42 protein-coding genes and 4 pseudogenes (1 of these 46 running past the window's edge) are annotated in these 57,671 nt (G+C 42.1%); 15 read left to right on the forward strand and 31 right to left on the reverse strand.

Annotated elements, in window-relative coordinates:
- Both AC5590_RS12950 and AC5590_RS12955 read right to left on the reverse strand, forming a co-directional pair.
- Positions 1-476: DUF192 domain-containing protein (locus AC5590_RS12950; protein ID WP_169264093.1), on the reverse strand; the 476-nt coding region annotated here is incomplete at its 3' end.
- Positions 477-810: 334 nt separating this feature from the next.
- The gene (locus tag AC5590_RS12955; RefSeq protein ID WP_169264094.1) at positions 811-2,448 is read right to left on the reverse strand and encodes an ATP-binding protein; all 1,638 of its coding nucleotides are present in this window, start codon (positions 2,446-2,448) and stop codon (positions 811-813) included.
- A 274-nt stretch (positions 2,449-2,722) separates the two neighbouring features.
- Between AC5590_RS12955 and AC5590_RS12960 the strand changes: the two genes are divergently transcribed.
- The 7 genes from AC5590_RS12960 to AC5590_RS12990 all read left to right on the forward strand — a co-directional run bounded on the left by AC5590_RS12960 (position 2,723) and on the right by AC5590_RS12990 (position 10,824).
- The gene (locus AC5590_RS12960; RefSeq protein ID WP_169264095.1) at positions 2,723-3,301 is read left to right on the forward strand and encodes a hypothetical protein; all 579 of its coding nucleotides are present in this window, start codon (positions 2,723-2,725) and stop codon (positions 3,299-3,301) included.
- Between the two features lie 13 nt (positions 3,302-3,314).
- Positions 3,315-3,644: a hypothetical protein gene (locus AC5590_RS12965; RefSeq protein WP_169264096.1), complete on the forward strand. Its 330-nt coding sequence runs from the start codon at positions 3,315-3,317 to the stop codon at positions 3,642-3,644.
- 1,073 nt (positions 3,645-4,717) lie between these two features.
- On the forward strand, positions 4,718-5,827 hold the full coding sequence (locus AC5590_RS12970) for a tyrosine-type recombinase/integrase (protein ID WP_169264097.1): 1,110 nt from the start codon (positions 4,718-4,720) through the stop codon (positions 5,825-5,827).
- The gene (locus AC5590_RS12975) at positions 5,827-7,293 is read left to right on the forward strand and encodes a tyrosine-type recombinase/integrase (RefSeq protein WP_169264098.1); all 1,467 of its coding nucleotides are present in this window, start codon (positions 5,827-5,829) and stop codon (positions 7,291-7,293) included. Before AC5590_RS12970 ends, AC5590_RS12975 begins: the two co-directional genes overlap by 1 nt.
- A complete protein-coding gene (locus AC5590_RS12980) occupies positions 7,286-9,400 on the forward strand; it encodes a site-specific integrase (RefSeq protein ID WP_169264099.1) in 2,115 nt (704 codons plus the stop codon). The genes AC5590_RS12975 and AC5590_RS12980 overlap by 8 nt, the downstream gene beginning before the upstream one ends.
- A 235-nt stretch (positions 9,401-9,635) precedes the next feature.
- On the forward strand, positions 9,636-9,902 hold the full coding sequence (locus tag AC5590_RS12985; RefSeq protein ID WP_246163647.1) for a hypothetical protein: 267 nt from the start codon (positions 9,636-9,638) through the stop codon (positions 9,900-9,902).
- Positions 9,886-10,824, forward strand: a complete 939-nt coding sequence (locus tag AC5590_RS12990; protein ID WP_169264100.1) for a DUF6262 family protein — start codon at positions 9,886-9,888, stop codon at positions 10,822-10,824. The genes AC5590_RS12985 and AC5590_RS12990 overlap by 17 nt, the downstream gene beginning before the upstream one ends.
- On the opposite strand, the gene AC5590_RS12995 is transcribed toward AC5590_RS12990, so the two are convergent.
- The 4 genes and pseudogenes from AC5590_RS12995 to AC5590_RS13010 all read right to left on the reverse strand — a co-directional run.
- Positions 10,813-11,082: a WGR domain-containing protein gene (locus tag AC5590_RS12995; protein WP_169264101.1), complete on the reverse strand. Its 270-nt coding sequence runs from the start codon at positions 11,080-11,082 to the stop codon at positions 10,813-10,815. The genes AC5590_RS12990 and AC5590_RS12995 overlap by 12 nt on opposite strands.
- Before the next feature lie 178 nt (positions 11,083-11,260).
- Positions 11,261-11,530: an HNH endonuclease gene (locus tag AC5590_RS13000; protein ID WP_169264102.1), complete on the reverse strand. Its 270-nt coding sequence runs from the start codon at positions 11,528-11,530 to the stop codon at positions 11,261-11,263.
- A 217-nt stretch (positions 11,531-11,747) separates the two neighbouring features.
- A pseudogene (locus AC5590_RS13005) lies at positions 11,748-11,934 on the reverse strand (transposase); the annotation flags it as partial.
- A pseudogene (locus AC5590_RS13010) lies at positions 11,888-12,116 on the reverse strand (hypothetical protein); the annotation flags it as partial. The pseudogenes AC5590_RS13010 and AC5590_RS13005, both read right to left, overlap by 47 nt.
- Before the next feature lie 158 nt (positions 12,117-12,274).
- Here AC5590_RS13010 and AC5590_RS13015 point away from each other — a divergent pair.
- Positions 12,275-12,832: a hypothetical protein gene (locus AC5590_RS13015; protein ID WP_169264103.1), complete on the forward strand. Its 558-nt coding sequence runs from the start codon at positions 12,275-12,277 to the stop codon at positions 12,830-12,832.
- Positions 12,833-12,948: 116 nt separating this feature from the next.
- On the opposite strand, the gene AC5590_RS13020 is transcribed toward AC5590_RS13015, so the two are convergent.
- Together AC5590_RS13020 and AC5590_RS13025 are read right to left on the reverse strand one after the other, a co-directional pair.
- The gene (locus AC5590_RS13020) at positions 12,949-13,617 is read right to left on the reverse strand and encodes an Eco29kI family restriction endonuclease (protein ID WP_169264104.1); all 669 of its coding nucleotides are present in this window, start codon (positions 13,615-13,617) and stop codon (positions 12,949-12,951) included.
- 44 nt (positions 13,618-13,661) lie between these two features.
- Entirely contained in the window at positions 13,662-14,870 is a 1,209-nt protein-coding gene (locus tag AC5590_RS13025) for a DNA cytosine methyltransferase (protein ID WP_169264105.1), read from the reverse strand.
- A 376-nt stretch (positions 14,871-15,246) separates the two neighbouring features.
- On the opposite strand from AC5590_RS13025, the gene AC5590_RS13030 reads away from it, so the two are divergent.
- Entirely contained in the window at positions 15,247-16,203 is a 957-nt protein-coding gene (locus tag AC5590_RS13030) for a tyrosine-type recombinase/integrase (RefSeq protein ID WP_169264106.1), read from the forward strand.
- A gap of 206 nt (positions 16,204-16,409) precedes the next feature.
- On the opposite strand, the gene AC5590_RS13035 is transcribed toward AC5590_RS13030, so the two are convergent.
- From AC5590_RS13035 to AC5590_RS13050, 4 genes are all read right to left on the reverse strand, one after another.
- Positions 16,410-18,752, reverse strand: coding sequence for a COG1470 family protein (locus AC5590_RS13035; protein ID WP_169264107.1), 2,343 nt, complete (start codon positions 18,750-18,752; stop codon positions 16,410-16,412).
- A gap of 12 nt (positions 18,753-18,764) precedes the next feature.
- The gene (locus AC5590_RS13040; RefSeq protein ID WP_169264108.1) at positions 18,765-21,008 is read right to left on the reverse strand and encodes a WD40 repeat domain-containing protein; all 2,244 of its coding nucleotides are present in this window, start codon (positions 21,006-21,008) and stop codon (positions 18,765-18,767) included.
- A gap of 111 nt (positions 21,009-21,119) precedes the next feature.
- Positions 21,120-23,807, reverse strand: coding sequence for an ABC transporter ATP-binding protein/permease (locus AC5590_RS13045; RefSeq protein ID WP_169264109.1), 2,688 nt, complete (start codon positions 23,805-23,807; stop codon positions 21,120-21,122).
- A gap of 399 nt (positions 23,808-24,206) precedes the next feature.
- Positions 24,207-25,859, reverse strand: coding sequence for a serine/threonine protein kinase (locus AC5590_RS13050; RefSeq protein ID WP_169264110.1), 1,653 nt, complete (start codon positions 25,857-25,859; stop codon positions 24,207-24,209).
- Between the two features lie 186 nt (positions 25,860-26,045).
- On the opposite strand from AC5590_RS13050, the gene AC5590_RS13055 reads away from it, so the two are divergent.
- Both AC5590_RS13055 and AC5590_RS13060 read left to right on the forward strand, forming a co-directional pair.
- The gene (locus tag AC5590_RS13055; protein WP_169264111.1) at positions 26,046-27,311 is read left to right on the forward strand and encodes a Pvc16 family protein; all 1,266 of its coding nucleotides are present in this window, start codon (positions 26,046-26,048) and stop codon (positions 27,309-27,311) included.
- A gap of 550 nt (positions 27,312-27,861) precedes the next feature.
- Positions 27,862-28,857: an FHA domain-containing protein gene (locus tag AC5590_RS13060; protein WP_169264112.1), complete on the forward strand. Its 996-nt coding sequence runs from the start codon at positions 27,862-27,864 to the stop codon at positions 28,855-28,857.
- Between the two features lie 234 nt (positions 28,858-29,091).
- Here the strand turns inward: AC5590_RS13060 and AC5590_RS13065 are convergent, their stop codons facing one another.
- The gene (locus AC5590_RS13065; RefSeq protein ID WP_169264113.1) at positions 29,092-29,265 is read right to left on the reverse strand and encodes a hypothetical protein; all 174 of its coding nucleotides are present in this window, start codon (positions 29,263-29,265) and stop codon (positions 29,092-29,094) included.
- Positions 29,266-29,493: 228 nt separating this feature from the next.
- On the opposite strand from AC5590_RS13065, the gene AC5590_RS13070 reads away from it, so the two are divergent.
- Complete coding sequence (locus AC5590_RS13070) at positions 29,494-29,640, forward strand: hypothetical protein (protein WP_169264114.1); 147 nt, start codon at positions 29,494-29,496, stop codon at positions 29,638-29,640.
- Between the two features lie 17 nt (positions 29,641-29,657).
- On the forward strand, positions 29,658-31,637 hold the full coding sequence (locus AC5590_RS13075; RefSeq protein WP_169264115.1) for an ATP-binding protein: 1,980 nt from the start codon (positions 29,658-29,660) through the stop codon (positions 31,635-31,637).
- A gap of 430 nt (positions 31,638-32,067) precedes the next feature.
- On the opposite strand, the gene AC5590_RS13080 is transcribed toward AC5590_RS13075, so the two are convergent.
- The 7 genes and pseudogenes from AC5590_RS13080 to AC5590_RS13110 form a co-directional block, all read right to left on the reverse strand.
- Positions 32,068-34,734, reverse strand: a complete 2,667-nt coding sequence (locus tag AC5590_RS13080; RefSeq protein ID WP_169264116.1) for an eCIS core domain-containing protein — start codon at positions 34,732-34,734, stop codon at positions 32,068-32,070.
- A gap of 429 nt (positions 34,735-35,163) precedes the next feature.
- Positions 35,164-35,715, reverse strand: a pseudogene (locus AC5590_RS13085) (IS630 family transposase); the annotation flags it as partial.
- The gene (locus tag AC5590_RS13090) at positions 35,691-36,119 is read right to left on the reverse strand and encodes a helix-turn-helix domain-containing protein (protein ID WP_246163648.1); all 429 of its coding nucleotides are present in this window, start codon (positions 36,117-36,119) and stop codon (positions 35,691-35,693) included. The gene AC5590_RS13090 and the pseudogene AC5590_RS13085, both read right to left, overlap by 25 nt.
- Positions 36,120-36,186: 67 nt before the next feature.
- Positions 36,187-36,764, reverse strand: a pseudogene (locus AC5590_RS13095) (ISAzo13-like element transposase-related protein); the annotation flags it as partial.
- 166 nt (positions 36,765-36,930) lie between these two features.
- Positions 36,931-38,595, reverse strand: coding sequence for an eCIS core domain-containing protein (locus AC5590_RS13100; RefSeq protein ID WP_211178347.1), 1,665 nt, complete (start codon positions 38,593-38,595; stop codon positions 36,931-36,933).
- 597 nt (positions 38,596-39,192) lie between these two features.
- Positions 39,193-39,985 (reverse strand): IS5 family transposase gene (locus AC5590_RS13105; protein ID WP_246163650.1). Its coding sequence is split into 2 segments (ribosomal slippage): positions 39,193-39,762 and positions 39,764-39,985, totalling 792 coding nucleotides; the frame shifts between segments, so codons are not numbered across the junction.
- A 142-nt stretch (positions 39,986-40,127) separates the two neighbouring features.
- Positions 40,128-41,507 (reverse strand): eCIS core domain-containing protein, encoded by a 1,380-nt coding sequence (locus tag AC5590_RS13110; protein ID WP_211178348.1) that lies wholly within the window; start codon positions 41,505-41,507, stop codon positions 40,128-40,130.
- Positions 41,508-41,704: 197 nt separating this feature from the next.
- On the opposite strand from AC5590_RS13110, the gene AC5590_RS13115 reads away from it, so the two are divergent.
- Positions 41,705-41,971: a hypothetical protein gene (locus tag AC5590_RS13115; RefSeq protein ID WP_169264118.1), complete on the forward strand. Its 267-nt coding sequence runs from the start codon at positions 41,705-41,707 to the stop codon at positions 41,969-41,971.
- Positions 41,972-42,052: 81 nt separating this feature from the next.
- Entirely contained in the window at positions 42,053-42,631 is a 579-nt protein-coding gene (locus AC5590_RS13120) for a Uma2 family endonuclease (protein ID WP_169264119.1), read from the forward strand.
- Between the two features lie 63 nt (positions 42,632-42,694).
- On the opposite strand, the gene AC5590_RS13125 is transcribed toward AC5590_RS13120, so the two are convergent.
- From AC5590_RS13125 to AC5590_RS13175, 11 genes are all read right to left on the reverse strand, one after another.
- Positions 42,695-43,894: a DUF4159 domain-containing protein gene (locus AC5590_RS13125; RefSeq protein WP_169264120.1), complete on the reverse strand. Its 1,200-nt coding sequence runs from the start codon at positions 43,892-43,894 to the stop codon at positions 42,695-42,697.
- A 289-nt stretch (positions 43,895-44,183) separates the two neighbouring features.
- Entirely contained in the window at positions 44,184-45,227 is a 1,044-nt protein-coding gene (locus tag AC5590_RS13130) for a phage tail protein (protein ID WP_169264121.1), read from the reverse strand.
- Positions 45,228-45,241: 14 nt separating this feature from the next.
- Positions 45,242-47,443 (reverse strand): putative baseplate assembly protein, encoded by a 2,202-nt coding sequence (locus AC5590_RS13135; protein ID WP_169264122.1) that lies wholly within the window; start codon positions 47,441-47,443, stop codon positions 45,242-45,244.
- A 2-nt stretch (positions 47,444-47,445) separates the two neighbouring features.
- Positions 47,446-47,862: a GPW/gp25 family protein gene (locus AC5590_RS13140; protein ID WP_169264123.1), complete on the reverse strand. Its 417-nt coding sequence runs from the start codon at positions 47,860-47,862 to the stop codon at positions 47,446-47,448.
- A gap of 93 nt (positions 47,863-47,955) precedes the next feature.
- Entirely contained in the window at positions 47,956-50,121 is a 2,166-nt protein-coding gene (locus AC5590_RS13145) for a phage baseplate assembly protein V (protein WP_169264124.1), read from the reverse strand.
- A gap of 159 nt (positions 50,122-50,280) precedes the next feature.
- The gene (locus AC5590_RS13150; RefSeq protein ID WP_211178349.1) at positions 50,281-51,045 is read right to left on the reverse strand and encodes a CIS tube protein; all 765 of its coding nucleotides are present in this window, start codon (positions 51,043-51,045) and stop codon (positions 50,281-50,283) included.
- A 30-nt stretch (positions 51,046-51,075) separates the two neighbouring features.
- Positions 51,076-53,541, reverse strand: coding sequence for a hypothetical protein (locus AC5590_RS13155; protein WP_169264125.1), 2,466 nt, complete (start codon positions 53,539-53,541; stop codon positions 51,076-51,078).
- Positions 53,542-53,737: 196 nt separating this feature from the next.
- Positions 53,738-54,307: a phage tail protein gene (locus tag AC5590_RS13160; RefSeq protein ID WP_169264126.1), complete on the reverse strand. Its 570-nt coding sequence runs from the start codon at positions 54,305-54,307 to the stop codon at positions 53,738-53,740.
- 11 nt (positions 54,308-54,318) lie between these two features.
- Entirely contained in the window at positions 54,319-54,561 is a 243-nt protein-coding gene (locus tag AC5590_RS13165) for a hypothetical protein (RefSeq protein WP_169264127.1), read from the reverse strand.
- 307 nt (positions 54,562-54,868) lie between these two features.
- Positions 54,869-55,465 (reverse strand): FHA domain-containing protein, encoded by a 597-nt coding sequence (locus AC5590_RS13170; RefSeq protein WP_498823336.1) that lies wholly within the window; start codon positions 55,463-55,465, stop codon positions 54,869-54,871.
- 55 nt (positions 55,466-55,520) lie between these two features.
- On the reverse strand, positions 55,521-57,671 hold the 3' portion of the coding sequence (locus AC5590_RS13175; protein ID WP_169264129.1) for a substrate-binding domain-containing protein. The gene runs 6 nt beyond the window's last position; the window shows 2,151 of its 2,157 coding nt (coding positions 7-2,157); the start codon falls outside the window, past its right edge; its stop codon occupies positions 55,521-55,523.

Genomic DNA, 57,671 nt, shown 5'->3' on the forward strand with positions numbered 1-57,671 from the left:
GGTAATTCGATGACTTGGTTTACAGGGTACACTGAATTGTATTTAGGACATTCCTGAGTTGTACAGGGTGGTACATTCCTGACGATATGTTTAATTTCTCCACTTTTAAGAAATATCATATCTAGGGGAATGTGAGTATCCTTCATCCACAAGCTAATTGGTTCTGATTTGTTGATAACAAATAGCATCCCGTGGTTGTTCGGTATTGACTTGCGGAATTTGAGTCCTTTGGATAGTTCTTGGGCAACTCTAGCTACCTCTAGTGTGATAGTTTGGTTATTACTAGTAAAGGTTGCACTAACAGGTAGATACTGGGGTTGATGATTCCAAAAGTAGAGTGATAGGGGTGAGAGGGCAGCAGTAAAACCAGCAATTGGTCCAACGACAAAGAGAATTTTGAAGAATAGGCTTTTTGGTGAAGTTTGTGCGCCTTTTGTTTGAATTATTCTTTGAGTGGTTGGTCTTGTGACTTTCATAATTTTAGATAAGTAAAGTGATAAGGTGGTTAAAGAGCGTGAACAGTGAACAGTGACCAGTGACCAGTAAACAGTGAACAGTGAACAGTAAACAGTAAACAGTGAAGGAGTCAGGAGGAGCCAGCACTGCGGGAGGGTCTCCCTCCGTAGGTGTCTGGCGTTCAGAAGTCAGGAGGAGCCAGTGCGGTGGACGGGTCTCCCGGCATAAAGCACCTGGCGTTCAGAAGTCGCAGTTCTTTATTTCTTCCTTCTGAATACTGAATTCAGAATTGCTGAATTCTTCTTCAAACTGATAACTGATAACTGATAACTGATAACTGATTTCTGACGTTTGCTAGCTGAAAATATTGATGTTTCCAACAGCAAACTTACTTTCATCTCGCAGGCTACTAGGTAAAGCTTGTTGGTCAGCTTTATTACGCATCGACTCGACTCTATCGGCTTCGCGGATAGCAAGCGGGTTGATTTGGCGGCGTTCTTCAAGCAGCGCTTCAATGGTTAATTCTAGGGGTGGGAGTTCTGAGGATGTGTAGGTATCTTCTGCTGTCATCGTGCAAAAAATACTAAAAGCAGCACGCTCAACAATCGTCTGGATTTCAGATCCTACGCAACGGTTAGTCGCTTTCAGGATACGCCGCCATTCGTCCTCGCTCCAGGGGTCGTTACTATTGCGGAAGCGCTTGTCAAATCGGGCGGCATGAAGCTTAAATATTGTATGTCTTTCCCCATTGTTGGGTAGGTCTACCTTAAATAAATAGTCAAACCGTCCAGCGCGGGTGAGTTCGGGTGGTAACCATTCCATCCGGTTAACCGACGCGATGACCAGTACGTCTGATGTGCGCTCTTGCATCCAAGTCAACAACTGACCCGCAAGCCGTTTGGCCAGGTCGTCATCCCCAGCGAAGCCTTTATCGAAGTCGTCAAAATACAAAATTACTTGGTTAAGCCTATCTACCAGTCGCAATAAGCGTTTGAGTTTAACTTCTGCTTGATTACCAAAACTTCTAAAGTTACCCCAATCGACCATGATGAGGGGAATCCCCATATTTTGAGAACAGGCTTTTGCTGAGTGTGATTTTCCCGTTCCTGGTGGTCCTACGAGCATGATACCCTTGGGTACACGCAGATTGTATTGTTTGGCACGCGGGGTGAGCAATCGCTTGAACTTTTTGAAGGATTCCTGCATGAGTTCTAATCCCCCAAGTTGCACTTTTGGTGGAGGTAAAAACTCTATATCATACAAGCGGTTGAGCAATTGAATTTTTCTTGATAGTAGAAGTTTAGCTATCTCGCTGGAATTTCCGGTAGGGTGAGTTTTTTCAATATCTTTGAAGCAAGAAATAATATCAGAAATATACAATCCAGCACTACTATATGCAATTTCCAACCAGTCTTGGTCTGTATATGTTGAAGGGAGAATTTTACTATTAATTAAATTGTCAATAATTTCTTGTGTATCTGGCAGTTCTTGTGTCCATAAAGGAATAATAGCCGCCATTTCGCTTGTTATCTCGGCGTGGTGTCCTAGTAATATAGTAGTTTTCCCGCTATCTTGGTTGGAATGCTTGAGGTTAATTAGGGACGACTTAATCCATGACGATACAATCAAAAAATCGGCTGATTGATTGTTATTTTCTTTTATCCAAGGGAAGATATTCTCAACAATTAATATCCCGATTTCAGAATAACCCTTCCAAAAATTGAGTACTTGAAAATAGTCTTCTTTATTTTGTTTGACGGTTGGTTTATAGTCATTGAACTCTCGCAGAATGAGATTTTCTTTCACGCCGACAGCTAGTTCCTTAATACTGGACTCATTGAGATTCCATATGTAAGCTTTATTACCTGTATTTTGACAGTAAGCAGCGATACGGGTGAGGAGGCGGTGACGTTCTTGGAGGGGGGATTCGCAGGCGATGACGGGATAATTATTGGCAAGAAGGTCTTCTAGACAATTAAAGCTGGATTTCATTTAGTGTTGCTTGTAGCTTCTTAGAAGCAATCCTAACTAGAAGGGATGGAATTGGCAGCTGATAATTTTCTAATTTTTGGATGAAAAACATTAGAAAAAAGTTAGTTGATTTTCAGTATTTTGTTGATTGAATTGCTGGTTGTGAATGTAGATAATTGCGAAGAGTTCTCCTGAATCCTTACGTTTTTCGTTTTTCAAAAAATCAATATGAAGATTTTACAATCTGACTGTAACAACTCATCTGAGCCATGTGGTATGAGGAGTTAGTGCAGCTATGGCAAAGACACCAGAATATCCAATTGTTGTTATCCCAGAGTTAGTTAAAGAGAAAAAACAGTTTACTCCTTTAGTTTTTCCGGACGGACAGGGAGATGCACCAATCGGTGCGAGTGAAGGGTTGTTTGAAAATGTTCTCAAACATTATTTCGGTGAGATTGTTTTCCCACAACAAGTGATGCTTCCTCCAGGACATCAGTTAGCATATACGGCTGATTTTCTTATTGTCGAGCCTAATACGCGCTTACACATAGACCTCGAAGTAGACGAACCTATCTCATTTGCGACTGGGAAGCCTACCCACTGCATTGGTGAGGACGACTATAGAAACAAGTGTTTTGTTGATGCAAACTGGCTAGTTATTCGGTTTGCAGAGGAACAAGTCTCGTCTCAACCAGAACGCTGCGCTCGGTTTATCGCTGGTGCTCTAGCACAACTAACGGGTAACGATACTTATCGTCGTCAACTACTGAATGTAGAGAAGGTTACTCCTATGAAGCAGTGGTCATACCGTCAGGCATCGAGTTTGAAGAAAAAAGATTACCGCCAGGGTTACCTGCAAGAGAGAAAGAATTAGGAGATTTGTCAAGATGAGTAAGTGTACTACATATTACATTCAAGCCCAGCAAATAGACCAACTTGTCGAGTATTTTGGCACAACACTAGAAAAACTTACCCCGGTTGATAAGCTGGCATTGCGGGCAACATTAGCATATTGGCTGTTTCACTTAGAAGTGGCTGATTTAAGTGAGTATACTTTAAATCATGCTTTAGAAGATACAATGCAGGGATACTCAGAAGACTGCCAAGTTAACCTAAAAAAGGCAATTGCAATTTTAGAGGGTATTGGGAGAGGCGAAGCAGAGGGACTAATCGAAGCTCTTACAGATCAACTGCGTTGGCGTAATACAGGATACTAACCTTCTCTGCCTATACCGAAATTAGTTTAAGTTCCCTTAATCGTTCTTGGAGATTCACTACTTCAACCTCCCAGAATTTTTCCATTGCCACATAGAGCTTTTCAAACTCTGCTGGCTCGCTTTCTCCAAGGAGGCTTATCGCTTCGCTCCTGGGTGTAGGGGTGTAGGGGTGTGGGGGTGTAGGGGAAAGAGTTGAAAATGTACACCCCGCCCCCAGGAGCAATGGGGTTTAAAACCCCACCGTCAAATACGGTGTCTTTAATCGGTTGGGGTCATTAACCCCAACAGAAGTGCTTTCCCCCCCCTACACCCTTACACCCTTACACCCTTACACCCCTTCTTCTTTATTCTTTGCTCAAGTTCAACTTCATCTACTTAATATTTCTCATCTAATTGGTTAAATGCTATTCCGTATTTAACTTATAGGCTAAATAGTTCTTGTGAAGGGAACACTTTTGTTTGGTTGTAGATACTTTATTTTTGCTCTTGTCAGATGTCCGAATCTTGGATTTTTCAGTTAATGTTTCGGTTGTTGCTACTGTATGTTTTATAGATGTAGTGCAGTTGCAGTGTTTTTCAAAAGCGACGGATATCTCTAACAAAAATTGGAAAATAAAGAGACTAGAGAATCCGTAAATAAGAATGAAGAGAAGTCCCGTCAGCATAGACTGTGCTAATTCCATGATTCTAACTCCTGTTGATATAAATAGTAACTAGCTATTTTCTGAAGCGATATCCGAGCTTTCTATTTACATCAAGCGTTAGCTTATGTAGTTGTTAATAGCTACCGCAATTTCAAACCTAGCAGCTTCAAATCCCAGGTATACCCCTCCAATTCTACAAAATCAACTGGCTACGAATATATCTTCAATTGATTTGTCTTAAATTACTGGTTTTGTTACCACAAAGAGAGTTGTCCTGGTGATATATTTCCCCGTCGTCGCGTATGGAACAGCATGTGACAGCTGCTTTATATAGACAACAACAACCACTTCTACAACGTAGAAATAACAACAACAACAGCCCTAATTTTTGCGTTAGGGTAGAAACAAATTAATTTCCACAACGTAGAAATGGCCAAGGTAGAATGGGCAATATCCCCTCACACAGAAGAACGATTTAGCTGTGTCTTCGACTACCAAACCTGCTTACCCATAGAGCCAATCCAAAGGTTTTTGAACTATTGTAGAAAGCGACAATTAGCACCTAACACAGTCAGTACATACGCTTATCGACTGGTAGACTTTTGGCGCTGGCTAGAATCCAAATCTCTCAACTGGTATGAGGTTGGGTTAAATGAATTGGCAGACTTTGTGAATTGGTACTTGCTAGGTGGTGAAGTTGAAGCAATCTCAGAAAATGTTAGAGAAATTGTTGCCAAAAGGAGTCCTCGCACTGTCAATCAAGCAGTCACCGCCATCCTTGAATTCTATACCTATCACACAATTGAGGGCAGGATTGAGGAAAAACATTTCACGAAACTAACGCACGGTTGGGGAAAACGAGGAGGCTTTCTTAGAGGAATCGCTAAAAGCAATCCACAAAAGAGCAAACGCATCAAAATAAAAGAACCGAAACTCTTCGGTGGTTGTCTACTAGATGAAGAAGTCGCAGCCTTAGCCAACGCCTGTACAACTTATCGAGACAGGTTAATTATCATGCTGCTGCGCTCAACAGGAGTGCGGCGGGGAGAACTGTTAGGATTACACCTGGAAGATGTGAAAGACTTAGATGTCAGTGGACGCATTCGGATTGTACGCAGAGAAGACAATCCTAATCGCGCAATGGCTAAAGGAAGAGAACGAGAAATCCCCATTCTTTTCCAACGGTCAGCTATTCAAGAGACCTTTCATGCCTACTTATTAGAAGAATATCCGCATAGAGCCGAAACTTTGGGACATGGAATGTTATTCGTCAATTTATCAGGTAAGTGGGTAGGACAAGCGATGTCTTTAGTTCGCTTAAATAAATTATTTGACCAACTCCATAAACGAACAGGAATTAAAGCACATCCGCACTTATTTCGCCATACCTTCGCTACTAGAATGCTGCAAGATAATTATCTTGACCAATATGTACAACAGCTTTTAGGACATCGTTCAATTGTCACAACGAAAGACATTTACAGTCATGTTCTTGATGAAATGACCCTAGAGCAATACTTAAGAGAAGAAGAAAATTAATGGCTTCAGCATTTACCTCAGAGACATTACATGAGCGAATTGCACTCTCTGAGTTAGGGAAACAGTGGATTAATGACCCTTTAATGAATCAAGATGTTTGGTCACTGTTAGAGTTAGGTTATAGCCAAGAAGAATGTCGAATTAATGGACATTATCATCTCTACTTTCACAAGTTTTCACTCCCTTGGTTAAAACATCTGACCCAACTAACCATTAAAGCCAGCATTCGAGAGCGATATTCCCTCGGTCGTATTATTCATCGCCTTGGCTGTTTAAACCATTTAGATCGTTTTTTATGTAATCATGGATATACACAACCCCAATCTTTGACAGAAGCACTCCTCCATCAATTTATTAGCGAAATTAATAGCGGTAATCGTCAGAATGCGATTGCTTATGCCCTCAATCTTTGGAAAGAAGAACAGTGGCTAGAAATTTCCTTTATCCCCATCAAACTTAAACAAAATTCTCCTAAAATCGAGACAATTCCAGAGGAAGTACTTTACCAAATCTACGAAAAATTTGACTTATTCCCCCCGACAATTGAAAGACTGTTTCGCTTGCAATTGGTTTTAGGTTGCCGCATTGGAGAAATTCTCACTATGCCACGCCATAGCCTCAAACAGGAAGGCGACAAATGGTTGTTACTACGTTGGTTTGAAAAACGCAAACACTGGCGATTTGTTCAGATTCATCCTAAGGTAGCCGAATTAGTTCAAGAACAGCAGAGATTCCTCGATGCTCAATTTGGAAGAGATTTTGAATTCGATAAACTATTTTGTACCGTTTATAGTCCCCAAAAAAGTATTCCTTGGGCTGACAGAGAATTAGATACAGTACTGTGCTATCAACCCCAAACAATTACCAGATTGAGAATTAGTACCTGGCTAACTAATTTTCGAGAGGTAGCAGACTTAAAAGACAAACATGGCAACAGATTTAAACTAACTAGCCATATGTTTCGTCGCACAAAAGCCAGCATTATGGCTCATTGTGAAGTAGAGGATGAATATATCGCTGCCGTACTAGGTCACAGTTCCTTAGATATGCTACCTCATTATCGTCAGCGTTCGCTTATCAGGTTAGAAAAAGAAGCTAATCTCAAAGGTTATGTAGATATGTATGGTCGAGTTACTTCTTTTAAACCAAGAAAAACTAGGTATGAAAAATTAGCTAATCTCCTCAAAGTTAGTACCCCCTTGGGAGAATGTCATCGTCCTACCATGTTAGGAGATTGTCAACATCGCTATGCCTGTCTAAGCTGTCCTCATCATCGCGTAACACCCGAAGATAAATCACAGTTAGAAGCTGACTTGAAGCGCTTACAGCAAGACCATTATCAAGCGCAAAAAAATGGACAGTCAAGACGAGTGACTGAGATTAATAACTTATTAGCTTTAATCCAAAAACGTCTTGACGGTTTGTCAGAATTACAACATCTTCAAGAGCATAAAACTAATGGGTAAACGCAAGCATCCACCAATTTCAATTCACCAAACCCTTGACGGTACTTTACAAGTAAATTGGTCAGAGAACTATAATCATGAATTCGTTTGTCTCCTTTGTAATCGCGGACGATTGAGCCATTTTTATTACGATAAGACAACACTGTGTCAAATTCAATTAAGCTGTGAAGCTTGCCACAAATCCACTCCCCTCTCTTGTCAACTGAGAAAGTCACCACCCATCTCAATTCATCAAACGCTTGACGGTATTTTACAAGTAAATTGGCAAACAGATTATGCTGGCGAGTTTATTTGTCCCAACTGCAACCAGGGAAAAATTAACAATTTTCATCACTCTCAAAAACCAATTTGTAAACTGAGACTTAAATGTGATTCATGCTCTCAGATCACCAACTTAACTTGTGAAGTTCCTCAACACCCACCTATCTCAATTCACCAGACCCTTAACGGTACTTTACAAGTCAATTGGAAGACAGATTATGCTGGTGAGTTTATCTGTCCTCATTGCCATCAGGGACAACTCAACAGATTTTCTTACTCGAAAGGATCTGTTTGCAAACTGAGATTGGGATGTGATTTTTGTCATCAAGTAACATACCTGACTGGTAAATTTAAACATTTACCAATTTCCATTCACCAAACTCTTCAAGGAACTCTATCAGTCAATTGGGCAGAACAGTATGTTGGCGAATTTATTTGTCCTCAGTGTAATCAAGGACAAATAAGCAAATTTCATTATGACGATGGACTTAGTTGTCAACTCAAACTAGGATGTAACTCTTGCTCCCTTAAGACTCTGCTTTGTTGTCAAGTTCCACCTCAGTTTCACAGTTATCGCCAGCATTTAGTTTGTCCTAATCCCCTGTGCCATCAAATTGGCCCTGATGGACAGAAAGGATGGATTTACGAGACCTTTGGGACGAGTAGCAGCCAGAGTAATTGTCGCTGTTACTTCTGCCACATAAATTTTCACCCTAACGCCACAAGTTATGGCAGTTGGGTTGGGTATCAACAACAAGAAACTTTATTAAATTTCTGTTTTGATGATGATGTTTGGGATTTTCGCCATTTTATCAAAAACCCACCCGTGAAAATCCTTAACTTTAAGTCAATTAAACCTGAGTGGTTTCGTGTCCTAGTCAAGCAATATCTATATTCTTTACTCAAATCAGGTAGGTATTCTGCTAGCGCAAAACCGATGAATTCTCTAGTGACTTTGCGTCAGTTTAGTCAAATTTTGAAGCAACATCATGTCCACCAACTCCCTGATATTAAGCGAGAACTCATCTTAACCTTTCTCGACCTCAATCAAAGTAACTGTAATCGAACCATTCGAGAAAAGCTATATATCCTCAAAGATTTTTTTGATTTTTTAGGATTAGAATCTCAAAGCTTAGTTCGTCATCGAGATATTCCTAAACAGACAATTCAGGACGTGGATTGGTTGGATGAAATCACCCGTCAAGGAATTAAACAGCATCTCGATAAAATTCCTGCTCCTGTTGCTCGTCACTACTTAGTGCAAGAATATACGGCTGCTCGTCCAGCAGATATCTGTCAGATGGCTTTTGATTGTTTAGTTGAAGAAAATGGTCAATGGTATATCAAGTTTTATCAGCATAAAGTGGAACGATGGCACAGACTACCTGCTTCTCGTGAGATTAGACGAGTTATTGAACAACAACAGCAATGGATTAGGAAAACCTTAGGTTCAGATTACTCCTATCTGTTTTGTCATTTTAGAAGTATTAAACAGAGTTCTTACCCATCATTTTCTAGCATCAAACCATTACCCAAACCCCCGCAAGTAACAGCAGATGAAAACTCAATGGTTCGTCTTATTCGTCTGTTGATAGAGCAAGAAGACATCCGTGATAGCAATGGTATTAGACCCTACTTTACAGGTAAGATTACCCGCGCTAGTCGCCTGCAAGAAGTGAGGGCTAAACATGGAATGGAAGCAGCTCAACTCTATGCTGACCACCTCAGTAGTGAAACGACATTTCAGCACTATGCGCCTCCCACTAGGGAGCAAGTAGCGGCAGTAGATTTACCTTTTCAGGAACTTCTACTGAATTCACAAAACCGCTTCCTCCCGCTTCATTAAAACCGGAAAAATCTGCCAGCCTCATTACTAATTAGTTGGTTTAGCGCCAACGATCTGGGCGGAAAAATCGCCCAAACCTGAGATTTTGATGGTATGCAGGAGTATTTATACATGGGCGATTTTTCCGGAGGCTGGCAGATTTTTCTACGTTTAGACCCAACCCTGGCAAACCTTACCTGAAAGTCTTCTCAAAAACCCAAGAGCCTACGAACTCGACCTGGAAATTTCACCTCGTTTGGCGGTTTATGGTCACTGCACCCTTGACCCCAAAACAAACTGTATCTACAACCTCTATCCCAAATGTTACGGCTGTGGTAGTTTCCGCCCCAGTACAAACAAATTACCTCTTTATGAACGGCAATATGCTGGAGAACAGAAACGCATGGAGTCAGCTAAACAAGCCGGGGCTGCCCTCGCCTATTCTGAATCCAAGGCTACCCTAGAAGCAATGGATAAATGGCTATCAGATTTGAGGAGAGTTGCTAATGGCGAAGCAACTTAATCGGGAAAAACAGGCTGCTGTCCTTCGGTCAGCTCAACAAAAGCGAAAACAGCACAAACGTGAACAAGTGTTTCGCGCTATTGAAGAGATTCAAAAAAGCGGTAAACCCTTGACCTTCCCCAATATTGCTAAGGTGGCTGGCTGTTCCATTTCCTACCTCTACAAATGGACAGAATTAACTGAATACATTCATGATTTACAATCGCGAAAAACACAACAACTCAACTCATTAGAGGAGAAACAACCTGGACCCCATAGCCTCAAAACTCTCTCTGAAGTATTCAAGCAACGGATTCGAGAACTGGAGGCTGAAAATAAAGAATTAAAGCGACAGAATCAGAACTTGAGGGGTCATGTTGCTGAAATCTTCGAGTTGAGATCCGAATGTGAAAGACTGCGAACACAAATTAAGCATTTGACCACACCTGAATCATCCCCAAAAGTTGTTTCTTTGAACTCGGTTCCCAACAAGTCTGATAGTGCCGAATTCAAGAATCTATCTCAAGAGATTACTCGTTTAATTACCGAAATGGGCATCAAAATCGGTGTTAGATTAAAACAGGAAATAGCCAAACATGAGCCAGAGAGGGTGAAGTTGGCAATATCCGCCTTCAGGCAGTACCGAAGCCATAACAGCATTGAGAGTCCCGGCGCTTGCTTGCTGGCAATGATTCGTGATGAAGCTGAACCTAATGTTCCTCAGAAGGCGATGACTCCTCTTGAGGATGAGTTTGAACGTTGGTATCGTCAGGCTATTGAGAGTGGTTTCTGTCAGGATGTTCCGAAAAAATATTTACCTATACAGCAAGGAGAAATTTTGGTTAGAGTCAGTAATGATGAATTTTTATCAGGTTATGAACTACTCTCCTGGCGAATAGCTAAAGCGAAAATGGAAGATAATGAGAATTCATCAATATCTTGACTCAGGGTCAACTCTTTTATACCCTCGCTTGGACCTTCGCTCTTGCAGCTTGTAGTAAGTTATTAAAGCAGCTTGATAATCTTTGCAATCTAAATCTTTTGACTTGCCGAATCCTCGATAGATGGCACTGCCCCAAGTTTTGGTGATAATCCACTCTCCAAATAGGTTTTGGCAAAGGGTTAAGGTGTAGAATCGGGTATCTCTTTGCCACTTCGATTTCAGCCATTTGTCAAGTTCGTAGGCAATTTTTACAGTCATCTCAACCACGTTTTTGCTGATCCGGGAGCAAGAATCTATCAACACAATGATTTTAATAATTAGGCACCCAAAAGTGCGGTACTGAGTCAAAAATACCAGTTACATTTTGTAAATTTTTCTGTTTTTTGAAAAAGGAGTTAACATGGGTTACGTTGTAGAAGAGTTGAACAAAAGTCAGTCACATCAACCTTTCTACGACGTGGATTCTACATAAGCTGCTGCATAAAGCCGCGAGATTTTCGTTTCGATTGTCTTCGGGCGTGTAATTCCAGTGGTGGACAACTAATGTTTTGATGCTGCGTTCCCTACGAGATAATCCTTCTTTTTTATCAGTTGGACGTAAGCATTGCATACCGCAGCGCGTGCATTTCCAGTCAGATTTTGATTTGACCTCAAGCGCGATAGTATCCCAGTTTAAAGGATAGCGGTTGCGGTTTTTGCCAGTCATCAATCAGTTCCTTTTGGATTCTATGAAACTAATTCTGATTATACCGATAATATTTATCATTAATATACTTAGTTTTGTTATAGCAATCCTATCTGATTTTTGTGAATCACAAAGTAGAGACGCTTAACGCTTAACGCTTAACACCGAAGAAGGAATAAAGGTGTACCTAGCTTCGCAAAAATCAGATGATGTTTTAAAAGTCGAAGTAGGTCAAAAATTATGCGAGGCGTCGAATCATAATACGTATCATTGCAATATAGATAAAAGTCTCTAAGGTTTCTGGTAGTCGTTCATAATCTTTACTTAAACGCCGACACCAATTAAGCCCTACATAAGTTCGCTCTACAACAAGCGCGTTTAGGTAAATGGACAAAACCTTTCAACTCTTGGGGTCGAAGAACAATTATCATAGTCTTCTTCAGACCCGCAGTTAAACATATTTTGTTTTTCGTAAAATCTTTCAGCCCTTGGTAGGGAATGCAGCCCAACTCTACCTTCTAACCCTAACTCAACACTTCTAAGGAATTGCGAAATTTAATAGTGCTTTACCAACACCTTTAAATTGAGGTGGACGTTGAATTTCGATAAATTCAAGGTCTTAGCGCTTGGGCATGATCACTGCCGTCGCAAATTGTGTCGATTTGTAACAATTTTGAAAAATATGGACACAATTAATACTCAGTAAATTCCAAGGTTCCGCCAAACCTTTTACAATTAATTAGTCGATATCAATAATGATATCAAATGCCAGACCAAAAATCCCCACCAAGCGAGATGATTCGTGTGCCCGTTCCACTCATTGGGGTGGTTCGGCGACTATCAAAGTTACACAGGCAGGGTCATACAATTGCCTTGCTGCAAGCCTTAGAGGAATTGCTACTCCGATTTGATATCAAGAATGATATCGATGTAACAGCAGGCAATAAATCAGTCAAACCGTTAGAAGAAAAGCTCTTGAAACTGGAATCCCATCTTGTTGCTCAAGGCTCCTCGGTGGAGACAAAACTAGAAGTTATCACTAAGAAGCTAGAGTTAATCGAACGGGCAATTGCCTCTGGGAGATTAAGTCACAACACTAAACCGCGAAGACTTGCTTACCCGTACCAACAAACACAAGTTGAACTACAGCCTAGGACAAACGAAAGCCTTGCCCAAAGACTTGGTGTCACTTCCCAAGGCCTCGTCGCTGAAAGAGAAAACAAGAGCGCTAAAGAATTTTTGAGTTGGTCCCGGAACCGCGATCCTATGAGTATTGCTTGGGAATGGAAGGCAAGGGACGGATTATACCACCCCCAACGATAGAGAATATATCTCCTCAATAATTATAAAGAAATGCAAATCAATACTTGACCTTTTTTGAATTTGAGCCCGAAGGGCGAGTGACGAATAGCGATGGCGATGCACGAACCGTGAGAGAATTATTTACTAGGAAGTCGTCCTTTCCCTCGTGCATCTTCCGACGGTTTCGACGGGCATCCCAACCGCGCACATATATTTTGGCAGTGCTGCGTCACTTGCGGCTGTAAGCTGGCAACAGTAACCGGATTGGCTGGTAACTGTTCGGCAAACAACCGTCCTGGATGGATTTCATCCCACATCGAACGCATCTGTGCTAAGCGTCCCTTACCAGGGGCATGGATACCAAAGCCAGAAATAATACTGCACCAAACAGGCTGAAAATGTCTTATCAGTATCGCTTCGCCCCAAGCAACCAAGTCCACTGCCATCGCCACGACTGTAAAGTGAAACTCGGCAACATCAAGATTGGGTGCAGTGCGAATGGAGTTCCTATGTTCTCTTAACCGCCCAACTAGCCCTCCAGTAACGTTTCCTTTCCCAGTACGCTTGCCAGGATTCTCCGCTTTGCCAATATAAATCGGCATACAGCATGAGTTTTGGTTCGCATAAGTAATATCTGCGTACAAAGGAAATTGTCCTCGATAGTAAAGTAAATAAACGCCAACATAGCCCGCCAACTCTTCTTTGTGCTGTTCTAATTCGGTGAGTTCTTGGCATTGCTGTCTAGCTTGAAATTCAATTAACTGTTCGCGTAACGTGGCTGGTGCTTGGAAGACCTCTAATGGCATGAATAATAATTGCACTTACAGCAACTACAATTTTCCTGCCAGTGTTAGTTCTTGTAAAGCTCGCCACGGAGAGTATCCCCGTGGCAGACTTTACGTAAATGGCTGCGGATGCTAGAAGCAATCAAATAAGCAAGGGTAACAGGAACAGCATTACCAATTTGACGCATTGACTCACCCCAAGCGCAGGGAAAGTAGTAATCATCAGGAAACGTCTGTAACCTTGCCGCCTCTCGCACCGTGAAATAGCGAACTTGTCCATCAGGCAAGGCAAGCATATTTTCCCCACCAGGGACACCATGCACCCCTGCTTTTAAGGTTTTGGCTGGTTCATCTAAAGGGCTGCCCGTATGTCCTGGGTACGATCTGGCTCCCGGAATATAAATGTGATTGGGTATATGTGAAGCCATATCAGTGTTTTCGGGAGGTGGCAAGTCAGCGATCGCATCCCGGACAGTACACCAAGGGGCGCTCATGCTACCCAACAAATTTGCACCAGTACGTTGCAGACGGCTACGAAGTTTGGCGCTCATCTGGGGACGCTCTTTACTGGAAATGCTGTGGCGTTCCCAATATTCCCCAGTAATCCACTTATGCCAAATAAGCGCTTGGTTCGTATGTGTTGGTTCAGGGAAAGACCAGTTTGCTTTCAAATCAGACCGAAAGCCAACAATAAAAACCCGCTCCCGCTTTTGCGGTACGCCATAATCAGCTGCATTGAGCAATCTAAAGGTAACGTGATACTCAAGGTCATCGCTCTTCCCACTATTATGATGACGCTCCAGTCGTGCCAAGTGGTCAGCCCAAAATTCATCCGGCTTGGGCTGAGCTTCTGGATGGGTTAGCTGTAAGATAATATACTCAAAAAATTTTTGAAAATTACGACGCAGTAATCCACGTACATTCTCAATCAGGAACGCTTTGGGGCGTAATGCGCGTACTGCCCGGAAGAACTGGGGGAACATATCCCGTTTGTCGAGAAAAGCACCATGCCTACCGCCAATTGAAAAGGGCTGACAAGGTGGACCACCAGCTAAAAGGTCAATTTCTTCCGAAATCGTGGAATAGTCAAAATCTGTCACATCCATATTGTGAATATGCCAGTCGTCCAAAAGGGCAATCCCGAGCCGTTGATTCTCACGGATCGTGTGACAACTGTGCTTAGAGAGTTCCACAAGTGCCAGATGATGAAAGCCCGCCTTGGCACAGCCCATCGCCAAACCTCCAGCACCTGTACATAACTCTATCGATTTCACTCGTTCCAATTTCAAAGCAATTGCTGCAAAACATCTTTATGATATACCCACAAGACACAGTTCTGTTCTTTGCTGGTGGATACTGCTTCGAGGCTCTTAACAAAGGGGGTTTGGTGATGGAGATTTATACCCCACCACCAAACATACCACTTGATAGTTATGGGGGGTCTCTTACTCCCGGAAACAGGAACGCCGAAATTGCGGAAAACTGTTAAGCGTTCCCAATAATCGCTGTTCCCTATTAAGCGTTAAGCGTTAAGCGTTCCCTATTCCCTTCTTCGATAATAAAGAAATGCAAACAATGCTTGACGAACGGCAATTGCGATGCACGAACTGTGGGAGAATGATTGACTAGAATACAAGTTCTGATAAAAAAATGCGCGCACCCTCAGTTCCGGCGCTAGTTCTAAGCGAGCCATTACCACTGACGCTACACCCAGCGGCGGTGTATCTCGATAGTCTTGCACCTGGGTCGCGCCCGACTATGGAACAAGCTCTCAACGCGATCGCGGGTTTGTTGAGCAACGGCGACTGCGATGCGATGACATTAAACTGGGCAGCATTGAGGTATCAACACACCGCTGCTGTTCGTTCTGTTCTGATGAAAAAACACGCCCCAGCAACAGCGAATAAAATGTTATGTGCGTTAAGGAGGGTGTTGCAAGAAGCGTTCAAACTCGACCTCATAAGTGCCACTGACTACCAAAAAGCTGTAGATTTACGCAGTATTAAGGCGAGTAAAAAGCAACGAGGTAGGCGACTAAAACCCGATGAAATTACTGCACTCATTCGGGTTTGTCAAGCTGACTCCTCACCGCTGGGTGTGCGGGATAGCGCGTTAATTGCACTACTGCGGTGTGGGTTAAGAAGGGCGGAAGTGGTGGCGCTGCATTTGAAAGATTTTGATGCGACAACTGGTGCGTTAGAAATTTTGAGCGGTAAAGGTGAGAAAGACCGGACGGTGTATATGCCGACCACTGCAATTGCAGCGATTTCTGATTGGCTTACGATACGCGGTAGCAGACCGGGACCTTTGTTGCATCCGATTCGCAAGGGGGGATTTATCGGAGATTACAAGCGCATGACTCCCCAAGCGGTGTTCATGATTGTGCGAAAACGCGCATTAGAAGCCAGAGTTGAGCGGTTTTCTCCCCATGATTTTAGAAGGACGTTTTGTTCTGACTTATTTGATAGCGGGGCTGATATAGTAACGGTACAGCAACTTGCCGGACATACTAGCCCGACGACGACGGCAAAGTATGACCGGCGCGGGGACGAAACCAAGCGTAAGGCGATGGAAAAATTGGATATTGCTTACATACCCAGGAGTTAAGTATTAGTCTGCCAAGGTAAGTTTGCACTCTTTAACAGCAGCAAGAAAAATCTCTTTCTCCCCCATTCCCCCACAGCACGATTATCATTCTTATACACATTTATTTATACTCAAAGATGTATTGACAAAATTCACTCACTTTTAACTTGTTCCGAATGCACCACTCCCGACTTTTTTACCTCCATGTTGAATACTGTATCAATGAGCTAAAGATTTGAATTAGGAGCCACAGGTTGTGGAGCGGGCTGACGTTCATTGTTTTTTTTAGGGATTAGAGTTTTGGGTATTGAAACAGGTTTATCAATAACTGTAATTGAAAAGATTCTGTTATCCAAAGGTTTACCAGATTTATCAGTCACAATCAGTTCAATTTTGGGTTCTAAGGCTTTAATTGCCTTAGTTTCTACTTTGCCTAAAGGCTTTACCTTTCTTCCCTCAGTTGACAGATAAACGTTAATTTCTTCATCCCCCTCAACTTTCCACTCCAAAATAAGAGGTTGACCATTTTCCAAGTTCCGTGTTCTTTCTTCATTTCCATTAAGTCTGAAATAAACAATCTTCGTAGGCTTGATTTTGACTTCAATCATTCCTTCAATAGATTTAGAATTAGGTTGTTTGCAAGACTTATAACAAGCTTGTAATTCAAAAGAGTACTTACCTGCTGTGGTAGAACTTGCTACAGGAACATTTATACAAGTAAGCGTTTCATTTTGTTCAATTTGTTGTAAACTACACAGATTTTTAGATTGAGTTTTAGATGGAATTTTAGACTGACCTTTAAGTGAATTTTTAGGTTGACTGACAGGTGGACTATTGAGTTGACTGGGAATTGCCCAATTATTACCCTGTTTGAAGGTATAAGTTATTGGTTGTCCAACGGGTGTTTGACCATCTTGTTTGGTAACAATATTAAGTACGGAAAGCTGTTTTGGATTTTTAATGTCCCAACTCAAAAGGATTGGTTGACCTTTGATATAATCATATTTATTTGGACGAACGCTAACAACCTCTGGTGCAGGTAACGCAACAATTTCAACTTCAGACGTTTTAGCAGTAACACGTTTACCATTACGAAGGTCTGCTGTTAACTCAAAAGAATACTTACCTGGTGTTGTTGCATCTGTTTTAAATTCATTGCATGATAGTACTTCTTGTTGTAGCTTGCTGCATTTTTTATCTAATTCATCAGGAATTCCTTTACCAAAGTCAAAAACTCTTGGCTTGCTGGGTACTGGTCCATTAGTTTTTAATTCTAACTTTTTCAACTGATTAAAATTATATATATTCCAACTTAAGGTTATGCTCTGATCACCCTCTCGATAACTAGAGCTATCAGATCTCAAATCTTCCAATCTTAAAGGGTCGGGATTTAAGAGCCGCCAAATGAGAAACGCTACCCCTCCAACTAATCCTAAAGCTATCAAAATCAGCGACAATAATTGCCAAATAGGACGGGATTTCCACACCAAAGTTCCCTTTGGTAGTGTTTCTGGAACGGGTAATCCTTGTATATCTTCGATGTCAATTTGAAAGTTGATAACAAGACCTTCCCCAAAAAATGGTCGCCGCCACCATTGATTAGGCTTAACCTCTAAAGACACGGCACTACTTTTACCGGGAAACACTTTTGTTTGTGGAGGAGCGTATTTATACGTGCAAAGTTCTTCTTCATCGCAACTTTTGGCACTTACCCTCAATTCGCGCACCAGATTGCTTTGGTTAGCAATTTTCACCTCATACTTCCCAGAAGTGCGACTGACTTTTCCCAAAAGGGTATTTAACTCAACACCCAAATGATATGTTTCTGGAACTTGTATGTATACCAAATCTAGCAGAACTAACTCTGGAGAGTTGCGAGAATACAGCCGGATTGTAGGGGAGTAACTACCAGCGAGGGTATTAGCAGGAGGATGAAATTGCAAAAAGATTTGACCAACTGAACTGGGGTTGAGTTCTAGTTTGTTTCTATCCAAGAGCAATCCCTGTGCTTCCAAACCAGTTGCAGGATAACGAATCGTGATCCAATCTTCTTCAAAATCTGGACAAACTAAGCGGAAACTGTCTACCTGTAAGGAGCGATTTTCAACTGTAGCAACAATCTGTAAAGGATTGCCCTTATAAATAAGTTGGTTGTGAGGGTTTGTGGTGGGCTGGAGTGAAAAAGTGGGGTCATTTGCTCGAATCGCAGTCTGTTCTTTCAGCAGAACCCTAACTTGGCGAGCAAAATGTATCGGTGTATTTTGTGGATAATGCTCGGGGGCGTCTACAACTAGAGTATAGTGATAGGTTCCTGGCTGAGCGTTAAATGGGATTTGAAACTCAAAACTCACCTCGTTACTTTGTTGAGGACTGAGTGCCAAACGTTCGCGAGGAGGAACAAACGACGGATCGATGCTTTGAAATCCTTCATCAAAAAAGACATCTATAATAGCACTTTGGTCACCCTGATTTATGATGACAGCATGAACCTCCAAGGTATCACCAGGCATTCCATCTTGAACGCCTGGTGGATTAATAATGACATACAACGGACTGGGTTTGGCTTGCATCCATCGACTCCGTTACTTGATCGAGTGTAATTTTACTTGGGAATCTACACTGCCACTGACGACGATTTGGTCTTTTAGATTTAAGTCAATAGCTGAAATTCCAAGGGAATTTTGGTTGAAATTTGGGTAAATTTTATTACCTTTTGAGAATTTTTTGTCCAGCATTCCTTTTGGGGTTAAGTACCAAAGCATGATGCGTCCGTCATCTCCAGCACTCACCAGTTTGCCGCCATCCTGATTGAAGTTTACAAATGCGATACTGCGTACCACACCGCCACTACGTGTATCCCACCTATCAAGTTGCTGAGCACAATTTTTCTGAATCTGTTGTTTTGAAGCAACGTTAGTCAAGCATTGCCTTAAATCCCATATTCCAATGAATCCAAAAGAATCAGACGTTGCTAAGATATTGGGGGAATCTGGAGCAAAGGCTATGCTGTGAATATACTTGTTCTCAGGGGTGTCTTGACCATCACGTGCTTTTTGTTCTAAAACACGTGGATATTTGGTGTTCCAATTGGAAATTATAAAGAAACTTCTATGGCTACCAGCAGCCACTAATGTTTTTTCATCAGGGCTAAGAGCTAAAGCTTGTATTTGGTAACTTTGATTAAATTGTTTTTCTAGGTCAATAATGAGTTTATAGTTGGAAGCGAAATCCCCATTCGGAGACGGCCTTTCCCACAATAATATCTTGCCACTGCCATCCCCGCTCAGGAGCGAACGGGAGTCTTTAGTAAAGAGGAGGTCAAAAACTTGACCAAATTTCATGTTTACGCCAGCCGGTTTCAGTTTTTGTTTTGGCTTTGTACGTAATTGTTTTTGCTCTGTAGGTAAATCCCACAGTTGAATTTCCCCATTTTCCAAACCTGCTGCCACACGGTTGCTATCTTGTGGCATGAAGCGCAAGGAATACACCGGAACATTAGTCACTCCCAACAAACCCGTAGGATTTTGAGATTTGCCACAGGCAACAGGCGCTTTTTCAGGTACACGTCCTTGTGGCTTTAAGATATTTGAGTCAAGCTTCCAACTCCGAAGCGTGCAATCTTGTGAACCACTGACAATTCGGGTAAGATCGCCATTAAAACGAACTGCCCGGACGTTGTCAGTATGTGTAACTATAGGAGGAAGTCTTTGCAGTAACGCTAATAGTGCTGCTAGTAGTGCTAAAATTGCAAGTTGCAACCACAGAGGAATTATCGGCAAAACCTGCAACTCAAGAATTTGGGTAGCAGGATCTGTACTACCTAAACTAGGGTTAGACAATATAGATTTGGCTTCAAAAAGTAGAGTTTTTCCCCATCCTATCCAAGGTCGTTTTGTTGTCACCTTTAAGAGAACTGGAGTTGTTTCTCCTATATTAAGCTCGGCGTTTTCAGGTATCACTTGGAAATGACATTTTTGGTAGTTTCTACCCTGAACCTCCACATTGACATATTGTTGTAAATTACTAGCATTTTTGAAGAGCAGTTTAAACGTGGTTGATTTAGACTTCCAGTTAGGTAACCATCTACGCGAGCTAGGAATAATTTGTTTTTGGGGATCTACACTAAACTCTACAAAACCTATTGGTAAAACTTCCAGAATGCCTTGAGCTTTTGCCGATATATTATCCCGGCTCGTGGCTTCTACTGTATATATATAGTCCTGACTGAGGATTTTATTGGCTGATGGAGGTTGGCATTGGAAAGTTGTTTCTGCTTGACCTAATGGATCTACCATCACCCGTCGTTGTAAGGGTTTAACTATCCAAGATGGATCAAGATCGAGAAAATTGAGAACAACGTCAATTGGTGTTTGACCTAAGTTTCGTACCCGCACTGGTACATCAACAGAATTTTGAGGGTAAACTTGAACGCGTACCACAGGTAATTCCACCCTTAAAAGTGTAGGTCTGTCACCTTGCTCGATTTTTAAACGCACGACCACTCTGGTTTCTGTGCGTAATTGAGGCGAGTAAATTCTGACTGTGAGGTTGACTGTCCCCACAAATCCAGGTATGGGAGTGTCTTGAATAAGGATACGGAATGGAGTTGTACTACCGGGAGGTTGTGCTGAAGCGACTTCTGGTGATAACATGTACCAACGGTATCCTGGAGTATTGGTAGATCCAGCTGCAAGAATTTCTAGTTGAAAATCAGCAAACTGATTGCTGTCATTGTTAACAATAACATCAAACCAAGCTGGTTCGCCACCTGGTTGAAAGGTTACGCTTTGAGTTGAAACACTGGCACTAATCAAACGATTTTCCATATAGCGATTATTTTATGCTTTAACTGAAGCTGATTGCATAGATGAAACAATTTCCTAAGCTTTTCCACACTGGAAACAGAGAAATATACAAGTTTAGTGTTATATCTTTGACTAAATGATATCCTTGCGCTGTTGCACGCCTAAAAGAATACCGAACATGGCCAGTATCACTAAGCCTAAAATCGTCCAATGCTTGGTGACATTTACCTTAAACATTTCCCCATAATCTTGATAAAATCTATCGATGACTCCTTCTGCTGCTCCAATGGCAGTTTGATATTTTTGCTTCCAATCACTGTATTTATTCTGCCAGCTTTCTATCTCTCGATTGTATTCATTTACCTTCTCCTTATATTCCGATAACTTTTGCGGTTCGCTTGGTGGATTGCCTGGAAATTTTGGCTTCTTTGGTTCTGGTTGATCCACGACAGGATCATATTTGGCTTTCAATCCGGGAAATTTACAACTTTGGAAAAGTTTTGTACCCAAACACTTGCAGCGTTGATTTTTTTCTGTGTCTGTCAATTGTTTGCGCTGGGCTTCTGATAGTTGCCAGCACTCATCCTCAGCAACGTCGCGACCTAGTTCAGTAATGGTGACTAATGCTTCAAAAGACCACTTTGTGAGAGTAATGTGATTAATAAGTTGACCTGGCATACCAAAACTGTTGAGGGGTAGCATTCCACCACCAAAGGTGATTTGGGGAACTAAGAAAATAATTGTTAGCAAGGGTGCCATGTTTTGGTTTGGTGACAAAGCTGATACTAGTAACCCCATCACCATGCCAGCAATTGTGGCAAGTACTAAGGTCACATACATACTCACCAAAGTTTCTGCACCACCAGGAATCTCTACGGCTAGTTTTTTGGTAAGTAAAAAAATCGCTGCTTGATACAAAGCCAGTAGCACCCCAATCCAGACTTTAGAGAGGATATAAGGTATGATTTGCAACCCAATTGCGCGTTCTCGCCGATAAATTTCCACTTCTTTGACAATTTCGCGCATTGTTGCTAAACTTCCCACTAGCACGGCAATTAAAGCTGTCGTAAAGAGCATGGTGATTGCCTGACCTGCATCTCCTTTATCAGGATCGAATAAAGTTCTTTGCCAAGTGATAAAGTCTAGTATTCCTAAAATGGGTGCGATCGCCAGCATCAGTATTAAGCTTGCGCGATCGCGCATCAAAATAGCTAGATTCCTTTGGGATAAGATGAGAAATTGCTGCCAACCAGATATGTTCTTTGTTTGACTGGCTGAGTGTTGCTGCTTTGGTCTTCCTTGCTGTGCGTCACTTTGCGGCTGTGGCAAAATACTTTGACGCTCAACAACGTATTTTTGATATTGAGGTGATTCTTTGTAGCGCCTTTGCCACTCTTCTGGTGACAGTTCGTCCTCGACTTTGTCGTAAATTTCATCAAACTCCTGCACTCCAAAGTATTGGATTGCTTCTTGTGGTGATCCAAAGTAGGCAACTCGACCTCCTTTAGCTAAGAAAACTACGAGGTCGCACAATGTGACATTTTTAGTTGCGTGAGTGATGAGTAAAATGGTGCGACCTTGGTCAGCCAATTTACGCAAAAGCCGCATAATTTGAGCTTCGGTTCCCGGATCTAGACCGGAAGTTGCTTCATCTAAAAAGAAGAGGCTGGGCTTAGTAAGAAGTTCCACACCTATAGAGACTCGTTTGCGTTGACCACCACTGAGACTTTTTACGGGAACATTTTGTCGGTGGGTCAACTCCAGATCGTCGAGGACTTCATTCAGGCGCTGTTGTCGTTCTGCATCAGTCGTATCAGCTGGCATTCTCAAACGGGCAGCAAAGTCAAGGGCTTGACGGACTGTTAATTCCTTGTGAATGATGTCATCTTGAGGAACATAGCCGAGTTGAGTCCGGTAAGCATTGAAATTTTTGTATAAATCTGTATTATTAACCAATACGGAGCCACTTGTGGCAGGGCGGAAGCCATTAAGAGCATCTAACAGAGTTGATTTACCACCACCACTGACTCCTGCAATCACCACAAACTCCCGTGGCATAATTGATAAGGAAATATCATTCAGTAATGTCGTGCCCTTACCCACGACTTTTCTGAGGTTGACAGCATCAAGCCGCAGATTTCCTTGTTCGTCTTCTCGTATAATTTTTTCATCCGTATGTAAGACCATGCGACTCGGTCCTATGCGGATAGTATCTCCCGCTCTCAAAAGACGAGCCTCATGAATTGGCTTACCATTTACAAAAGTGCCGTTAGTCGAACTTAGGTCAGTAATGTAAAGCGAACCATCTTTTCGTTCTATATGGGTGTGGAAACGCGACACTGTAGGATGTTCAATGGCAATATCGTTTTTGCGATCGCGTCCTATGCTAAAAGAAGAGCGTCCTCGTAAATCCAGTACCGTCGTTGGTAACGCTATGGCAGTTGAGTTTGCAGGAGGTTCAAAGACTGTAGCCTCTTGTCTGTTAACAGGCATCTGCGGGGGTAGAACATTGACATCCGTCAAAAAACGCACGTCAAAAGAGCCAATGCGGATAGTGTCTCCATGAGTAAGGGGTATGGGTACTTGGGGGTTGACTCTATCTTGGTTCACCCATGTACCGCAGTAACTGCTGAGGTCTGTAATAAAGTAGCGATCGCCATTCCAATTGAGTTCAGCGTGATACCGAGAGACATTGGCTTCGCTCAAAACGACAGTGTTTTCTTCTTCACGACCTATACCTACAACGTTCTGGTCGAGTAAGAATTCCTTTTGCAATTTATCGTCTTTAATAATTTCGAGTCTTGCACGAGGTACCGACATAGACTTCATTTAGGAACAATTATATGAATATCGTATTTAGATAGGTGTGTCTTTTTGACGCCAAAATTCTTTAGCCAATTGCTAAAATGTAGCCACAAGAATTGCCCAACTTAAAGCTTCCATTTGCTCCAAAAATTCTAATGTATTCAGCCGTCCACCTTTAGTGGCCACAGTTTGGGTCAAGCGTTAACTTACCATATTGCGGCGTTTCTCAGGTGTATACTGAAGCTTTTTGAAGATTATCTCACTTCCTAAGTTTTATAGAATATTAGACTTTCGTCGAATTTTGTCTTTCCCCAATTGAATTTAAGGCTGATACAAAACACTAAAGTAAGTATATCGTCGTTGCTTTTCCTAGTGAATTATACGAAAGTCGGCAAATCTCTAAATTTTTGCCCATTATGCGATGTTTTTTTGAGCTTCTTGATAACGGGGACTCGTCTGGGGAATTTTGCGTGCTTCTTCAATTGCCTCTTTTAACTTATTTTCATTCGCTAATTTCCGTGCGTATTCTATTCGGCAAGAATTTAGGTATTTTTGAGCTTCTGTGTCAAGGTTGAAATCTGCCGGTACGAGTTCTGCTATAGAAATACACTCCTGATAGTTCCCCTGTCGCTGTAAGCTTGGAGTCTTATCGATAACTCTGCGAGATTGTGAAAAAGCGTATGCTATTCCACCCACTACCACAAGCCCAATCCCGATTCCAAGGACTATCGCCAGATTCATGGGAAGTTTGCGAGCTTCTCTGTGCCCTGCATTTTGTTGTATATTTGTTTCCTTAACAGCATTTCTACTGTCTGGGTTTGAGGGAGGTTGCGGCTGAAATAGAGTTGGTTCTCGATTCCGACCAGTGGGTGGTTGTGGCGGTTGTTGTTGGAAGAGAGTTTCTTCGCGATTTTGACCGCCTGATGGTTGCTGGGCTGGAGTTTGTCCTTCATCGCCCTCGCCATTTGGCTTGAGAAGTCGAGCAATTGTTTGATTATTTGACTGTTCTGTTTGTGAAGATCGAGCCGCCGTTTCACTATCAAAATCCTCTGCTTCCAAAGGTCGAGGGACTGTTTCATCATTAGAGCCTTCTTGCTGTCGGGGTTGAGGTATGATCTCGATATGGTGACCTTTAGTCGTAGAGTTAGTGACGGCTTGTAGCGCTCTATTCAATTCTTTTACAGTTGCAAAGCGCTCGTCGGGATTTTTTTGCAAACACCTGATGACCACTGCTTCGAGTTCTGGGGACAACTGTTCGCATCCCGGTTGCGATCGCAGTGATTTAGGCGGTTGGGAGGTGTGAGCGAAGATCCAAGATGCTTCACTTATACTGCGAGATTTAATACTAAAGCCAAAGGGATCTGCTGCACTTAACATTTCATAAAGGATGATGCCCAAGCTGTAAATATCTGCTCGTCCATCTAAATCTCGATCACCTTTCAACTGTTCTGGTGCTGCATACCGAAATGTCCCGAGAAACGTACTTGTCAGATTTGTTTGCTCGGAAGATTCGTTCCTGATTTTTGCAATACCAAAATCTAGAATTTTTACCCACTCTCCAAGTTCTGTTGGGATGATAAATATATTGTCTGGCTTTAGGTCACGATGAACTACCCGGATATGCTCGCTTGTTTTTGCCCCATCCTGCCATAGAGTGACTCCTTCATGAGCCAGTTGCAAACCCAGACAGACTTGGATCATAATTGCTACAGTTCGCTCAACCGTGAGTCGCTTTTCTTTTAGCAATAACTCTCGCAATGTTTTTCCACGCAGATACTCCATCACGTAGAATGGAATATCTCCAGTGACTCCAGCGTCTATAATTTTGACAATATGCTCGTTTGGAAGAGCAGCGCACACTGCAATCTCACGTTCAAAACGCTTCCTCATTTCTTCAGAGGCTACAAAGGTTCCCTTTAGCAGTTTCAATGCTACCTGCTGACCCACACGCATGTCGATCGCTTGGTAAACATCTCCCATCCCGCCCCCTCCCAGGCGCTTCTCCAAGCGATACCGCTTATTATCACCAATTAAGCGACCAATCCATGATGAATCTGAGGAGTTCATTTGGCAGAATCTATCCCATATTGTCTTGAAGATTTTGTTCTAGACACAGTGAATCCTAACACAAAGAAAGTTTGAGTAGTTTAAGGATAGATGGTGATGGTAATCTTATCCTACAAAGGTCTAGATTTTTAGTCAAAATTTTAGCATCAATCTTCATAATTAATTATTTTTCTATGAGGAATGAGTATGAGTCATACACTCTCTTTAGTAGCCGTAACAGCAGTACTGAAAGATTTGTTAGAAAATGGATTGGTCAATGACTCGATCACTGCTAGTATCGGTGATGTTATTGTCACTGCTCTACCACCGGATCGCATTTCAGTAGGAACTGACGAGCGTGCTCAAATCAATTTATTTCTCTATCAAGTAACGCAAAATCGCAATGTTGACTGGATAGCTCAAGAAATACCAGGTAAGCGCCCGCCAACAGTTAAAGAAATACGTTCTGCAAATCCACCCCTTGCCCTTGACTTGCACTACTTATTAACAGCCTACGGAGCCAAAGATTTTCAATCCGAGCTTTTACTGGGGTATGTAATGCAGTTGTTGCATGAGATGCCAGTTTTGACCTCTGATATTATAGAAACAGCATTGAAAAATGCATCGGCAGTCAATACATCGAGTGTTTTGTCTCAAGCGCTCTCTTCTGTATCTATCTCTGATTTGGCTGAAAACATAAGGCAAATCAAAATCAGCCCAGAATTCTTTAGCATGGAAGAGACCTCCAAGCTGTGGTCTGCTTTACAAACAAATTATCGTCCATCAGCTGCCTATCGCGTATCAATGGTAGCGATAAAAAGCCGAAACTCTAATAGATATTCCCATACAATACCGTTATCAAGACCGATTGTAGAGGAAGTCGCAGCCCGAGCAGGGTCAATGCCAGAGATTGTGGCTGGTAGCATCCTACTGATTCGCGGAAAACAGTTGCGTGGCGATCTAACGCGGATACGGCTGAGTGTTGTGGAGTCACTGTTAGAGCCTCAAGATGTGATAGAGACCCAGATTAGCCTATCACTGCCACCAAATCTATATGCTGGCATACATGGTGTCCAAGTGGTACACCTTAAGTTGGGAGCAACGGGTATGCAATACTGTGAAATTGAATCTAACATTGTGCCTTTCGTACTGCATCCAACGATTGCCGCGTCAAAGGCTCATGTTCAAGAGGATGGTAATAAATTATATTCAGGAGAAATCTCTATTCAGTGCCACCCTAAAGTCGGAAAAGCGCAAAGGGTGACTTTACTACTTTATGAGGCTTCAAGTTATGGAGCAGAGTCTTACTCCTTCTGCGCAGCCCCACGCGATGAGGATACAAAGTTGTTAGCAGTTCCTGTCAATAATGTTAGGGCAGGAACTTATTTAGTACAGATACAAGTAGATGGGGCAGAAAGCCCCCTCCAAACCAATCAAGCTGGGCAGTATGATTCGCCACAGATAATTATATGAGCAATCAGTGGTACGACTTCCTACTCCCCACTTCAGAACGAACCGCCTTAAGTTTAGTCTACGCACTTGAAAATAGCTGTAAGTTAGTCGAGTGCTAGCCTAAGCGCGGGTTTTGTTTAGTGATGGTACACCACATTGTAAGGGCGTTCGCAGGCATGGCGTTCCGTGTACGTGAATTTTAATGAGTGACGAGCAGCTATAAAAATTCGACTTATGTCCAATCCCTAACAGTAAGCTTAAGTGAAAAAATAAATATAGCAATAATTCTATTTGAGTTGTGAACAATTCATCTGGGCTGTTGAATGTTAACAGTCAATGGTCAACATGCAACAGTCTTAACTCAATATTCACGAATCCTCCACGGATTGCTATACCCATTACTATGCAACATATATGTCGCGCTTAATAAATTCAGTTACGTAAAGAGAGTTTTAACTAGTCCAGCGCGGTATAAATAACCAAACAGTTGAAAATAGCTTAAAACCCAGTCTATATAGTATTCTTCTCTCCTATCTCCTGACTCCCCGTACTAGTTAATAGAGTAAAAGCTATGAAAGTAAAAATTTTTAATTTGGTAAAAAATGTTCAAGTCAGCTTGCTAGACTTTGATGAAATATTAGCTCATAAAGACAGATGCCTACTAGGCCGTTCTCCCGACTGCGACATAGTTTTGGATAGTCCTGATATCAGTCGAGTACATGGTAATTTTTTTCGGCAGAATGGAGAAATTTATTATACTGACATTGGTAGCAAAAATGGCTCCAAAGTTAACGATAAGATTACAGAATTGAATCAAAATTATCTTTTAAACTCTGGAGATGTTATTGAGGCTGGCGAATTTGTCATTACAATTGCAGAAAGCGTTGAAGTTCCTGAAGATGTCACAATTGTTAAAGCTCTGGATGTAACCGTAATTTCACCTAAGCGCATTAATACGGAAGTCCAACCTGCGGAAAATTCTGGTGCTTTAGTTAAAGTGCCAGCGCCAAATCCTGAAGATAACGATCCAAAATACCAAACCAAGGTATTATTTGTCGCGATTAATCAACGCATCATATCAGAATTGAAAGCAGCAGGAAACTTGACACGGGAGACGTATATTAAAACGGTACGTCAAGCTCGTGAAACAGTCGAGAATAAAAAGCTTATAGATCCAGAGGAACTCGAAAAAGAAGCACAGAAGTACTGGCAATCACTGTCAAAAGGAACTTCAACTCTCGGTAGTCGTTTGGGATCTGCTACTGTTAAGGGAGCTACAAATCTGGGAACTCGTCTGGGATCTGCTGCTAAAGCTGCTTTTAGTGCTGCTTGGAAAGAAATGACTGCTCCTAAATCTAATTTTGAAAAAGAACCCAGTCAGTCTCAGGCAATAAGTCATCCACCAGAAGCAATTATCTCTGAGGAAAATCCCATACAACCTTCTAATCCTGAGTTAAACCAGCCTACTACGGAAACTAATCTACATCCCACTCGTTCTGAAGATACTACTGATCTAAATTTGGAAAATCAGGTGAAAGATAAGCTTCCTGAAGAGTGCTCAAACTGATAACGGTAAAAGTAAAAAGTTAAAAGTCAAAAACCGAGTTTCTTTATTTTTTGTTGAGAAACTCGGTTTTTTCGGTCTTGTTGAGAATAGTGCAATATCTGTAGGACTTACGCAAACAATAGCTAAAACCCTTATTTTCACGTAGGGGCAATTCATGAATTGCCCCTACAGCGTTTACTTTTGCGTAAGTCCTAATCTGTTCTTTGAATGCAGGCTTGTCTCACTAAAAAAATATCAATTGTGTTTGTCTTCCTCGTATGGCTTGGGTTTTTGTCGTTCAAACTGCTGATTAACAGTGTCTCTCACTTTTTGCTCAGCAGCGTTCGTTGCATCATAAGTTACACGATTGATAATACTACTAAACAAGTTTCCAAAGAATCTTGTAATTTCTTGGATAATGTCTTGCATAATTTTATATCCTAAAATTGTCACTTAAATTCTTAACTTTACCGTTCTACAATGAAGGTAGCATGGCTTAAATGTAGGAGACTATTAATCAAAGGTCGAGTCAATTAACAGTTAAACGTTAGCAAATAAGAATGCTTATATTAAACTTCTAAACTTTAGTCAATTTTTACTACCGCTCCTCAAGGATTAGTATTAGGAAATTGATTGCCTTTGCTTGCTGCTTTCAAGATGAATTGCACACCCACTACTCCTTGGTACAAAATTAATGATGACTATCTACACACTTTTGTCTGGAACTTACTTATTACAGATGCACAGATGCAAGTAGATGGAGCAGAAAGCCTCCTCCAAACCAATCAAGATGAGCAGTATTAGTTAATACAATTAATTACATGGGTAATCAGTGGTACGACGCAAACCAACAGTATTTATCTGCATCTATAGCCTTGATAAGGCATTTATTAGAGCAGTACTCCGTGAATTCGCTTAACCCTGCTGATAAATTAAGTAATAATGATAAATATGAGCAAGCTTTACAAAAAGCTGCTGAGGCAATGCCCGCCCCATCGGCGTTAGAAAGAATTTGTCAGATTTTTGATCTCTCAGCCTTTGAACGCGATGTACTTCTATTATGTGCGGCAATGGAGTTGAGTAATGACTTTGCTAGTGTATGTAGTGCAGCTCAACCAGAAGGGCAAAAAGCTTATCCTACGTTAGGTCTAGCCTTAGCGGCTTTACCAAACCCGCATTGGGATGCGATCGCCCCATATGCGCCTTTGCGTCGTTGGCGTTTGATTCAAATAGGAGAAGGTCATGCACTGACTCTGTGTCCGCTACGAATTGACGAAAGAATTTTACACTATTTAGTTGGAATACAATATCTTGACGAACGGTTGTCTGGCATGATAGAGCCGTTGCAATCTAGCAATGATTTAGTGCCGTCACATCAAACTGTGGCAGAGAAAGCAGCAGCCGTTTTGTTGCACACTCCTACCACGGGAGAATTGCCAAGCATCCAATTTTATGGTATAGAATATGCAAATAAACGTGATATTGCAGTCACGGTGTGTGAGATGTTGGGTTTGCAGCTAAACACAATTTCTGCACAGGTGGTTCCGGTGATACCAAATGAATTAGATAATTTTATTCGTTTGTGGAATCGGGAGATACTTTTAAATGCGAGTGCTTTGCTGATAAACTGCGATGAATTAGATACAAGTGACGTGGCTCGTCTGAGGGCGATCGCACATTTAATTGAGCGTTTGAACGGTGTCTTAATGATTACCAGTCGAGAAAGAATGACCGTAAAACAACGCCCAACTGTTAGCTTTGATATTCACAAACCAACCTTAGAGGAGCAAGGTGCAGTGTGGCGAGAGGCACTCAGTGATTTGGTTCCTCAATTAAACGGTTCGGTCAACACTTTGGTGAATCAGTTCAACTTGAACACCGTTAGCATTCAAGCAGCTTGTGCGGAAGTCGCAGGACACTTAAGCCAAAAACCGGAAAACGATATTAATAATATTTTATGGGATGTTTGCCGAATACAAGCACGCCCGCGTTTAGATGAACTCGCCCAGAGAATTGAACCAGCGGCTGGTTGGGAAGACTTAGTGCTACCGCCGTTGCAGAAACAGATATTGCATGAAGTAGCAGCCCATGTACGCCAACGAAGCACTGTATATGAATCGTGGGGATTTGGTGGCAAAAGTGCGCGGGGATTAGGTATTACCGCCCTTTTTGCAGGTGCTAGCGGTACAGGTAAAACTTTAGCGGCGGAAGTTTTAGCAAATGAGTTGCGTCTCGATCTTTATCGTATTGACTTATCTTCAGTCATTAGTAAGTATATTGGTGAGACAGAGAAGAATTTGCGGCAAGTCTTTGATACCGCAGAAGAAGGCGGGGTTATTTTATTATTTGATGAAGCTGATGCGTTATTTGGCAAGCGCAGTGAAGTCAAAGACAGTCGCGATCGCCATGCCAATATTGAAGTCAGTTACCTATTGCAACGCATGGAAGCTTACCCCGGCTTGGCAGTTTTGACAACTAATCTTAAGAGTTCGATAGATACAGCATTTCTCCGCCGGATTCGCTTTGTCCTTCAGTTTCCTTTCCCAGACGCTATTCAACGGGCTGAAATTTGGCGGCGGGTTTTCCCAACGAGTACTCCCACACAAGGGTTAGACGCGATGAAGTTGGCAAAGCTGAATGTTGCAGGGGGTAACATCCGCAATATTGCTCTCAACGCGGCTTTTCTCGCTGCTGATGCTAGAGAATCTGTGCAGATGAAACACTTGCTACGTGCAGCCCAAAGTGAGTATTCCAAATTGGAGAAACCTTTGACTGATGCAGAAGTTGGTAGTTGGACTTGATCTAAAGTTTAGACTATTGTCGATAATGGTGGCAGATTCAAAGACTATATAATACGAAGTTGCGAAACATAATATTTTTATAGTTAAACCTGTAAATAATGGGACGATGCGCCATCTCCCGTAAGCCTCCGACGTTCAAGTCCCTTTTGCTCTCGAATGGATGATTGGGTGATTTTGGCAGCTACGCGATGGAAGTTGCGGAGGGCGATTCGGGCTGTGAATGAGGTGATGTCCGAGGTTGTTGGTGGAGCAGCACCCGGACAAAACCTTTTCCTTTTTTCGCTTTTTTCTTGCTTCTTTTCCTGGTTTTTTCGGTCGCTACACTTGTTTTTTTCGTCCTGTTTTTTTCTTCTTTTTATACCCTTCTCGTGGTCTGCTTTTTGCCTTCTGTCTTCCCTCGCACGCCCTCTTTTTCCTTTCTTTTTTCCTCTTATATTTTATCCGGGTGCCTTAGCATCACCGCTCTTACTTCTTGCTTTGTTGGCTGAAGTCCCGTATTTAGCAGCAGGTAGAATAGGTCCTTGCCATACGCCCCTGGATAGTGGTATGCGAGGTTCTGGGAATTCCACAAGGCTAGTACTTCTTCATAATTGTGTCCCACCGCTAAGCCTCTAGTTTTCAGTTGTTGTGCGCCGAGATTCCCGTGATCCGTTAGCACATGGAGTGATAACGGTCCTTTGTTTTTTTCCCTTTTTCTTCTCTCTATCGCTTCTCGGATCATGTCGTACCTCACACTTTGGATCGCCTGTTCTATTGTCATATCTGTGTAGCTGTTCGCCCAGCCAGAAGGTTGTAACTGCCGATCTTGATATATGCCTGGGTGTTCTAGTCCCGGTGATATCGTTATGATTTTTCCGTCCCCCTTTCCTTGTTCTATTGCTTTTATCGTACCAGTCAGATGCAGACCTATCCTCCATTCGCGTATCCCGTATTCTTTTCCCGCGCTGCCTCCAGCTCCAAAGGTCACTTGAGATAAATAGGTTTTTTTGCTCGCATCCTTTTTGATGCTAAAGGGGACTGCTGTATTATTAAACATGGCTATATCGTAGAAGCCGCTATTAACAGTATTTTTTAAAAATTGACTCACAACTTTGTTCGTTGGTTGCCAATGGTTTTTTGCCACCTTCACATCTTGGTCGCCCATCTGTGGTGCTTTCATTTCTATTTCTATTCTCAACCGGTTTTTTTTATCAAAATATTCATTTTCACCTCTCAACTGCTGTTCTCGTAGCGCTTGGAATTGTAGCGCATTGGGACCTCCCAAACTGTTGATAAAAAAATTTATCTGATGTAACCACTGTTCGAGTGTCAAAAACCGCTCAGGTATTTGATCGCTATAAAGCATGGCTATGTCGCTTATAAAATCAGGTGGCAAGTTAATCTCCTGCAATCCAATCCCCTGCACATCTTCCGTGTGCGTGACATAAGGGATCATGTCCCTCGTATTTCTTACATCACATTCTATTCCTGATAAAAATGTTGTGGGGCAAGACCATGCTCTGAGAAACTTATCGGTACTTTGGCTGCTATTTTCGTTCTGATGGTAGTAAAGGGTGTTGAACTCCCTGCGGTCCATTTTCTCTCCCATCTTGTCGAATGTTGCTCCGTCTCCTCTATGTGCAATTACCTTCAGTTTTTGATCTTCTTCGAGTGCTTTCCATTGTCTTGTGTAGTTGGCCCACCAGTCTTTGACTTCCTGTACGTCTTTTGGGTAGATAACATTAAGCGCTAACCCTATCAATCTGTTTAATTCCACGCCTGTGGGGTGAAGTTCGGGTGGCAACGCTTTCTCCATAGGTATGGATCGAATGTTTGGTGGTTTTTTGGTTTTTATAAATTGGTCGAGTATTTGGGCTGCCCTTATCCCATTGGGATCACGGGGGAATTTCTTCTTAATTAGCCCTGATATCCTATTTACTTTTCTTACATTCTTTTCTTTTAATCTTTCGGATAGTTTTATTCCCTCGAATCCTACCCACAATTCAGGGTTTTCGCTGTACCACAATTCAGGGTTTTCACTGACTTTTTTGTGCAGTTCTGTTTCCGTTATTTCGTCATTTTTTCCCCTTTTCTGGACAAGGGTGTTTGTTGAGTGTGTTCTAAGTTGGATTGATTTATTTAACTGGTCGGACTTGGCATCGGTGTGCACTTTCACACCACTTGTATCTGCCCCAAACGCAGACTCCGCCAAGGTGACGGCGGTTGGGGGTGATTTCTCAGTTACCTGAGATTGCGATCGCTGTACTGCACTCCCATTCTGCTGCGCTACATGAGCCACCTCATGAAAAATCAATTTCTGCCCCTCTCGACTCGCTGGATTATATTCTCCCTTGCCAAAGAATACATCCTGCCTCGTCGTAAACGCTCGCGCCTGTATCGCCCGACTCAACTGGTCAGCTTTAGTATCTGTATGAACTTTCACTCTACTGAAATCAGCCCCCAAAAACTGCTCCATCGGTTTTCTGACATTATCAGCTAGTGGCTGTCCACCACCCCTTGCTTGGTTGATGGCAGTTTCTAAGCCCGCTGTAGCAGTCATTTCACCTTCCGCAGCTTTTAGCTGTAACATTGGCTTCATTTGAAGGTCTTTCTCTTCTTCAGAAATTTCCTCTCGCTGCACATTTTGACCTGCCTGCCCAGATACAGGTGTATTAATCTGTTTGACAATTTGTGCTGCTACTCGGTCTGCCTCCTGTTCGTACTTATCTCCCGGCTCTCCAATCGTAAGTTTCGTTTGAACCGCAAGCTTTGATGGTACATCAGGACGACTTATGGGGATATTGGCAAAGTTGCTACCATTGCTCGATGCGTGTTGGAGTCTCCTATGCAACAAGCCACTCATTTTCGCCTGCAAGACTGTGAGTCGTTCCTGTCCCTCTGGCGTTATAGTGCGATACTTCGCGTGAAGCTTTAATTTCGTCGCCTCAACTTGGTGCTGTTGAAATTCTTGATTCTCTGTTTCCCTTTGCGAGAGAGGCTTATCAGATTGCGGTTGAGCTTGGGCAATAAAAGGGCGCGACTGGAACTGACTTCTTACTGGGTTTGAAGCGAACGAGTCAGCTTTTTTGTGTTTGTGGATGTGCAACCGTTTGTTCATTGCCAACCTCAGAACTTAACTGTGGATGATCTAAACATTATCTCATCCATCATTGCCTGAATCCATTAGACATTAGTCGAATATTTGTTGGCGCTGCTTCTTTGCAATCGCACGCGAATCAAACTTCATGCATGGGCGAACGCAAGACTATTAAGACTGTCGCTACAAGATTAGCGATAAGGGACTTCCAAGGAATAAATTATTCCAAAAAAACTAGCAATAGGATTATTAAAAGAATGATTATCATTATGAAGAATAGAAAAGAGGTTGCCGAAGGCAACCTCTTTTCTATCTCATCTACGCATAAAAAGTCTGCACACTTATCATTGATTGAAAGTGAAAAAATGTAAACACGGGATAATTTTCAGCTGAAAGATTACGGCTATAAAAGTTAAGTCATGCTGGTTTTACCACAACATATAGCGGTTCTCAGTTGGGTGCAATATAGTAGCAGCAGTGGGTGAACCAGCCAATAATGTCTTGTTTGGTGACAGCATTGAAGGCATTTGTAATAGCTTCGTCTAACTCAAGATATGTTCTAGCAGCTTGTGAACGCAAAAACTCTTTGACCTTCGACCAACAGTTTTCAATTGGTGAAAAATCAGGAGAATAAGGGGATAAGTATACGAGCTTTGCGCCAACGGCTTCAATAGCTTCTCGGATACCTGTGACTTTATGAGAACTGAAGTTATCCATAACCACAGTTGCGCCCGGCCAAAGATTCGGAACTAAAACTTGAGTGATATATGTTTGAAATGCTGACGCATTAGTACCACCAGTAAAAGTCATAGCAGCAATGATGCCTTCTGTGGACATTGCTCCAATCATCGTCACATTTTTTCCCCGACCGTCAGGACGCTCGCCATAAGCACGACTACCTTGAGGCGAACGAGCGAAACGTCTAGTCATCGCAATGTTAACTCCAGCCTCATCGATGAATATCAAGTCCTCTAAATTTACTGAACCAATGGTTGTCCAATACTCTGCTCTAAGTTTTTGGACTCGTTCTGTATATTTTTCGCTCGCGTGTAATGTTTTTTTTTCCGTGTTAAATTCAGTTTTTGGGTGATTCTGCCCATTGTGGAGCGACTAACTTTAACACCTGTCCGCCCTTCTAATCGGTCGCATAACTCCACTAGAATTGCATCATTATCTTCTTCTATCAATGCGGCTACCAGTACCATCTGTTCACTACTGAGTTTAGCCGTGTTCCCCCCTCCATGTGGCTTTGGCTCAACTGTTCCAGTGTTTCGATATTGCTTCAGTAATTTCTGGATAAAAGTTAAACTCACACTAAATCTTTTTGCGAGGTTTCGTTGAGACCCTTCTTGATTTTTATACGCATCAATTACTTTTTTGCGGAGGTCAGTGGAGTATGCTTTCATCCTAAATGCACTTTGTTATGACTTTGATCATCTTCCCACCTTTTGTATTTCACTCAAGCGGGAACCGCTATATATCAATAAACCAATTCCCTAAAATTGGAAAAATTTCATGATGAGAATTGGTTAAGCGTTGAATCTGATTCTCAATCTGAGCTATAGCTTTTTTTGTAAGCTTGATTCCAGTTTTATATGTTTTATTTATCAATTTAACAATTATATTTTTCCCATTCCACGTCATACTAGATGCAAAATTTAAAGCTGTTTCTATTTCATCTAGGATACTACCATTCTAATGATTTTCTAATACTGCCCATGTCCTCTCTATCGGATTATATTTACTATGGTATGGAGGATAGTAAGCTAATCGTATATTTAATTTATATTGATTGGCAAACTCTACTATACGTTTCATAAATTGAGTACGTCGAGAGCTATTTTGCGGTCCGCTATCTTGGTTAATTAGTAGTGTTTGAACTAACGGAAAGCGATGTCTTTGTTCTAACAAAAATCTTCTAAAACATCAATAATAAAGTCACTCGCAACTTTTGACTCAGTAAAGTACAGAAATAGTTCATCAAAGTTTGGAAGGAAGATACCGTAAGGAGTGACAGTTGTTTTTGGTTCATAATCATGGTCTGATGCCTTAGCCCCATCCCATCCTTGACAGGTTAAGGATGCCTAGATACCTTTGTGTTGCACGAACGTTTTTATGTCTCCATCCTTTATGGTATCATAAATTAATGAAAGGAAATTTCGAGCGATTTTAACATTAAATTGCGATTTCTGAGAAGCGTAGTGAAGAGCCATGATTTTAATCGATTTCCATTGCAGACCTTGTATCATCTACAGCCCTGTTATCCCTTGGAAAAGAAAAAATTCCTCGTGTTGGCTTGTCTTTCTGTAATTTTATTAAGATACTATTATATTCTTTTTTATATTGGTTGTAAACATGATTTGCTCCATCTTGAATGTATGAAATAACTTTTTCTTGAGGTACTCCTCTTCCTCTAGACATTGAGCTTTCTAAAAATTCAATATTGGATGCATTAATATTGTCACCATAAGGGTTATCCCCCTTGTAAAACTGGTCTAATCTTTGTATTTTGTAATTGTTCCACGCATCTACTACTACTGTTGTTTCTGGGTTTAAATCCTGCGGTCGCTTAACACTCTTATCTGATGTGATTACGAGCGCATGATCATAAGAATTGTTAGGATTCACCATTCTCGCTTTATAAACGGGTTGCTCTTTTGTATTATCCATAATGTGTGTGTAAATTACATTTGCAAATTCCCCGCAATTTCCAGCTTGTATGAGACTCGTGAGTATTGCATGAAAACGTGTTTCATCCTTGAGAATATTTTCTATCTCTTGAGCGAATCCTTTATCCAACAGTGGTTGATTCAAAAGGTCTTGTTCCAATACCTGTCTTATTTTGTTTTTGCATTCTCTCACAAACCTCACCTTAGCTAGACTCTCATAACGTGTTTCATCTACGCTACCCCTTCTGTTGCCTCTCCTGATTTCCTTGTTTACTGTATATGTAGATGCCTCTTCCTCCCCAACTCTCTGTATCACTTCATAACTACTCACCCCCGTTTTCACGTGAATATCCTTACTCCGTTGCACTACATTCTTATTCTGCTGTACCACATGAGTCAACTCATGCGCCAGCAACTCCTGTCCGCCCCAACTCCTTGGATTATATTCCCCCTGCCGAAAGAACACATTCTGTCCCGTCGTAAAAGCACGAGCCTGAATTGATTGATTCAACTGGTCTGATTGTCTATCCGTATGAATCTTTACACTACTAAAATCAGCCCCAAATGCCTGTTCCATTGGTTCTCGGATGCTATCTGCTAGAAGTTGCCCACCGCCCCGTGCCTGTTGAATTGACGCTTCCACTTCAGGTGCGGCAGTCATCCCACTCTTCCCAGGCTGAAGCTGTAACATTGGCTTCATTTGAAGGTCTTTCTCTTCTTCAGAAATTTCCTCTCGCTGCACATTTTGACCTGCCTGCCCAGATACAGGTGTATTAATCTGTTTGACAATTTGTGCTGCTACTCGGTCTGCCTCCTGTTCGTACTTATCTCCCGGCTCTCCAATCGTAAGTTTCGTTTGAACCGCAAGCTTTGATGGTGCATCAGGACGACTTATGGGGATATTGGCAAGGTTGCGACCTTTGCTCGATGCGTGTTCCAGTCTCCTCTGCAACAAGCCACTCATTTTAGCCTGCAAGACTGTGAGTCGTTCCTGTCCCTCTGGGGTGATAGCGCCATACTTCGCCTGGATCTCTAGTTTCGTCGCCTCAAACTTCTGCTGTTGAAATTCTTGATTCTCTGTTTCCGTTTGTGTTAGAGGGTTCTGTGATTGCGGTTGAGCTTGGGCAATAAAAGGGCGCGACTGCAACTGACTTCTTACTGGGTTTGAAGCGGACGAGTCAGCTTTCTTGTGGATGTGCGATCGTTTGTTCATTGCCTACCTCAGAACTCAACTGTGGGTAATCAAAACATATTATCTCACCCAGGATTGCCTTAATTTATTAGACATTAGTCGAATATTTGTTAGCGCTCCTTCTTTGCAATCGCACATTCATCAAACTTCAATCTGGGCGAACGCAAAACTATTAATGTCGCTACAAGAAAGCGCGATCGCACTGGCCGTGAATGAGGTGATGTCCCAGGTTTTTGATTGAGCAGCACCCAGACAAAACCTTTATTGGGAGAATCGCTTCGTTTGGGGTTGGCGTGGTGCATTCACTAAGTAACGCACCCGACAAGATCAGGTGATCGCACTACAACAAGATCGGCGATCGCACTCGTTGCATTAAGCGATCGCCCTTCCAGTTTTTCCCAACCCGCGATCGCACTTCAAGCTCAACGATCAATTTGTTTGGGTATGGTTCGTGCCTTACGCGATCAAACGTTTTCGGATAGTGTGTTAGCAACAGCGTAACAAACCGTATATATTCTTCTTAATGGTGCGTCTCACATCGTTGACGCTTCCTCCAGGAACAGCGTACGCACTGTTATTTACGTTAGAGGGTGTTTGAAAAGTGATGAGGGGTAAAATTTATGCCAAACGCCGGACCATGATCCGGATCATGGCAAGGTAAATAAGAGTCTCCGAAGTTTGGGGTAATAGCTCGTAGTCTTTGTTCAAACGCCGACATCCAGTCAGCCAACCGAAAGTACGTTCAACGACCCAACGTTTAGGCAATAAAACAAAACCCTTGTGTTCATGGGGTCGCAACACGACTTGCACAATCCATCGGCATAAATCCATCACCCACTGCATAAAGGGATTGCCATCGTAACCACCATCAACCCAGATAGTAGTCAGACGTGACATTTTGTTCCCCATCTGTTTGACCTTCTGGAGTACTTGTTTACCACCGGAGCGTTGATCCACACTGGCGGCACTTACTAACACTCGCAGTACTAAACCTAATGTATCCACTGTTAAAAACCGCTTGCGTCCTTTGATCTTTTTGCCAGCATCGTATCCCACCTGTTGACTGACCATAGCCGCACTCTTGACACTTTGACTATCGATGATTGCTTCTGTTGGGCTGACTGCTCGCTCGTTGTCCACTCTCACCCAGTCTCTGAGGTGGTCATGCATGCTCACCCATGTTCCAACATGAGCGCCAATTACGGAAGTACGTGTATACCGTTTGCCAATTGGGGAAGTCTTCCGGTAAGTTTCGCCAAGTACATCCTTGTGTCAATACATAGAAAATTGCGTTGATTACTTGCCACATATCTACAACTCTTGGACGACCACCTGTTTTGCCTACTGGAATTAATGGTTCTAGCAATTCCCATTGGTCTTGGGTGAGGTTGCTGGAGTATGCTTTACTCATGGCTCTCAATGGTGCTGTATCTACTTATCTACAGCTTATGCTCTGAGAGCTTTTTTTACTCGTTTGCCTACTTTTCAAACATCCTCTTAGACTGGTACGCAAGTACGTTCTTGCCGCTGTCTACCTGTCCTCTTTTTATTCTTTAAATAACTACGTGTACTTCGTCGCTACTTTGATAAATTCCACCTCCAATGTTTAATTCGTTTTTTATGGCGTTAGCTGCCTTCTTTGCCTCTTCCATTGCAGTAGACTTTGACCCCGCCACTGCTGATGCTTTTACATGGAATTCTGCTTCTAAGTTCTTTTTATCGACTTTGCCTATCAAGGTATTTATTTTACTGATAAATGCCATTCCATCGTTTGTCAACGTATCTTTTTCTGTATCATACATTTTTGGTGTGACAAAATGACCTCCTACCGCTGCAATATGGTCAAAACCACCAGGTTCATAGACTTTTATCACCACTCCTACACAATTGATAAGTCCCTTAATTGTAAATTCTGCCTTTTTTCCTCCTTCTTTTTTTACTATAATTGGGGTCTCTCCCGCCTCTACTGGACTACTTGCTTCTTCGCCCCTCGAACTTTCCATCGCTTGGATCAAGCCCGATGTCGATGGGGCTTCGGTGGCGGGGTGTTGCGATAACTGTGGCTGTGGTAATGGCTTTTTGCTCACTGCTCCCCCATTCTGCTGCACCACATGGGTCAACTCATGGGCAATCAACTCCTGCCCCCCTCGACTACCAGGATTATATTCTCCTTGCCGAAAGAACACATTGTGTCCCGTCGTGAAAGCCCTCGCCTGTAGCGACCGATTCAACTGGTTAGCCCGAGAATCTGTGTGAACCTTCACCCTACTAAAGTCAGCCCCAATTGCCTGCTCCATTGGTTCTCGGATACTGTCAGCTAGAAGTTGCCCACCACCCCGTGCCTGTTTAATTGACGCTTCCAGGTCTGGCGCAGCAGTCATCCCAACCTTAGCTGACCGAAGCTGTAACATTGGCTTCATTTGAAGTTGTTTCGCTTCTTCAGATATTTCCTCTCGCTGAAGATTTTGACTTGACTGCTGAGAAACAGGTGCATTAATCTGGTTGACGACTTGTGCTGCTACCCGATCCGCTTCCTGTTCGTACTTATCTCCCGGCTCTCCAATTGTAAGTTTTGTTTGCACCGCAAGCTTTGATGGTGCATCAGGACGACTTATGGGGATATTGGCAAAGTTGTGACCAAAGCTCGATGCGTGTTGGAGTCTCCTGTGCAACAAGCCACTCATTTTTGCCTGCAATACAGTGAGCTGTTCCTGTCCCTCTGGCGTTAGTGTGCCATACTTTGCCTGGATCTCTAGTTTCGTCGCCTCAAGCTTTTGCTGTTGAAATTCTTGATTCTCTGTTTCCGTTTGTGTCAAAGGGTTCTGTGATTGCGGTTTAGGTTGGGCAATAAAGGGGCGCGACCGGATCTGACTGAGTACTGGGTTTGAAGCGGACGAGTCAGCTTTTTTGTGGATGTGCGATCGTTTGTTCATTGCCAGCCTCAGAACTCAACTGTGGGTGATCCAAACATTGTCTCACCCACCATTGCCTTAATCTATTAGACATTAGTCTAATATTTGTTGGTCCTCCTTCTTTGCGATAAGCCATCGGCTTTAGCTTGTGCGTATCGCACGCGAATCAACCTTCATGCATGGGCAATCGCTCTTGTTTTCCCAAAAACCAATCAAATTTGGACAAGATGATTAGGGTTGCGATCGCACTACCGGGCTGGCGAGGCTTACGGGATGGTTGGGGTTCGGCAATCAGTCTAGCGATGATGCGCTCTGCGCGGAGCTATCGCCCGAAAAAATCTGCACTTCTTCACCAGGTTGCAGACTTGCAATCAGTTAAGGTAAACGAAGTTGGGCTTCTGCTTAAGTGCATCATCCCTGGTCTTGAAGTTATGGACTTGATCAGTTACCAGAATATGAGGCAGACACACCTTGTTTACGGCTGACTGTTAACATAGATGTAACCTGCGATGAGCAAAATCGCCCAGTTAATTTCTTATATCGATATCCCCGCTAGGTGTAGGGTTATGACTATTTTGACATTAAATTTAGATACCGTTCATTTGACCGACGAACAGTTCTATGAGCTATGTCAAAATAACCGCGAGTTACAGTTTGAACGAACATCCAGGGGAGAGTTGATTATTATGCCACCTGTTGGAGGGGAGAGCGGTAATCGAGAAGCTGATATAATTATTGATTTGGGAGTTTGGAATCGGCAAACAGGTCTTGGTTATATCTTCAGTTCCTCTACTGTATTTAAGTTACCCAATGGCGCAAATCGTTCTCCTGATGCTGCTTGGATTCAAAAGAAACGTTGGGAAGCACTCACGCCAGAACAAAGACGCAAGTTTCCCCCCATCGCACCGGATTTTGTTGTTGAATTAAGGTCAGCTACAGATGATTTGGAACTGCTGCGCGACAAAATGCGGGAATATATAGATGCAGGAGTACAATTGGGATGGTTGATTAATCCCCAGCAGCAACAAGTAGAAATTTATCGTCCCGGAGTTGATGTAGAAGTGCAAAATCTACCGACAAAATTAAGGGGTGAAAATCTATTGCCTGGATTTAGTTTGAGTTTATCGTCCTATTTATATGGATAGATTTGTTGGGTTTTGTTACCTCAACCTTGTATTTAGGGGTAGAGAGGTCAATACTAGACAAGTTTACCACTGCCCTGCGTAGTCTTCCTTCTGCAAACCTGTCAATTGCCGCCGTTTCCAAGCATAATTCAGAATATTAATTCCCAATTCCTGGGCTGTGCGAATGGTTAGCCTCGGCAAAGACAATGCTTTATCTAGCCCCCATGCTGATGCCAAGTCACCAATTGATAATATAATTCCTCCTCCTACTTGAAGTTGAATGTTTTGTTGATTGATAATTGGCAACGCTGCAAATAAGAAAGGTTTTGTTCGTAAAGGATGATCTTTTCTCCACTCTTCTAAAGGTTTTAAGGGACAGTCTAACTGTTGAGCTAAACTTTGAACACTTTCAATTAAAGCAGTGGCGCTTATAGGCGCATCAACTAACAGTACACCTCCATCGCTTATATATTTTTTTAAGGATTCTAATTCTGGGCTGTTAAGAGAAAGTGCTTGTTGACCTGTGAGGTAAAGTAAGTCATAATCCTGAATATTTTCTTCTAAAGTGACTTGATAAACTTCATCCGTTCCTCGTAAAAAAGGGTAAAGAGGTTCTATAGCTTGTAATAAATATGAGAGTTGAAAAAAGTTACGAGAACATTCAGAATCGCTATGATTCACTTGAGCCATGCGAATAATTGCTTGAGGTCTGGCTTGTGCTAAATTACGAAAACGCAGATCGATATCGTTATATCCAGGAAAAAAAACGTCAGATGGTTGGGAAATAGAAACTGGACCTGGTGGTAAGATGACTCGGCAAATTTCTACTTCTGAACTATTTGGTAAAGTACTTTTTTCATCAATTCGGAATGTTTCTTGAACAACGTCTCCTTGTACTTCTCGCCGCAATTGATCGGGATCTACATAACTGACTACTAAATAAACTGTGACAGGATCGGTATCAGTGACTTCTGTGGCAATCCGAAAGTCAATCACATTGGGTACAACAATCACATGACCCATTAAATCAATTGCAATTCCAGGTTGAATTTGTACCCAACGTTCATCTCGATATCGCGCTTCTACTTGACGGGGGGCGGGAATAACTCTGACTCCTAAACCACAAACTATGCCTGGTTGATTTAAAGATTGATAGTGAGCATTTTGCCTTCTTAGGTGGTAGTCATGCGCCTTGCGCCAACGTTCGGCATTTATTAACAGACCATCTGTGGGATGAAGACGCTCTAAGGGTTTAATGGTTGGTGGTGGAAAGGGGTGAGTCATTTGAATTACGAATTATGAATTAACTTTTACAATTACTCGGAACCTCACCCTGCCCTGTCGGGCATCCCTCTCCTTGGTAAGGAGAGGGAAAGATTTTAGCGTAGCTGAAAGCGAGGGTGAGGTTTTGAGCGAGATGTGTATACACCATGACCTTGGCAAGGGGAGCCAGTGCGTTGCGGAGCCAGTACTGCAGGAGGGTTTCCCTCCGTAAGTATCTGGCCTTGGGGTTCCCCCCGTTGTAGCACCTAGCGTGAGGGTGCCGTCAGGCGGGTGGGGTATAATTGCGATATTACCCAGGATTTTCAATAGATAAGTCATATGTACAGAAGGCGGGCTTTTCTTGGTCAATAATACGTCGTACTAGTTCTTCATCAAGACTATTGGGATGGATGGGGCGCAACCTCACTGAAAAATGATAAGGTTTTCCACCTCCTAAAACAGCTCTTTCTCCTAAATCTGCAGCCCCCAATACAAAACCCGGACCAAATGCTTCAATGATACCGATCCGTTTATCAGATTCGGGCAAATCTTCATCTAATGGTAAACCTGTATAGAGATGCAAATACAGACGCAAACCATTACGAGTACCACGCCAACGGTAAAGTTCTACAGCACGGCGAATCAAACGGCGTTGCTGAGGCATTTCCCAGCTAGCTTCAACTGACCAACCTACCCAATGTGCTAAAAACGGTAATAAAGCTTTTGGTGCTGTCAAAGGGTCAAGGTTTGCCCACATGGTGTTGAAACTGTCAACGATTGGTTGATAAGTCTGCTCAAAAATTTTCAGGAAGCGACCAATAAAGTCTACTTCATGATACATTTGAGGTAAAAACTCCATGTAAGCACTGTAAGGACGTATATAAAGACCAAAATCAGCTTCTTCTATTTGTTCGTACTCAGTGCCTGGATCAACTTTTACAATAACCCGACTGCGATAATTTAGCTCTAACTTTTCTTTTTTACCAACGCGGAGTGCTTCTTGATCTTCAAAAAATGAAGCAGGAACGTGAAAATAAAGCACAGCATCCATCTGCGCTCCAGGCACAAGTTCATTACCCTCTGTTCCCAGTTGACACCATTCTATGGGAAAGTCGCCTTCTATCCTCCAACTTAAGCGTATGCTCTGTTGCAGCAAGTTCTTGACTTGCAAGATCATTTCGTTAGGCTCTCCTGGATGAAGTACCAAATTGGAACCAACGGGTGTATCTAATGTTGCATTTGTTATATTTTCTGCATCAGCCAAATCTAAGCCAGCTACAGGTGCAGACTCAGAAATTCGCATTGGTGTTAATTGAATCTCGATGCTTTTTTGCCAACTTCCAATTTGAACCATATCAGCAGCAACTCTTAACGAGTGATAAAATTGATAGTGTGGCTTGAGCGCAAACCGCTATCTGCCCAAGAACAAACCAAACCTAACAATCCTGGATCAATCATCTGCTCTGGGGAGTTTTGACGAACCCAAGTGTCGCCGCTTTTACGTATTGGAAACATCAGGACTGGACCGAGATACCGCACTCCAGGGATTTGTTGTAGTAAGGCAATAATATCTGAGGTATACACGGGTCGTCCAAAAGGCCATCCTTTACTGTCTAAACCACCAGTCAGAGGATTTAAAAATTGATACAAGGCAATCTGTAAGTTGAGCACAATCTCTCGTTGGGCGAGAGGGTTATTATAAGTAGGTTCTAAAGCAATTTCTGTCTGAACGGAAACACCGACATAATCGGGTTCTTGAAGTAAAACTTGCACTCCTAGCAGGCGTCGGTCATCTAAGTATGCCAAAATCTGTTCTTGGAGACTGGGTTGGAGTACAAACGCTTCTGGGGCGATGCCTTCTCCTTGGGCGATCGCATCCGTATTTGCCTGTGGTACTACAATCAAACGTACTATTCCCCCACCAGTGCTAGCTGTTGCTGGCAAACAATGAACGCGAGCCACTGCGCCTGCACCTGCACGTTGTGCCAAGACTTCAAAATCTTCAGCAGTGACGGCGCGATCGCGGGTGCGTAGTATGCGAGGTGCTCTTAAGACAGCCTGTTCCAAGGATTCAGCATCAGCGCCATTAGTGGCTGGTTTGTGGTTAATGGCACTAGCAACGTAGGGAAAACCTGACCTTAAAAACTGGAGTGTGCCACTTTGGACATTGCCTATGCGACCTCCTCCCGTGCGATAGGCAACCATGACGATTGTTGACCCTCGGGGAGGAATTGCGCCATATTGGTGTTCAAAGGCTCGCAGTTCCGCATCGTTCACCTGTGTTCTTAATTCATAAGGCTGAGGCTGCTGTATCTTAGAACGAATTTTTGTTTTTCTTTCTAACTGGTCAGGTTCGCGAATTAGGGGTCCAAACTGGACTGTACCTGTGAGAGAATCAATTGTGTAATGGCGATCATCTGGATCAGAATCGGCAAAATCTGCAACTTCTTGCCATCTCTGAGGTAAACCCCCAGGGGGAGTCACGAGAATATACTCATCTTCTCGACGCTCTAAAATCGCAGACCCTTCCAACTCAAAAATCTGACCAGGCGTGCCATCACTGATTCCCAAGCGTTCGTCCTCGATCAGGGTACTGTGACTTGCCCTTACTGTACCGCCAATCGATTCCACTGCTAGACTAATAATTCTTGGAGAACTGTTGTAACTGGGCTGATTACCTTCTGGCTCTGTTAAAACGCAGCGTATCCAACGACCTCTATAAGTGGTAAAGCTTGCTACTGGCCAACTTAGAGGTAGATGGAGAATAACATCTGCTATTTGAGCGGGATCGTCATCAAGTTCTGCAATTTCATGAAAACTGAAGCCCCGCGTTGCATCATCGGCTTCTTGCAACAAAACTGGTTGCCATTTTTTACCATCCCACGCTTCCCATCGACGAGGTGGTTGATTAGGATTGATACCAGTTGGCGATGCAGCTGCTCCTTGAAACGTGATTGATAAAACATTTCCTTCTATGGGTTCATTTGGTTCCATGACAAGGTAAAAGCAGTTACCGGGCTGCGGGTTTTCTTCAAAAAGAAGTTGTTCGTTGCCGAACCACGTACCATCTGGTTGACGCGTCCATTGGTTGGTGACTTGATCGCGCAAAATTAGAGGAGAGTCTTCCGTAGTTTGAGATGTTAAAAAGTGCCGCAGACTGGGTTTGCCGATTAGCAAAGGAGAGTCAGTACTGAAAACGACTGCTTCCATCGTTTCAGTTCCCAAGGTTGCCACTTGTAACCCAGTCGGAATAATATATGTTTCTGAAGGATACGTTGTGAGATAAAAAGTAATATCTGTTCGTGCTGGAGCTGGGGGCTGTAGGCGTATCCCCAGTAATTCTAAAAAAGCAACATAATTTTTACGCGGAACTTGGTTGAACCTCAGCAACATTTGGTCTGTCAACCAAGCAAATAATTCAATCAGTGTAATTCCCGGATCACTCAAGTTGTGATCTGTCCACTCTGGGCAGTAGCGCGGAATTCGCAGAACACACTCTTCTACTAATTCATCAAAGGTGCGATCGTCCAGATTAGAATTAGGCAATTTAGGTAAAAAATCGAATTCCACACTTACTCCACTGCTGAAGCTAGATAAAAGGGATAGACAAAGCTGTAAATGTCATATTCGTCTTTCAGACGATAATTGATGATGATATCTATTCTGCCCCGCACCGGATCTGAATCGGTTAGCACTTCATCGACAACAATGCGAGGTTCCCAAACCTGCAACGCTTCTAAAACATACATCCGTATTTGGATCAAAGTTTTGCTATTCAATGGTGCAAACACCAGTTCTGACAAGCGCGAGCCAAATTCAGGTCGATACACCCGCTCACCCACCTCAGTGCGTAAGATGATCCAAATAGCTTCCTTAATCTTTTGTTCGTAAGAGCTAAGCTGTAGTCCCCCTTGTAAGCTAACATGCAGCGGGAAAGCCCAGCCCCTTCCTAAATAGTCTTGTTCCTGACTATCAATTACATCTGGCATAAGGCAGCCCTTGCTAGTACATTTTTTTAAGATATCGGCAAGAAGGATATAAGCCTATTCGCCAAAAGTCTAGAACCTCAATTTGGAAATTTCTTAAGTTAATGCCATTGGATCTTCAGGTGATGCTGGCAATGGAACAACTGGGCGATTGGATGTAATTGCACCGTCAGAATAAATACGGACATTTTTACCTCGTAAGTATAACAACCCCATAGAATTCACGACAATTTTTGGAACAGGAGTATCCGTCAACTTGATAAAATGTCTTAATTTGGTTCTTATTTCTGTAGAAACATTAGGAGGAGAGTCATTCATCGTAATCGAATGCCCACCTTGGGTTGTGATTTCTGTAGAAATCTTGGGAGGAGAGTCATTCATCTTAATGGAATGCCCACCTTTGGTTTTTATTTCTGTAAAAACCTTGCCAGGAGAGTCATTCATCGTAATCGAATGCCCACCTTCGGTTATGATTTCTATTTGTTTCTGACTATCATTCAGATAGATTTTATGACCCTGAGCGGTTTCAATGCGGATACCAGTGTGACTCGATCCTTTATCCTCTTCTATAAACTGTAGGGTATGTCCGGTACGCGTCTCAAAGGTACGCAATCTCACGTTACCTGGTTTCTTCCCGGCATCAGGTTTGGCTAGAATTTTTTTAGGTTTGGGTATAGTTTCCCTAACACTAACCATATTTTGTTGAGTAATGACACTTTCTGCCACCGGTGTTGGGATGTTGTCCTTTCCATTCCAGACTCCACCAATGATATAAGGACGATGGATATCGCCATGCTCAAAACCTACCAAAACTTCATCATTTACTTCAGGTAAACAGTCAAACCCCTTCTGGTATTGACCGGCTCCTATAGCCACAACCCTAGCCCAGTAACTTTCATGTTCTTCCACCTGACCAGCTTTATTACCTGAACCAACTTTATTACCTGGACTAACTTTATTACCCGGACCAACACCAGGCATGTTAGGCTTGCTCGATCCCGGTTGGTCTGGTGGCGTCAGAGTTGGGAAATAGACTTTAACTCTGCCCATGCCTTGAGGATCGTTATTATCAGTGACAATGCCAACCAGAAAAGTTTGACCAGGCTGTAAGCGCACGGGTGTCGAAATAGTTGAAAATAAACTTCCACTACGTAGTCCTCTTACACTAAATTCAGTGTGATAAACCCTTCCGCTATATATATGACGTGTTTCTGTAACGTAATATTCACCGCTATAGCGATCGCCTAAACCGTCGATAGTTACAACTCGTCCAGGTCTAATGTTGGGATTACCCACAGATTTTGCATCTGCATAAATAAATTCTCCTCCTAGTTCATCACACAACGCCTGAGCCATTGCCTGTGCTTCTTGGGCAGTAGACACAGGTTGATCTACTACTGTTATTTTGGATGGCTCTTTAAGATTAAAGTTGTCAATAGCAACACTTCCTAGAGCGCTACCCGTCTGTGTGACTACATTTTCTGATGTAGCTGTTTCGGAGATTGCTTGTTTCTGAGTATAGTCCCAACTACGTACCTCTACAGAACTTACCTGTTGAGCACTAGTAATACGGGTTTTGAAACTATTAATCTCATCTAGCCATTTGAGTTGTAATGAGCTTTGACTAGCTGGCTTACAAAAATTCAGTTGATTGTCTTGTACATACAGCTCGTATCCAATGCGAGCGGCTCTTTCCCGCAGAAACTCCATATGAGTTTGGTTTTCTTGAAAGACATATTCATGCTTCTGACCGCTGTTATCGCACCTGTTCATAGTTATCCCTGTTCGCGTTGCAATATCCTTTACTATTTCGGTATCACTCATGTTTAAATATGAATAATTATGACGACCTCTATGGAGACGATGGGAAATATCGTAACCGCGAACAATAATGGGAGCCTCTGATTTCTCGTTAAAGCTAACTTCAATTCCTGTAATTTCACCTTCGATTAGATATTCTTCCAGTTCGTCGTCAAAATTAGGATCTTGAGTAGTACTGGAAACGAAACCTATTTTGACTTTGTTACCAATTTCAAACAATTTTTCATGTCGCCAAGGTTGGTATTCTGGGCGTGGGCTAGTGGGAAGATAACTATTGTGTATCACCAATGTAAACATTGCTGGTGCATGAAGGCTTTCTTCTACAATGATTTGCAAAAAATCCTTCATTAATTCAGGAGAAGCTGTTTGCCAACGACTACCGCCAGCACTCGACAATTGTATTCTCGGAATAGATAAATAAAGGCTTTCTTTTGCAGGCATAACTCTTAATTAAAATGATAGTTTGGTAAACAAGAAAAAACTTTAAAAGGGCTTTTTATAGATTTCCTTTTTACGATTGAGTCAGGTATTCTTTAGCAGACATAGCGGTAAATACCCAAGTTTATCTGATTTACATTTTATGCAAATTACTTGAACACGTTACCGCTTACTGCGTGGGCCACCGCCCCGTGGACCACCGCCCTTTGGACCACCGCCCTTTGGACCACCGCCCTTTGGACCACCGCCCCGTGGACCACCGCCCCGTGGACCACCGCCCTTTGGATCACCAGGTCCCTGGCTGGGTGGAACATCGCTTTTGTCTACTTCTCGTAGTTGAATATCGACCAGTGCTCTGACAGGTGTACCATCAGTTAAAAACATGGTTAGTGTGTAGGTTAAACTGTCAATGACACAGGGAAAATACTTGTTGTCTCCCCACATAAATATATAGACTGGGGGACGCTGGTCGTCTCCACTCTGAATAGTTTCTACACCTTTTTTAATATCGTCTATATATTTCGTCAATACTGATTCTTTCGTTTCATAAGTGTCAAATAATAGCTGTTGAAGAGTTAATTGATATGGCTGAACTCCAGAAAAGTTTATCTTTGGCAATAGAGATGTTCCTCTGTTACCGTCTTGGGATGTCCAGTTAACACTTCGCGAGAAGCTAATTTCAGTTGGATTAAACATGACTTCAATATCTGGAGCTTCATTATTACATGCCATTAGTGTTGCTTTTGCAAGCTGCGGGTTCAGTTGATTGGGTTCTGCAAGCTGTGTTTTTGCACCATTATTAGGTTGATTAGTCGGTGGAGTTTTTGGAGAATTCTTTGATTGTTGATTAGTCGGTGGAGTTTTTGGAGGATTCTTTGGTTGATTAGTCGGTGGAGTTTTTGGAGGATTCTTTGGTTGAGGTGGCATTTCTTTAGCTTATATTACTATTATTGATAATTACCAGGGTAGGCGACCTGAGTATATGCCATTACCATGTCTTTCTCTTTCAATTTCCAATCGTTGGCGCAATCTGTTATATATTTCTCGTGCAAGAGTTTCGATATCATCAGCAATTTTATCTTCAGTTGGAGGAGAACAAAAAAAGCTTTTTATAGTTTGTGTTATGGGTTGCGCTTCTGTATCAATATCGGATGGAACGGCTCCATTGGATGATGTAATCTCCTCGCGTGGAGAGACTTCTCCTCCGTTAGCAAAACCTTGTAACACGGCTTTTCGCCTAATCGTAGTTTTTGGCGATTTTGAAACTGTAGGAACTTTTAAATTTTTCCTACTATATTTTACAGGTTCTGAATCAAATGCTGTAGATTGATTGGTACTGCCGCTTAGTAATTCTTCAACACTTGACCACTGGGAAGGTGCTGTTTCAGAGGGAGAGTTAGTAGCAGGAGTTGATTGTTGGAAAACTAAATTAGGCAATGAATATTGCTCTGAGTGTTTACCCACTTTTGTTCTAGTATTTTCTTTTGTATAAGCCTGAATAAAAGTAGATCTTGAAAGATTTTGTTTTTCAACAATTTCCTGACCGATTGACGATGAAATCAGTGCATGAGATGTTGTAGGTGAAGTAGCATCTAAACTTTCCCTTTGTATTAAAGTTTGATTATAATAATTGGTATGAATAGAATGATCTGAAGCTAAAGCTGACTTTTCTTCATCTTGTGAATTTGGGATCTCTTTAGGGGAAATAAAATTCTCTGGTCTTCCCCCACTATTTATATGTTCTAGGAGAGTAAGATTTTTCTGTGTGTCCTGGGCATTAATGACAAACTCTCCAGGAGTCAGCATAGCAGCAACCGTATCGGAGGGCGCTATACTCTGGCTACCTTGAACCTGGGTAGTCACTACCTGACCCCCAGTTGCAAAACCTGTGGGCGCTAGCAGATTATCAAAAGTGGGGTTTTTTGGAGATGATTCATTCGGGAAATCCCCTATTAGGTCTTGCTCCACCACTGTAGATTCGTCTCCTAAAGTGGATAGGGTAGTTGTTGATACATCAGGTATGGCTGTTGGTGTTACTGGCAGAATTTGTTGTGATGTCTCAGCAGTTGGTTTATGTTGGCTGGGTTGAAAAGGTTGTGTTATTTGCGTCTGTGCAGTGACATTGTTGAGTACATCTGAAGCACCAACTGATGCATCGGAACCTATCCCTTGTTCCGCATTGAGGAACTGCCGCATCACTGTAGATTCATTCCCCAAAATGGGTGGGGTAGTTGTTAATACACCCGGTACAGGAGTTGGTTCTGACTTGTTATTTACGTCTGGTGTAATGACTGTTGGTGTTACTGGCGGAATTTGTTGTGATGTTTCAGCGGTTGGTTTATGTCGGCTGGGTTGAGAAGGTTGTGTTGTTTGCGTCTGTGCAGTGACATTATTGGATAAATCTAAAATGCTGGGTTGAGGTTGTGCCTCTACGGTGAGAGGTAGTGGTAGATTTGATTGTTCAACTGGAGTTAATGTTTCTGGTGTGGGTACAACAGTTGGAGAATCGGAGGCAATCTTTTGTTCTGGTGTGGATGCCGGTTTTAATTCATCACTAATATGTGAACTCGTAACTGTTGGTAGCACTGGTGGATTTTGCACTGATGTTGAAGTACTTGTGCTATCTACGTTCGGTTGCGCTCGCAGTGTTGTTTGTGTTTGTGTAGTCAGATGTAGTGGTAGATTTGATTGCTTAACTGGAGTTAATGTTTCTGGTGTGGGTACAACAGTTGGAGAATTGGGGGCAATCTTTTGTTCTTGGTTGATAGACTGCCGCATCAGTGTGGATTCATTTCCCAAAGTGGGTGGGGCAGTTGTTGATGCACTAGATATAAGAGTTGGTTCTGACTTGTTATTTACGTCTGGTGTAATGAGTGTTGGTGTGACTGGCGGAATTTGTTGTGATGTTTCAGTACTTGTGCTATCTAGATTGGGTTGCGCTGGCAGTGTTGTTTGTGTTTGTGTGGTCAGAGGTAGTGGTAGATTTGATTGTTCAACTGGAGTTAATGTTTCTGGTGTAGGTACAACAGTTGGAGAATTGGGGGCAATCTTTTGTTCCGCTTTGAGGGATCGCTGCGTAACTTCAGGCTCAACCTTCTTGGCAGAGTTTTTCTTGGTTGCCTTTTTAGATTTAGCCGTAGAGTTTGTTTTAAGTTGAGCTTTAGTTTGTTTTTTAGACTTAGTATTTTTCTGATTTAGCAACTCTGAAGAAATAACATTTTTCTCATAACTATCACTAGTAATAGTTTTTTGTGAACTCTTTTTGAGATTTTTCGGCTTTTCAATATTATTGATATTAAAATTTTCTAGATTTTTATCCAAATCCTCAAATTTAAAATTTGTTGATTGGCTTAATAAATCAGTATCTAAAGCAGTATCAAAATCATCCCAGCTTCTGAGAACTTTGCTCTTTTCGCTTCCCATTAATAAGTCCGCTGGTGCCGACAAGGGTTTTAGAATTGTTAATGGCTTTATAAAATTTAATGAATGTAATAAACTAGATTTTTTCTGTAAAAAAACACTATTAGCAATACCTAAATAACTATTCGATCCAAGTGGAGAAGATTTTATTCCTAGTTGAAATTGAACGATCTGCATAGTTGAGGTGAATAAATTGAAACTAGTTAGAGGTGAAAAAGCCCGATTTAGACCGTGTGGTAGGATTACCGCCGCCTCCTTGTTTGGCAACTTTTAAACCTTCATATGCTAAAGTGAGTTCTTCAATAGCAACTGAACTTCCATCTGCCTGAAGATCTGAAGATTTCCAGCCTATAGGAATAGCACCAATGAGAGTCCAGCTTTGCATTGTTTCACCTGCTTGGTTGAAAACCAAAATGTTGACATTTTGCCGAAGATTGTTCTCACCATTCTGTTCATCAAAAATTTTAGTAGCCCAATTCAAAAAACCAAGATTATCTGTGATGCCACGTTTGAGAGTAACGTCTGTAAATTCTATATGACCTAAGTAAACACGTTGCTGGTCGTTGACACCACCTTCGTGAAAAACATTTTTTTGAATCTGAAAACCCAAGCCCGAACATTCAGTAAAAGATGCAGCAATAGTGCTGTCTATTTCTACATAAAAACGATTAGTAGTAACATAATTGAGTTCATGATTAACATTACCATTACTAGCATTACTAGCATTACTACTTTTATTACTTTTATTACCTTTCTTACCATTAACCATTATAGACACCTCTATTGACCATAATTTATAATCCTCTCCCTTTGCAATTGTAAGTCTTCCACTAAAAGTTCATATACACGATCTGTAAGCTGGTTTAAAAACATCTCGTCAGTAAAATAATCTCTTACTGTTACGACTGCTTGGAAATGCGCGGATCTTACCGAAGTTGCTGCGTATCCACCAACACCACCTATTTCTCCAATTGATGATGGAGAATCTAAAAATTTTCTTATTTTTCTTTTATTGGAGTCCATAACTGAAACAATGCGTTCTCAATTCAAGGCTAGAGGCATTGCATCAGAAGTAAAATTAGCCAAAGGTCGAATAAATGCCAACTTAATCGACAAAGTAAGCTGTCGCGCTTTTAATCTGCATATTTTTTACTTTGAACAAAAACGTCAAACCCTCTCCCTCACTCTCTCATTCCCTCGCTCACCAGAGTGCAACTTATAGGCGTAACAGCTTATGCGTGGGGAGATAGGAGAATAGGGGCAGTGGCAGGAAATTTAAGATAGGCAATGCTAACCCTGTTGTGAGTGTACGGATGGTTTGATCTCTCTATTAAAAAATTACCGAAACTGTAAAAGTGACCAAATTATTTTGCCCCAGTTGCAATAAATCACCATTACTGAGGCGGTAAGGAACCCCAGAGGCAAGAAAATTGCCATTAAGATAAGTACCATTTCGGCTGTTATCAATTATAATGTAAGCATTTTGGTTTGCATCCCAATAAATTCGAGCATGAGCACGAGAAACTACACCCTCATTGGGAATACCAAATAGATCAATTTCTGGTATTCTCCCACTCATTTGTGAACGGCGACCAATATAACCATCTTCTCTAAAAAAGCGAAATTCTCGTCCAGATGAATGCATGAGTCTGAGCACTGGACGAGGAGAACTTGGTGGTGGGTAAGCAGATGGGGTTGCGGATGGTGGGTAAGCAGATGGGGCTGCGGGTGGTGGATAAGCAGGTGGTGACGGTGGCGGTAAAGGTGGAGGTGGCTGTTCTACATAAGGAACTGAAGAAGATTGATAAGAAGGTGGATTGATAGAGGCTGGATAATCAGTTTGGTTGACTACTTTTGGGGGAGACGATGTATTAGGTGGTGTACTAGATTTGGGAGCGATCGCATTACCTAACGGAGTCCCGCACATAGGGCAAACTTTAGCATTGTTGGGTAGGACGCGATTAAAATATTCACATTTAGAATTAGGGCATCGATTGGCAGACATGGGATCGATATTCTTTTTGCATCGCTTTCAAAGGAACAAGCTCTACTTTACTCAGTAGACATTGACCTTGAAAGGTAGTTAACATATCAGCAAATTTGGAAGCAGCAACAGCTGGGGGGCGGTTGTCTTTAAGGTACACAACAAATACAGGATAGCCCAAAGCGTAGCTCTTTGATTCAAATGCTTGAACATTGGGGTAATATGCTGTACCTTTGGAGCATCTCTGATACTCCTCAGGATTTATGGGTTGATCGTTAGGCTGCAACAAAGCCTGAGTAGCGCGGTTATTGTCGTCAACTATAGCAAGGGGATAACCCCTACACTGACCTAAAAATTTACTGATTACACCGAAACCAATGATACCAGTTTGCCCCTTTTCCTTGTCAAACTTTTCATAAACTAATTTCAAAGTATCCCCTGTAGATTGGAAACGATCCCGAGTGATGGTTCTGTTAAACTTGTTGATTAAGTCCGCATCATCTTTGAGTACTTTCTTTTGAAATAAGCGTATTGCTTCGAGTTCTGTTGGAGCATAAGGTTCTATGGGAAGGTCGAGTTCGCTTAACTGCTTCCAATTAGTGATTTCGCCTGTATAAATTTTACGTAAAGACTCAAGACTAATTTTCCCATTAAGAGGTTTGGCAAGATTTCCGCCTTTTTTACTACCTACTACATAAATAAATAAACCATCATAAGCAATCTGCTTTTTCTCAAACTCATCTGTCACTTGATCTTCTAAACTAGTAATCGCAAAGTTTTTCTTACCTGACTTGACCTCTTGTATTGGTTTACTTTTTGTTTCTTTGTCTATAAAATTACCCTCTTTTCGTATATCTAATGATGCTACAGACTGATAATTAAACTTTGTATCTTTTTTGGGTTGTTTCAATATATCTTCTAATTTGTTATTATCAACACCTTTTCTCAAAATATGACTCCACGTACTATCTCTTTCTCCTATGTAGGTATACTCTCCTGGCTCAACACCAGCGATACTTGCAAAATTAGACTCAGATTGGAGCGAGGATTCAAGCTGCTGGTTGCTTGAGCTATATTTCCACCAGAACCATCCTCCCCCTCCCATCAATACCAATGTCAAAATTCCTAATATAATCAAGAAGAGTTTGCGGAAGCTTCTTTCTTGCTCTTCATCAACAACAAGTGGTGCAGAACTGCTGTTCTGTTGCTCTTTAGGTAGTGCTAATAAAGCTTCCCGGGCTTGTAGCGCACTTTCAAATGGATTATCAATCCCTATTAAGCGATGCAAAAATTTCTTTAAGTGGCGATTGCTATTAGGCCAATGTTCATCATTTCTTGGATCGACATTCCGTGTTTGTCCTACCCATAAATAAAAGGCGACTTGTGCCAACGCTTCTAAATCTTGCTGAGGTTTTGGATTTGAAGGTTGAGATCTAATAGAAGGTGGAATAAATAATTCTTCCCACAGAGCCAAATCACACAGGTACACATAAAGCTGCTGATGACCTTCTTCTTGAATTAAGACGCTATCTAAATTGATATTACCATGAGCCAGTTGAGACAGTGTTTGGTTTGAAGGGAGGCGCAGTTTTTGAGTATGGATAAATTCTAAGGTTTGCAAGGTTTGATTGAGCACCTCACGTACTTGAGATGCTGGCATTGGTTCTTTTTTTTTCACTAAAAAATCATTTAAAGTTTGGAATGTTTCCACCCTTTTCATAATTGCATAACAGCATTCTCGTTGTTGATCAGCAATTGCCTCCCAAGGATTGATGAGACGAAAATTTTGAACTCTCCCATCTGCTAAACTAACTCCTGCCACACGTTTAAAAGTCTCTTGACGTTGGCGAGTTTCTTCTTCATTAAAACTCTTGTTAGGTAGCAGATATTCCTTTATAAGTACAGGTTCGCTATCAGTCAATTGTATGCCTGAGTACAAGCGTCCTAAACCCCGCACTCCTAAATAACTTGTTACTTGATATATACCCCTAGAGCCTTTGATTTCTGCTTTATGGGGTAAGATTGCTGGAAAACCGCACTCCAGACAAAACTTAGCCCCTTTTACTTCCCGCGCTGTTGCTCCTGGGAGATCGCAACTCAAGGGAGCATTGCTAGAGCATCGATATTCCTTATAAAAATACTGAATTGA

Source organism: Brasilonema octagenarum UFV-OR1, assembly GCF_963888615.1.
In the GTDB taxonomy this organism is placed as follows: domain Bacteria; phylum Cyanobacteriota; class Cyanobacteriia; order Cyanobacteriales; family Nostocaceae; genus Brasilonema; species Brasilonema sennae.

Coding starts and splice junctions, on each gene's coding strand:
- AC5590_RS12955 (WP_169264094.1), bottom strand. CDS start 2,448: ATGAAATCCAGCTTTAATTGTCTAGAAGACCTTCTTGCCAATAATTAT.
- AC5590_RS12960 (WP_169264095.1), top strand. CDS start 2,723: ATGGCAAAGACACCAGAATATCCAATTGTTGTTATCCCAGAGTTAGTT.
- AC5590_RS12965 (WP_169264096.1), top strand. CDS start 3,315: ATGAGTAAGTGTACTACATATTACATTCAAGCCCAGCAAATAGACCAA.
- AC5590_RS12970 (WP_169264097.1), top strand. CDS start 4,718: ATGGCCAAGGTAGAATGGGCAATATCCCCTCACACAGAAGAACGATTT.
- AC5590_RS12975 (WP_169264098.1), top strand. CDS start 5,827: ATGGCTTCAGCATTTACCTCAGAGACATTACATGAGCGAATTGCACTC.
- AC5590_RS12980 (WP_169264099.1), top strand. CDS start 7,286: ATGGGTAAACGCAAGCATCCACCAATTTCAATTCACCAAACCCTTGAC.
- AC5590_RS12990 (WP_169264100.1), top strand. CDS start 9,886: ATGGCGAAGCAACTTAATCGGGAAAAACAGGCTGCTGTCCTTCGGTCA.
- AC5590_RS12995 (WP_169264101.1), bottom strand. CDS start 11,082: ATGACTGTAAAAATTGCCTACGAACTTGACAAATGGCTGAAATCGAAG.
- AC5590_RS13000 (WP_169264102.1), bottom strand. CDS start 11,530: ATGACTGGCAAAAACCGCAACCGCTATCCTTTAAACTGGGATACTATC.
- AC5590_RS13015 (WP_169264103.1), top strand. CDS start 12,275: ATGCCAGACCAAAAATCCCCACCAAGCGAGATGATTCGTGTGCCCGTT.
- AC5590_RS13020 (WP_169264104.1), bottom strand. CDS start 13,617: ATGCCATTAGAGGTCTTCCAAGCACCAGCCACGTTACGCGAACAGTTA.
- AC5590_RS13030 (WP_169264106.1), top strand. CDS start 15,247: ATGCGCGCACCCTCAGTTCCGGCGCTAGTTCTAAGCGAGCCATTACCA.
- AC5590_RS13035 (WP_169264107.1), bottom strand. CDS start 18,752: ATGCAAGCCAAACCCAGTCCGTTGTATGTCATTATTAATCCACCAGGC.
- AC5590_RS13040 (WP_169264108.1), bottom strand. CDS start 21,008: ATGGAAAATCGTTTGATTAGTGCCAGTGTTTCAACTCAAAGCGTAACC.
- AC5590_RS13045 (WP_169264109.1), bottom strand. CDS start 23,807: ATGTCGGTACCTCGTGCAAGACTCGAAATTATTAAAGACGATAAATTG.
- AC5590_RS13050 (WP_169264110.1), bottom strand. CDS start 25,859: ATGAACTCCTCAGATTCATCATGGATTGGTCGCTTAATTGGTGATAAT.
- AC5590_RS13055 (WP_169264111.1), top strand. CDS start 26,046: ATGAGTCATACACTCTCTTTAGTAGCCGTAACAGCAGTACTGAAAGAT.
- AC5590_RS13060 (WP_169264112.1), top strand. CDS start 27,862: ATGAAAGTAAAAATTTTTAATTTGGTAAAAAATGTTCAAGTCAGCTTG.
- AC5590_RS13065 (WP_169264113.1), bottom strand. CDS start 29,265: ATGCAAGACATTATCCAAGAAATTACAAGATTCTTTGGAAACTTGTTT.
- AC5590_RS13070 (WP_169264114.1), top strand. CDS start 29,494: ATGAATTGCACACCCACTACTCCTTGGTACAAAATTAATGATGACTAT.
- AC5590_RS13075 (WP_169264115.1), top strand. CDS start 29,658: ATGGGTAATCAGTGGTACGACGCAAACCAACAGTATTTATCTGCATCT.
- AC5590_RS13080 (WP_169264116.1), bottom strand. CDS start 34,734: ATGAACAAACGGTTGCACATCCACAAACACAAAAAAGCTGACTCGTTC.
- AC5590_RS13090 (WP_246163648.1), bottom strand. CDS start 36,119: ATGAAAGCATACTCCACTGACCTCCGCAAAAAAGTAATTGATGCGTAT.
- AC5590_RS13100 (WP_211178347.1), bottom strand. CDS start 38,595: ATGAACAAACGATCGCACATCCACAAGAAAGCTGACTCGTCCGCTTCA.
- AC5590_RS13110 (WP_211178348.1), bottom strand. CDS start 41,507: ATGAACAAACGATCGCACATCCACAAAAAAGCTGACTCGTCCGCTTCA.
- AC5590_RS13120 (WP_169264119.1), top strand. CDS start 42,053: ATGACTATTTTGACATTAAATTTAGATACCGTTCATTTGACCGACGAA.
- AC5590_RS13125 (WP_169264120.1), bottom strand. CDS start 43,894: ATGACTCACCCCTTTCCACCACCAACCATTAAACCCTTAGAGCGTCTT.
- AC5590_RS13130 (WP_169264121.1), bottom strand. CDS start 45,227: ATGGTTCAAATTGGAAGTTGGCAAAAAAGCATCGAGATTCAATTAACA.
- AC5590_RS13140 (WP_169264123.1), bottom strand. CDS start 47,862: ATGCCAGATGTAATTGATAGTCAGGAACAAGACTATTTAGGAAGGGGC.
- AC5590_RS13145 (WP_169264124.1), bottom strand. CDS start 50,121: ATGCCTGCAAAAGAAAGCCTTTATTTATCTATTCCGAGAATACAATTG.
- AC5590_RS13150 (WP_211178349.1), bottom strand. CDS start 51,045: ATGCCACCTCAACCAAAGAATCCTCCAAAAACTCCACCGACTAATCAA.
- AC5590_RS13155 (WP_169264125.1), bottom strand. CDS start 53,541: ATGGGAAGCGAAAAGAGCAAAGTTCTCAGAAGCTGGGATGATTTTGAT.
- AC5590_RS13160 (WP_169264126.1), bottom strand. CDS start 54,307: ATGGTTAATGGTAAGAAAGGTAATAAAAGTAATAAAAGTAGTAATGCT.
- AC5590_RS13165 (WP_169264127.1), bottom strand. CDS start 54,561: ATGGACTCCAATAAAAGAAAAATAAGAAAATTTTTAGATTCTCCATCA.
- AC5590_RS13170 (WP_498823336.1), bottom strand. CDS start 55,465: ATGTGCGGGACTCCGTTAGGTAATGCGATCGCTCCCAAATCTAGTACA.